The sequence below is a fragment of the Streptomyces sp. NPDC029122 genome (assembly GCF_055569445.1).
In genome coordinates, this window is the sequence record NZ_JBVHWK010000003.1 from 80,130 (window position 1) to 136,529 (window position 56,400).

52 protein-coding genes and 3 tRNA genes (1 of these 55 cut by a window edge) are annotated in these 56,400 nt (G+C 72.2%); 24 read left to right on the forward strand and 31 right to left on the reverse strand.

Annotated elements, in window-relative coordinates; genetic code table 11:
• From ACZ4WZ_RS04960 to ACZ4WZ_RS04975, 4 genes are all read left to right on the forward strand, one after another.
• On the forward strand, window positions 1-665 hold the 3' portion of the coding sequence (locus ACZ4WZ_RS04960; protein WP_467885138.1) for an RNA polymerase sigma factor SigF. The gene continues 175 nt to the left of window position 1, outside the view; 665 of the gene's 840 nt are visible here — the last part of the coding sequence; the start codon falls outside the window, past its left edge; the stop codon is at window positions 663-665.
• Window positions 666-715: 50 nt separating this feature from the next.
• The gene (locus tag ACZ4WZ_RS04965) at window positions 716-1,513 is read left to right on the forward strand and encodes a hypothetical protein (protein WP_467885140.1); all 798 of its coding nucleotides are present in this window, start codon (window positions 716-718) and stop codon (window positions 1,511-1,513) included.
• A 170-nt stretch (window positions 1,514-1,683) separates the two neighbouring features.
• Window positions 1,684-2,115, forward strand: coding sequence for a MarR family winged helix-turn-helix transcriptional regulator (locus ACZ4WZ_RS04970; RefSeq protein WP_467885144.1), 432 nt, complete (start codon window positions 1,684-1,686; stop codon window positions 2,113-2,115).
• Window positions 2,116-2,197: 82 nt separating this feature from the next.
• Window positions 2,198-3,790: an MDR family MFS transporter gene (locus ACZ4WZ_RS04975; protein WP_467885900.1), complete on the forward strand. Its 1,593-nt coding sequence runs from the start codon at window positions 2,198-2,200 to the stop codon at window positions 3,788-3,790.
• A gap of 44 nt (window positions 3,791-3,834) precedes the next feature.
• On the opposite strand, the gene ACZ4WZ_RS04980 is transcribed toward ACZ4WZ_RS04975, so the two are convergent.
• The 9 genes from ACZ4WZ_RS04980 to ACZ4WZ_RS05020 all read right to left on the reverse strand — a co-directional run bounded on the left by ACZ4WZ_RS04980 (window position 3,835) and on the right by ACZ4WZ_RS05020 (window position 9,739).
• The gene (locus ACZ4WZ_RS04980; protein WP_467885147.1) at window positions 3,835-4,482 is read right to left on the reverse strand and encodes a TetR/AcrR family transcriptional regulator; all 648 of its coding nucleotides are present in this window, start codon (window positions 4,480-4,482) and stop codon (window positions 3,835-3,837) included.
• A 198-nt stretch (window positions 4,483-4,680) separates the two neighbouring features.
• Entirely contained in the window at window positions 4,681-5,448 is a 768-nt protein-coding gene (locus ACZ4WZ_RS04985; RefSeq protein WP_467885149.1) for a response regulator transcription factor, read from the reverse strand.
• Between the two features lie 73 nt (window positions 5,449-5,521).
• Window positions 5,522-6,403: an amidohydrolase family protein gene (locus ACZ4WZ_RS04990; protein WP_467885152.1), complete on the reverse strand. Its 882-nt coding sequence runs from the start codon at window positions 6,401-6,403 to the stop codon at window positions 5,522-5,524.
• Window positions 6,387-6,725, reverse strand: coding sequence for an antibiotic biosynthesis monooxygenase family protein (locus ACZ4WZ_RS04995; RefSeq protein WP_467885155.1), 339 nt, complete (start codon window positions 6,723-6,725; stop codon window positions 6,387-6,389). The genes ACZ4WZ_RS04990 and ACZ4WZ_RS04995 overlap by 17 nt, the downstream gene beginning before the upstream one ends.
• Before the next feature lie 109 nt (window positions 6,726-6,834).
• On the reverse strand, window positions 6,835-7,725 hold the full coding sequence (locus ACZ4WZ_RS05000; protein WP_467885157.1) for a DUF2797 domain-containing protein: 891 nt from the start codon (window positions 7,723-7,725) through the stop codon (window positions 6,835-6,837).
• On the reverse strand, window positions 7,722-8,156 hold the full coding sequence (locus tag ACZ4WZ_RS05005) for an Lrp/AsnC family transcriptional regulator (protein ID WP_007265336.1): 435 nt from the start codon (window positions 8,154-8,156) through the stop codon (window positions 7,722-7,724). The genes ACZ4WZ_RS05000 and ACZ4WZ_RS05005 overlap by 4 nt, the downstream gene beginning before the upstream one ends.
• A gap of 530 nt (window positions 8,157-8,686) precedes the next feature.
• On the reverse strand, window positions 8,687-9,052 hold the full coding sequence (locus ACZ4WZ_RS05010; RefSeq protein ID WP_467885162.1) for a PH domain-containing protein: 366 nt from the start codon (window positions 9,050-9,052) through the stop codon (window positions 8,687-8,689).
• Window positions 9,053-9,230: 178 nt separating this feature from the next.
• Window positions 9,231-9,303 (reverse strand) — tRNA-Arg (locus ACZ4WZ_RS05015).
• Between the two features lie 345 nt (window positions 9,304-9,648).
• Window positions 9,649-9,739 (reverse strand) — tRNA-Ser (locus tag ACZ4WZ_RS05020).
• A 177-nt stretch (window positions 9,740-9,916) separates the two neighbouring features.
• Here ACZ4WZ_RS05020 and ACZ4WZ_RS05025 point away from each other — a divergent pair.
• From ACZ4WZ_RS05025 to ACZ4WZ_RS05035, 3 genes are all read left to right on the forward strand, one after another.
• Window positions 9,917-10,339: an SSI family serine proteinase inhibitor gene (locus ACZ4WZ_RS05025; RefSeq protein ID WP_467885165.1), complete on the forward strand. Its 423-nt coding sequence runs from the start codon at window positions 9,917-9,919 to the stop codon at window positions 10,337-10,339.
• A gap of 119 nt (window positions 10,340-10,458) precedes the next feature.
• The gene (locus tag ACZ4WZ_RS05030; RefSeq protein WP_467885169.1) at window positions 10,459-13,692 is read left to right on the forward strand and encodes a response regulator; all 3,234 of its coding nucleotides are present in this window, start codon (window positions 10,459-10,461) and stop codon (window positions 13,690-13,692) included.
• Between the two features lie 13 nt (window positions 13,693-13,705).
• Complete coding sequence (locus ACZ4WZ_RS05035; protein WP_388932556.1) at window positions 13,706-14,281, forward strand: antibiotic biosynthesis monooxygenase; 576 nt, start codon at window positions 13,706-13,708, stop codon at window positions 14,279-14,281.
• A gap of 18 nt (window positions 14,282-14,299) precedes the next feature.
• Here the strand turns inward: ACZ4WZ_RS05035 and ACZ4WZ_RS05040 are convergent, their stop codons facing one another.
• The 14 genes from ACZ4WZ_RS05040 to ACZ4WZ_RS05105 all read right to left on the reverse strand — a co-directional run bounded on the left by ACZ4WZ_RS05040 (window position 14,300) and on the right by ACZ4WZ_RS05105 (window position 28,385).
• Complete coding sequence (locus ACZ4WZ_RS05040) at window positions 14,300-15,949, reverse strand: long-chain fatty acid--CoA ligase (protein WP_467885172.1); 1,650 nt, start codon at window positions 15,947-15,949, stop codon at window positions 14,300-14,302.
• Window positions 15,950-16,224: 275 nt separating this feature from the next.
• On the reverse strand, window positions 16,225-16,758 hold the full coding sequence (locus tag ACZ4WZ_RS05045; protein WP_467885175.1) for a SigE family RNA polymerase sigma factor: 534 nt from the start codon (window positions 16,756-16,758) through the stop codon (window positions 16,225-16,227).
• A 135-nt stretch (window positions 16,759-16,893) separates the two neighbouring features.
• The gene (locus tag ACZ4WZ_RS05050; protein WP_467885178.1) at window positions 16,894-18,060 is read right to left on the reverse strand and encodes a lipid-transfer protein; all 1,167 of its coding nucleotides are present in this window, start codon (window positions 18,058-18,060) and stop codon (window positions 16,894-16,896) included.
• A complete protein-coding gene (locus ACZ4WZ_RS05055; protein WP_467885181.1) occupies window positions 18,057-18,446 on the reverse strand; it encodes a MaoC family dehydratase in 390 nt (129 codons plus the stop codon). Before ACZ4WZ_RS05055 ends, ACZ4WZ_RS05050 begins: the two co-directional genes overlap by 4 nt.
• Window positions 18,443-19,477, reverse strand: a complete 1,035-nt coding sequence (locus ACZ4WZ_RS05060; protein ID WP_467885184.1) for an acyl-CoA dehydrogenase family protein — start codon at window positions 19,475-19,477, stop codon at window positions 18,443-18,445. The genes ACZ4WZ_RS05055 and ACZ4WZ_RS05060 overlap by 4 nt, the downstream gene beginning before the upstream one ends.
• A 1-nt stretch (window position 19,478) precedes the next feature.
• On the reverse strand, window positions 19,479-20,423 hold the full coding sequence (locus ACZ4WZ_RS05065) for a bifunctional MaoC family dehydratase N-terminal/OB-fold nucleic acid binding domain-containing protein (protein ID WP_467885187.1): 945 nt from the start codon (window positions 20,421-20,423) through the stop codon (window positions 19,479-19,481).
• Entirely contained in the window at window positions 20,420-21,571 is a 1,152-nt protein-coding gene (locus ACZ4WZ_RS05070; protein ID WP_467885190.1) for an acyl-CoA dehydrogenase family protein, read from the reverse strand. Before ACZ4WZ_RS05070 ends, ACZ4WZ_RS05065 begins: the two co-directional genes overlap by 4 nt.
• A 575-nt stretch (window positions 21,572-22,146) precedes the next feature.
• Window positions 22,147-22,548, reverse strand: coding sequence for a DUF6344 domain-containing protein (locus ACZ4WZ_RS05075; RefSeq protein ID WP_467885193.1), 402 nt, complete (start codon window positions 22,546-22,548; stop codon window positions 22,147-22,149).
• Window positions 22,549-22,770: 222 nt separating this feature from the next.
• Window positions 22,771-22,858, reverse strand: a tRNA-Ser gene (locus ACZ4WZ_RS05080).
• Window positions 22,859-22,918: 60 nt separating this feature from the next.
• Window positions 22,919-23,896, reverse strand: a complete 978-nt coding sequence (locus ACZ4WZ_RS05085; protein WP_467885195.1) for a trypsin-like serine peptidase — start codon at window positions 23,894-23,896, stop codon at window positions 22,919-22,921.
• Window positions 23,897-24,084: 188 nt separating this feature from the next.
• Window positions 24,085-25,131, reverse strand: coding sequence for a YeiH family protein (locus ACZ4WZ_RS05090; protein ID WP_467885197.1), 1,047 nt, complete (start codon window positions 25,129-25,131; stop codon window positions 24,085-24,087).
• Complete coding sequence (locus ACZ4WZ_RS05095; RefSeq protein ID WP_467885200.1) at window positions 25,131-25,679, reverse strand: cysteine dioxygenase family protein; 549 nt, start codon at window positions 25,677-25,679, stop codon at window positions 25,131-25,133. The genes ACZ4WZ_RS05090 and ACZ4WZ_RS05095 overlap by 1 nt, the downstream gene beginning before the upstream one ends.
• A gap of 121 nt (window positions 25,680-25,800) precedes the next feature.
• Entirely contained in the window at window positions 25,801-26,706 is a 906-nt protein-coding gene (locus ACZ4WZ_RS05100; RefSeq protein WP_388932591.1) for a LysR family transcriptional regulator, read from the reverse strand.
• 122 nt (window positions 26,707-26,828) lie between these two features.
• Entirely contained in the window at window positions 26,829-28,385 is a 1,557-nt protein-coding gene (locus ACZ4WZ_RS05105) for a S1C family serine protease (RefSeq protein WP_467885204.1), read from the reverse strand.
• 288 nt (window positions 28,386-28,673) lie between these two features.
• On the opposite strand from ACZ4WZ_RS05105, the gene ACZ4WZ_RS05110 reads away from it, so the two are divergent.
• From ACZ4WZ_RS05110 to ACZ4WZ_RS05120, 3 genes are all read left to right on the forward strand, one after another.
• A complete protein-coding gene (locus ACZ4WZ_RS05110; protein WP_467885207.1) occupies window positions 28,674-29,474 on the forward strand; it encodes a glycerophosphodiester phosphodiesterase in 801 nt (266 codons plus the stop codon).
• Window positions 29,475-29,657: 183 nt separating this feature from the next.
• Window positions 29,658-30,173, forward strand: coding sequence for an ATP-binding protein (locus tag ACZ4WZ_RS05115; protein WP_467885209.1), 516 nt, complete (start codon window positions 29,658-29,660; stop codon window positions 30,171-30,173).
• 135 nt (window positions 30,174-30,308) lie between these two features.
• Window positions 30,309-31,283: a DUF5926 family protein gene (locus ACZ4WZ_RS05120; RefSeq protein ID WP_467885211.1), complete on the forward strand. Its 975-nt coding sequence runs from the start codon at window positions 30,309-30,311 to the stop codon at window positions 31,281-31,283.
• Window positions 31,284-31,463: 180 nt separating this feature from the next.
• Here ACZ4WZ_RS05120 and ACZ4WZ_RS05125 read toward each other — a convergent pair whose 3' ends face one another.
• Window positions 31,464-32,024, reverse strand: a complete 561-nt coding sequence (locus tag ACZ4WZ_RS05125) for a hypothetical protein (RefSeq protein ID WP_467885214.1) — start codon at window positions 32,022-32,024, stop codon at window positions 31,464-31,466.
• 162 nt (window positions 32,025-32,186) lie between these two features.
• Entirely contained in the window at window positions 32,187-32,915 is a 729-nt protein-coding gene (locus ACZ4WZ_RS05130) for a bifunctional DNA primase/polymerase (protein WP_467885217.1), read from the reverse strand.
• A 419-nt stretch (window positions 32,916-33,334) separates the two neighbouring features.
• Between ACZ4WZ_RS05130 and ACZ4WZ_RS05135 the strand changes: the two genes are divergently transcribed.
• A complete protein-coding gene (locus ACZ4WZ_RS05135) occupies window positions 33,335-34,936 on the forward strand; it encodes a PP2C family protein-serine/threonine phosphatase (protein WP_467885219.1) in 1,602 nt (533 codons plus the stop codon).
• A gap of 159 nt (window positions 34,937-35,095) precedes the next feature.
• Complete coding sequence (locus ACZ4WZ_RS05140; protein WP_467885222.1) at window positions 35,096-36,562, forward strand: aminopeptidase P family protein; 1,467 nt, start codon at window positions 35,096-35,098, stop codon at window positions 36,560-36,562.
• Between the two features lie 91 nt (window positions 36,563-36,653).
• Here the strand turns inward: ACZ4WZ_RS05140 and ACZ4WZ_RS05145 are convergent, their stop codons facing one another.
• On the reverse strand, window positions 36,654-37,157 hold the full coding sequence (locus ACZ4WZ_RS05145) for an ATP-binding protein (protein ID WP_467885225.1): 504 nt from the start codon (window positions 37,155-37,157) through the stop codon (window positions 36,654-36,656).
• 387 nt (window positions 37,158-37,544) lie between these two features.
• Between ACZ4WZ_RS05145 and ACZ4WZ_RS05150 the strand changes: the two genes are divergently transcribed.
• The 9 genes from ACZ4WZ_RS05150 (at window position 37,545) to ACZ4WZ_RS05190 (ending at window position 47,509) form a co-directional block, all read left to right on the forward strand.
• Complete coding sequence (locus tag ACZ4WZ_RS05150) at window positions 37,545-38,369, forward strand: hypothetical protein (RefSeq protein WP_467885228.1); 825 nt, start codon at window positions 37,545-37,547, stop codon at window positions 38,367-38,369.
• A gap of 114 nt (window positions 38,370-38,483) precedes the next feature.
• Window positions 38,484-39,221 carry a YcnI family copper-binding membrane protein gene (locus ACZ4WZ_RS05155; RefSeq protein WP_467885230.1) on the forward strand — a complete coding sequence of 246 codons (738 nt, stop codon included), beginning with the start codon at window positions 38,484-38,486 and terminating at the stop codon, window positions 39,219-39,221.
• 76 nt (window positions 39,222-39,297) lie between these two features.
• Window positions 39,298-39,951, forward strand: a complete 654-nt coding sequence (locus tag ACZ4WZ_RS05160) for an SCO family protein (protein ID WP_467885233.1) — start codon at window positions 39,298-39,300, stop codon at window positions 39,949-39,951.
• On the forward strand, window positions 39,948-40,496 hold the full coding sequence (locus ACZ4WZ_RS05165) for a copper chaperone PCu(A)C (protein ID WP_467885236.1): 549 nt from the start codon (window positions 39,948-39,950) through the stop codon (window positions 40,494-40,496). The genes ACZ4WZ_RS05160 and ACZ4WZ_RS05165 overlap by 4 nt, the downstream gene beginning before the upstream one ends.
• Window positions 40,497-40,518: 22 nt before the next feature.
• Window positions 40,519-42,597, forward strand: a complete 2,079-nt coding sequence (locus ACZ4WZ_RS05170; protein WP_467885239.1) for a copper resistance CopC/CopD family protein — start codon at window positions 40,519-40,521, stop codon at window positions 42,595-42,597.
• 5 nt (window positions 42,598-42,602) lie between these two features.
• A complete protein-coding gene (efeB, locus tag ACZ4WZ_RS05175; protein WP_467885242.1) occupies window positions 42,603-43,886 on the forward strand; it encodes an iron uptake transporter deferrochelatase/peroxidase subunit in 1,284 nt (427 codons plus the stop codon).
• A gap of 42 nt (window positions 43,887-43,928) precedes the next feature.
• A complete protein-coding gene (pheA, locus tag ACZ4WZ_RS05180) occupies window positions 43,929-44,864 on the forward strand; it encodes a prephenate dehydratase (RefSeq protein ID WP_467885245.1) in 936 nt (311 codons plus the stop codon).
• A gap of 558 nt (window positions 44,865-45,422) precedes the next feature.
• Window positions 45,423-46,700 (forward strand): serine--tRNA ligase, encoded by a 1,278-nt coding sequence (gene serS, locus ACZ4WZ_RS05185; protein ID WP_467885248.1) that lies wholly within the window; start codon window positions 45,423-45,425, stop codon window positions 46,698-46,700.
• Window positions 46,697-47,509, forward strand: coding sequence for an HAD family hydrolase (locus ACZ4WZ_RS05190; RefSeq protein WP_467885251.1), 813 nt, complete (start codon window positions 46,697-46,699; stop codon window positions 47,507-47,509). The genes serS and ACZ4WZ_RS05190 overlap by 4 nt, the downstream gene beginning before the upstream one ends.
• 320 nt (window positions 47,510-47,829) lie before the next feature.
• Here the strand turns inward: ACZ4WZ_RS05190 and ACZ4WZ_RS05195 are convergent, their stop codons facing one another.
• The 4 genes from ACZ4WZ_RS05195 to ACZ4WZ_RS05210 are packed head-to-tail and all read right to left on the reverse strand — an operon-like array spanning window position 47,830 to window position 51,391.
• On the reverse strand, window positions 47,830-48,549 hold the full coding sequence (locus ACZ4WZ_RS05195; protein WP_467885253.1) for an ABC transporter permease: 720 nt from the start codon (window positions 48,547-48,549) through the stop codon (window positions 47,830-47,832).
• 14 nt (window positions 48,550-48,563) lie between these two features.
• On the reverse strand, window positions 48,564-49,475 hold the full coding sequence (locus tag ACZ4WZ_RS05200; protein ID WP_388932640.1) for an ABC transporter ATP-binding protein: 912 nt from the start codon (window positions 49,473-49,475) through the stop codon (window positions 48,564-48,566).
• 49 nt (window positions 49,476-49,524) lie between these two features.
• Window positions 49,525-50,412: an ABC transporter permease subunit gene (locus ACZ4WZ_RS05205; protein ID WP_467885257.1), complete on the reverse strand. Its 888-nt coding sequence runs from the start codon at window positions 50,410-50,412 to the stop codon at window positions 49,525-49,527.
• On the reverse strand, window positions 50,402-51,391 hold the full coding sequence (locus ACZ4WZ_RS05210) for an ABC transporter ATP-binding protein (RefSeq protein WP_467885260.1): 990 nt from the start codon (window positions 51,389-51,391) through the stop codon (window positions 50,402-50,404). Before ACZ4WZ_RS05210 ends, ACZ4WZ_RS05205 begins: the two co-directional genes overlap by 11 nt.
• Window positions 51,392-51,602: 211 nt before the next feature.
• On the opposite strand from ACZ4WZ_RS05210, the gene ACZ4WZ_RS05215 reads away from it, so the two are divergent.
• The 3 genes from ACZ4WZ_RS05215 to ACZ4WZ_RS05225 all read left to right on the forward strand — a co-directional run bounded on the left by ACZ4WZ_RS05215 (window position 51,603) and on the right by ACZ4WZ_RS05225 (window position 55,384).
• The gene (locus ACZ4WZ_RS05215) at window positions 51,603-52,472 is read left to right on the forward strand and encodes a M24 family metallopeptidase (RefSeq protein WP_467885263.1); all 870 of its coding nucleotides are present in this window, start codon (window positions 51,603-51,605) and stop codon (window positions 52,470-52,472) included.
• A gap of 5 nt (window positions 52,473-52,477) precedes the next feature.
• The gene (locus tag ACZ4WZ_RS05220) at window positions 52,478-54,250 is read left to right on the forward strand and encodes an SDR family oxidoreductase (protein WP_467885903.1); all 1,773 of its coding nucleotides are present in this window, start codon (window positions 52,478-52,480) and stop codon (window positions 54,248-54,250) included.
• A gap of 219 nt (window positions 54,251-54,469) precedes the next feature.
• Window positions 54,470-55,384, forward strand: coding sequence for a MerR family transcriptional regulator (locus tag ACZ4WZ_RS05225; protein WP_467885266.1), 915 nt, complete (start codon window positions 54,470-54,472; stop codon window positions 55,382-55,384).
• A 115-nt stretch (window positions 55,385-55,499) separates the two neighbouring features.
• On the opposite strand, the gene ACZ4WZ_RS05230 is transcribed toward ACZ4WZ_RS05225, so the two are convergent.
• The gene (locus ACZ4WZ_RS05230) at window positions 55,500-56,285 is read right to left on the reverse strand and encodes an aquaporin (protein WP_467885269.1); all 786 of its coding nucleotides are present in this window, start codon (window positions 56,283-56,285) and stop codon (window positions 55,500-55,502) included.
• Window positions 56,286-56,400 lie beyond the last annotated feature (115 nt).

The window sequence follows — 56,400 nt, forward strand, 5'->3', positions numbered from 1 at the left end:
TCGAGCTGAACCTGCCGCTGGTGCGCTACGCGGCGGCCCGGTTCCGCAGCCGCAACGAGCCGATGGAGGACATCGTCCAGGTCGGCACCATCGGCCTGATCAAGGCGATCGACCGGTTCGACTGCGAGCGCGGCGTGGAGTTCCCGACGTTCGCGATGCCGACCGTCGTGGGCGAGATCAAACGATTCTTTCGGGACACCTCCTGGTCCGTCCGGGTCCCGCGCCGGCTCCAGGAACTGCGCCTCGCGCTGACCAAGGCGAGCGACGAACTGGCCCAGAAGCTGGACCGGTCCCCGACCGTTCCGGAGCTGGCGGCCGTGCTCGGCGTGTCCGAGGAGGAGGTCGTCGACGGCCTCGCCGTGGGCAACGCCTACACCGCCTCCTCGCTCGACTCGCCCTCCCCGGAAGACGAGGGCGGCGAGGGCTCCCTCGCGGACCGGCTCGGGTACGAGGACAGCGCGCTGGAGGGCGTCGAGTACCGCGAGTCGCTCAAGCCGCTGCTCGCCAAACTCCCGCCCCGGGAGCGGCAGATCATCATGCTGCGCTTCTTCGCGAACATGACGCAGTCGCAGATCGGCGAGGAGGTCGGCATCTCCCAGATGCACGTCTCCCGGCTGCTCACCCGGACGCTCGCCCAGCTGCGGACCGGCCTGATCGGGGACTGAGACAGGAGCGCGGGGTTCACATTTGACATTGCGTCAGGAACACTGGCGCGATGCGAACGGGATCCCGCGCTGCGCTCGCCCTCGCCCTCTGCTGCACGGCCTCCGTCGCCCTCACCGGCTGCGGCCGGGACCGGGACGGCCACGTCGTCGTGGGCGCGGTCGCGGCGGGCCCCGAGCGGGGCGCGGGAGAGAACGTGCCGCCCGGGGGCCGGGTGGAGTTCCAGCCGCTGGCATCAGCCGGATCGGCCGCCTCCGCCGACGCCCCCGTTTCTACGCCGCCCGGCGCGCCCGGGTCCCGGCCCCCCGGCGGCTCCGCCCGGGGCGGAGGGACGGCCGCCGCTCCGGGCGGCTCCGCGCCCGCCCCCGGCCCCCCGCCGGACCCGGGTTCCCCGGCCACCCCCGGCGGCACCGGGGGCGCGGGCACGGGCGACACCACCCCGGGCCCGCCCGGCACCCCGGCCCCACCGGCCCAGCCGACCCCGCCCGGCACCCCCGCCCCACCGGCCCCTCCGGCCCCGAAGCCGCCCGCCCCGCCGGCCACCCCGGCGCAGCTCACGCTCGGCGCCCCCGTCCGTACGGCGGCGTCCGACCGGTGGTGCGAACGCGTCACGGTGACCTTCACCAACACCGGCACCACGGCGGCCCGCTCCGGCACGGTCAGCTTCGCGACGCACGTCATCGGGGCCCTCGGCATCGACTGGGCCACGGTCACCACGACCCAGCCCCTGCCCGCCCCCCTCGCGGGCGGCGCCTCGAAGACGCAGGTCTACACGGTCTGCGTGGAGGCCTGGCGGGTCCCGCTGGGCATGCACGTCGAGACCCGGAAGGTCACCGCGGCCTGGAGCTGACCCCGGCGGCGGAGCCGAGCCGCAGCAGTCCCGCGGGTGACCGGCGGAGGGCGTGCCGGCCCGTCGGCGGTTTTCCGATTCCTTTACCGCCCCCACCCCCCGAATCATTTGCCTGTAGCAACCATGTGGTTCTACGGTTGCCTTAAGCAACAACATGGGGGCGGTTCCCGGTGTCCAGGCAGACGGCCCAGCACACCCGCTACGAGGAGCTGGCCCGCCAGCTCACCGGAATCGGCGCGGTCAAACGCGACCTGGCCCGGATGCTGCCCGCGCACTGCCCACCCGGCTCGGCCACCGTCCTCACCCTCCTCGACCGGCACGGCGAGATGCGGCTCAGCCGGCTCACCGAGTTCATGGGCGTCGACATCTCGGTCAGCAGCCGGCACGTCGCCCACGTGGCGCGGCACGGCTGGATCGAACGGCAGACCGACCCCGGTGACGGCCGCTGCCGGATCCTGCGCCTCACCGACGCGGGGCGCGCCGTGCTCACCGAGCTCGGCGCCCGCTACACGGACGCGCTGGAACGAGCCCTGGCCGACTGGGCGGCCGAGGACATCGACGTACTGAACACCCTGCTGGCCCGACTCCGATCGAGCTTCTAGGCAAAGGAAACACATGGCTACGACCACACCCGACGGTGTGCGGGGAGGCGGCCGGTCGGAGACCACGTCCGACGGCGCACCCATGACGCACCCGCAGATCATGAAGGCGCTGTCCGGGCTCATGCTCGGCATGTTCGTGGCGATCCTGTCCTCGACGATCGTCTCCAACGCCCTGCCCCAGATCATCAGCGACCTCGGCGGCACCCAGTCCTCCTACACCTGGGTCATCACCGCCGCCCTGCTGTCGATGACTGCCGCCACCCCGCTGTGGGGCAAGCTGTCCGACCTGTTCAGCAAGAAGCTCCTCGTCCAGATATCCCTGGTGATCTACGTCCTCGGCTCGGTGATCGCCGGCATGTCCCAGAACACCGGCATGCTGATCGCCTGCCGCGTGGTCCAGGGCATCGGCGTCGGCGGCCTCTCCGCCCTCGCCCAGATCGTGATGGCCGCGATGATCTCCCCGCGCGAGCGCGGCCGCTACAGCGGCTACCTCGGCGCGGTCTTCGCCGTCGCCACCGTCGGCGGCCCGCTGCTGGGCGGCGTCATCACCGACACCGACTGGCTGGGCTGGCGCTGGTGCTTCTACGTCGGCGTGCCGTTCGCCGTGATCGCGCTGATCGTGCTCCAGAAGACCCTGCGGCTCCCCGTGGTCCGCCGCGACGTCAAGGTCGACTGGCTCGGCGCCTTCCTGATCAGCGGGGCCGTCTCGCTGCTGCTGATCTGGGTCACCCAGGCCGGGGACTCCTACGACTGGATCTCCTGGACCACCCTGGCGATGACCGGCGGCGCCGTGGTGCTCGGCCTGCTCTTCCTCCTGGCCGAGTCCCGCGCGAGCGACCCGATCATCCCGCTGCGGCTGTTCCGCAACAAGACCATCAGCCTGGCCTCCGCCGCCTCGCTCTTCGTCGGCATCGCGATGTTCTCCGGCACGGTCTTCTTCAGCCAGTACTTCCAGCTGGCCCGGAACGAGTCCCCCACCATGTCCGGCGTCCTGACCATCCCGATGATCGGCGGCCTCTTCGTCTCCTCCACGGTCTCCGGCCAGATCATCACCAAGACCGGCAAGTGGAAGGCCTGGCTGGTCTCCGGTGGCGTGCTGCTGACCGCCGGACTCGGACTGCTCGGCACCCTGCGCTACGACACCCCGTACTGGCAGATCGCGCTCCACATGGCGCTGACGGGGCTCGGCCTCGGCATGATGATGCAGAACCTGGTCCTCGCGACGCAGAACCAGGTGGCCCCCGAAGACCTCGGCGCCGCCAGCTCCGTCGTCACCTTCTTCCGCTCCCTCGGCGGCGCCATGGGCGTCTCGGCGCTGGGCGCGGTCATGGCCAACCGGGTCACCCACTACGTCCAGGACGGGCTGGCCGCGCTCGGCCCGAAGGCGGCGGCCCTCGGACACGGCGGCACCGCCGGGGGCGGCATCCCCGACCTCGACAAGCTGCCCGCGCCGTTCCGCACCGTCATCGAGTCCGCGTACGGGCACGGCGTCGGCGACGTCTTCCTGTACGCCGCCCCGACCGCGCTGCTCGCACTGCTGCTGGTGCTGTTCATCAAGGAGGTCGCGCTGAAGTCGAAGCCGTCCCTGCACAGCCCGGCCGCCGAGGGCGGTACGGAAGCCGCCGCGGCGGCCGCCGGGAACTCCGCCCCGCACACCGCCCGGGCCCGGGCCTGATTCGGGACGGGCCCGAACGGCCCGGGCCGGGACCCCGACGGGGTTCAGGCCCGGGCCGCCGCCGTATGCGCGGCCTTGACCTCGATGCCGGCGATCAGGACGTCGAGGGCGAGGGCGAACTCCGCCTCGGCCGCCCGCCGGACCGTGCCGCCGCAGCCGTTCAGGGCACAGCCGCTCAGGAACTGGGAGACCGCCAGGTGCGCGCCGGTCCGGGCGGCGCCCACCAGGCCGGTGGCCTCCAGCAGCCGGTGCAGGGCGGCGTCGAAGGCCCGGGCGTGCGGGCCGATGTTCGGATACGCGACGCTGAGCGGCGCCACCCACGGGTGTTCCGCCAGCAGCCGCCGGTAGCCGCGGGCGAGGGACCGCAGCCGGGCCGGCCAGCCCCCACGAGGGGGCGGGCCGGCGGGCAGCCGCTGCTGGCCCAGGGCACTGTCCAGGGCCAGTTCGAGCAGGTCGTGCTTGGTGTCCACGTACCAGTACAGGGACATCGCGGTGACCCCGAGTTCGGCGGCCAGCCGGCGCATCGAGAACCGGCCGAGCCCCTCCGCGTCCAGCAGCCGCACGGTGGCGGCGGTGATCCGTTCCCGGTCCAGGCCCGAAGGCGCCTCGCTGCGCCGTCTGGTGGGGGCGGCGGGCCTGGCGGCCAGCCACACACTGGTCCTGGTATCGCCCGGATCGGCCTCGGTCACCATGGAGGCGCCCTCCTCACCACAAGGGGATCAGCCCGGAATGCCCGGTCCGCCCTCTTGATGCTAGGGGGTGACGCGTGGATCGGGGGAGGATCAGGACGGGCCGGCCAAGGGGGCCGTCAGGTCGGCCACGGGGGCCGTCAGGACGCGGAAGGGGGGCCGGGGGGACCCGTGACAGGGGCGGGCGGGCGCGCGTGGCCCCTACTCGGCCGGCTTGATCAGGTAGCCGGCGCCGCGCCGGGTATGGATCATCGGGGGCAGGCCGGTGCCGCCGTCCAGCTTCCGGCGCAGGTAGGAGATGTAGAGCTCCACCACGTTGGCCTGGCCGCCGAAGTCGTAGGACCACACCCGGTCCAGGATCTGCGCCTTGCTCAGCACCCGGCGCGGGTTGCGCATCAGGTAGCGCAGCAGCTCGAACTCGGTGGCGGTCAGACGGATCTCCCGGCCGCCCCGGACCACCTCGTGGCTGTCCTCGTCGAGGCGCAGGTCGCCGACGGCCAGGACCGAACCGCCGCGCGCGGCCCGCGCCGCCCCGGAACGGCGCACCAGCCCGCGCAGCCGGGCCACGACCTCCTCCAGGCTGAACGGCTTGGCGACGTAGTCGTCGCCGCCCGCCGTCAGGCCGGCGACGCGGTCCTCCACGGAGTCCTTGGCGGTCAGGAACAGCACCGGGACCTGCGGGAGTTCCCGGCGCAGCAGTCCCAGGACGGACAGCCCGTCCATGTCCGGGAGCACGACGTCGAGGACCACCACGTCCGGCCGGAACTCCCGCGCCGCCCGCACCGCGCCGGCCCCGTCACCGGCGCTGCGGACCTCGCACCCCTCGTAACGCAGGGCCATGGAGAGCAGCTCGGAGAGGGACGCCTCGTCGTCGACGACGAGGACCCGGCAGGGTCCGCCGTCGGGCCCCAGCAGGGCCGTCGGGGTACCGGTGGACGTGGACGCGTGGAAGGTGGTCGTCGCGGTCATGACCCCACGCTGGCGGCCGCCCCTGAGAGCGTCCTTGCGCCTGTCTGTGAATCTCCTGAGAAAGGCCGAGGGCTCAGGAAGTGAGGCCGAACAGGCGGGCGCCGTTGTCGTGGCAGACAGCGCGCAGCCAGTCGTCGCCCAGGCCGAGCCGTTCCAATGCCTCCAGCTGGTGCTCGTAGGGGTAGGGAATGTTCGGGAAGTCGGTACCCAGCAGGATCCGGTCCCCGAGGTCGGCGAGCCGCCCGAGCTCCCCGGGCGGGAAGGGGCTGAGCCGCTCGGAGAAGTCCGTGAAGACCATCGTGGTGTCGAGGCGCACCTCTGGGTACCGGTCGGCCAGGCCGAGGAAGTCCGTGTACTCGGGCATCCCCATGTGGGCGACGACCAGCGGCAGCCGCGGGTGGCGGGCCAGCAGGCGGGCGATCGGCTCGGGCCCGGTGTGCTTGCCCGGGGCCGGGCCCGAACCGCAGTGGACGACGGCCGGGATCCCCGCCTCGGCCAGCAGCCCCCAGACCGGTTCCAGCCGGCGGTCGTTGGGGTCGTAGCCGCCGACCTGGAGGTGCGCCTTGAACACCCGTGCCCCGCCCGCCACGGCCTGCGCGGTGTACGCCGCCACGTCCTCCTCCGGGAAGAACGTCGCGGTGTGCAGGCAGTCGGGGGTGCGGGCGGCGAAGTCCGCGGCCCACGCGTTGAGCCAGGCGGCCATCGCGGGCTTGTGCGGGTAGAGCATGGAGGTGAAGGCACGCACCCCGAACTCCCGCAGCAGCGCCACCCGCTGCTCCTCCTCGTGGCGGTAGGTGATCGGCCACTCGACGCCGGTCAGCGGGCCGACCGCGTCGAAGTAGTCCCAGACCTTGTCCAGCACGCGCTCCGGCATGAAGTGCGTGTGGACGTCCACCAGGCCGGGCAGTCCGAGCCGCTCGCGGAAGGCGCGGACCGCGTCAGCCGTTGCGGGCAAAGCCGTGGCTCCGCTCGACGGTCGCGACGTGCAGGGTGTAGCTCTCGTACCAGTGGGCGCGGCCCTGCTTCATGGCTGCCTGGTGCTCCAGGTCCTCCCGCCAGACGCCGAGGGACTCGTGGTCGCGGAAGTAGGCGACGGTGATGCCGAGACCGCCGGGAGTGCGGGCGAACTCGTAGCCGAGGAAGCCGGGGTTCTCCCGGACGATCTCGTTCATCCTGGCGTTGGTCTCCGGATACCCGCTCTCGTCAGAGGTGCGGACATTGCTGAATACGGCCATCACGTACGGCGGTTCGAACGCCGGAACGGGCTGAATGCTCATGCCCCCACCCTCGGCGGAAGACCCCTGGTGTGTCCACGGAAATCGGCCCTCGCGGGCCAAAGGGATCCAAGTTTTGACCTTGCTCCCCCGTGGCCGGAAGAACCCGGAGTCAGAACAGTCCGCCCTGTCCGGCCTCGGACGGCGCGGGCGCGACCACGGTGACGGGTACGTCGGTCCGCGCCCCGTCCGGAGCGGCGGAGAGCTCCCATCCGGCCAGCAGCCGCGTGTCCACGACGAGCCCGTCCGCGAAGTGCAGGTCCGGCCCCGCGGCTCCCGCCAGCCGTCCCACGACGGTCGCGCCGGGCACCAGCTCCGTGACCAGGCGGACGGGGGCCGGCAGCCCCGCCAGCGCGAAGGCCCCGGCATGGTCGGTGATCTCGCAGCCCACCCGTTCCAGGGACTCCGGCCACCCGGGCAGCGCGGCGGCCCGCGCGTGCAGCTCGGCGACCTCCCGGGCCCGCTCGGGCTCGGGCGGCAGCTGGGCCCGTACGGCCCGCTTGCGGGCGTACGCGATCCGGTCGGGCACCCCCAGGGCGGCCCGCAGCAGCTCCTCGGTCCGGCGCGCCGCCATCAGCGGCCCGCGCCCCAGCCAGGCCCAGGTCACCGCGCCCTGCTCCAGCAGCCGCACCGGCCCGCGCTCTTCGGCGGTGATGCCGACCTTGACCATCCCGGGCCCGAACCAGGCCAGGTACACCCGATAGGTGCGCGGATCGGCCGCGTTGGTGTCGGCGGCCACCGAGAAGGACCGGTCCAGCCGGGCGCACTCGGGGCACTGGGCACTCCCCGCGCGGCCCGGTACCGACCGCGCCGCGGGACACGGCGTCCGCTTCCCGGCCCGCCACACGCCCAGGCAGTGCCGCTCGCCGCGGGCGGCGAAGGCCAGCCGCTGCCCGGGGGCGAGCGGGCTGCCGCGCTCCCCGCGCCCGCACCACCCGATGGCGGGGCCCTGCGCGCTCCACCGGATCCCGGTACACCACCAGCTCCCGGCGGCGGCGGTCACAGGGGGAGCGGCCGCTCGAAGAAGGTCTCCAGAACCACCGTGGCCTGCGTCCCGCTGACACCGTCGATGGCGTAGAGCCGCCGCAGGACGTCCTGGAGCTGCTCGGTGGTGGCCGTGCGCACCTTGACCAGCACCGAGGCGCTGCCCGCGATGATGTGCGCCTCCTGGATCTCGGGGATGGCTGCGAAGTCCTCCGCCGACTCACCCATCCACGCGTTGGAGTCCACCATCACGTAGGCCAGCACCCCGCTGCCGACCGCGGCCGGGTCCACGTCGACGGTGGTCCGCCGGATGACCCCGCGCTCGCGCAGTTTGCGTACCCGCTCGTGGGTGGCCCCGGCCGAGAGGCCCACGGCCGCACCCAGGGCGGCGTATGACTGGCCCGCGTCCTGCTGGAGGCGCAGGACGAGCGCCCGGTCGATGTCGTCCACGCCGTCTTCCTCCCCTGGGCCGGCCGGCCCCTTGAGCCGCTTGAGCCCGTTGAGCCGCTTGAGCCCGTCGGCTCTCGCAAAGACGGTACCTGATCCTGCAATCTCACCATCAGGCCGAACAGAATTCGGCGCTTCATCAATCCGGGGGAATTGGGTGGGGCATTGCTGACCTCACTTCCTGCGAGTTCCTGGACGAGCGCTTCCGCACCGGCCGCCGCGCCGACGGCGACGCCCGCCGGGAGCGGTTCTACGACGACCGCCGCCGGGCCGAGGGCCCGCTACAGCCCCCGCCGACCGGGCGCCGGCTCATGGGAGCGGCATCCCCGCCGACCCGCACGCCGCGCCGCGAACCGGCCGCGACGTGCCTCCAGCGCGCCCGGCCCCCTGAGGCCCGCCCCACTGAGGCCCGCCCACCACTCGCTGTCCGCCCGGCAGCCACTCCGGGACCGCCCGCTGCTCCGGGTCCGCCGCCGCTCCGGATCCGCCCGCCGCTCGGCCCGGACGGGCGTCCAGCCGATGGGCGGCTCCGGCTAGCGCGCGACGAACTGCGTCAGGATCGCCTGCATCTCGTAGATGTCGACGCCCTTGGTGAAGGTCTTCTCGATCGGAGCCGGGCTGCCGGATATCCAGATCTTCAGCTCGGCGTCGAGATCGAAATGCCCGGCGGTCTCCACCGAGAAGTGCGTGATGCTCCGGTACGGGATGGAGTGGTACTCCACCTTCTTGCCCGTCAGCCCCTGCTTGTCGACGAACACCAGCCGCCGGTCGGTGAACAGGATCGTGTCGCGCACGAGCAGGTACGCGGCGTAGACCTGCTCCCCGTGACCCAGCAACCGCGCGTAGTCCCGCTGCGCCGACGACGGATCGACGGTGTGCGCGTTCCCGAACAGTCCCATGAGAGCCCCCCATCAAGGTTCGAACGATCTTCGAAAACCCTAGCGGGGCGGTCGCGTGGTCCACGTCCCCCTCAGGAGCCATCCCGCCCCTGAGTTCTTCCGGGGGACCCCTCCCCCTCCGGTACTGACACCACAACGAAAGAGGCCCTCAGGATTTCTCCTGAGGGCCTCTCGGCTGTGCACTCGGCAGGATTCGAACCTGCAACCTTCTGATCCGTAGTCAGATGCTCTATCCGTTAAGCTACGAGTGCTTGGGCTTCCCGGGGTTTTTCGCCCCGTTGGCCTTGCGAGAACAACAATACATGGACCTCGCCGGGACGCGAAATCCATTAGCCACAACGCCTCTGACCTGCGCAAACGCCCTGGAAGAAGATCGTCCGGACGGATCCGCGACACGGCTCCGGGCCCGGCTGGCTACCCATGGGGGGCCGCCTCAAACCCTTCCAAGGCCTGAACGCACCGGCACGGCTCGCGCCCGGCGCCCGGCGGGCCACCGTGACGGACACACCGCACCCGTCTGCCGGCGACTCCGACGCGCACCGGTGCCCGAACGCACCGAAGCCCCGGTCCATCAGGACCGGGGCTTCGGTGAGGTGCGGAGGCGGAGGGATTTGAACCCTCGATGGGGTGTAAGCCCCAAACCGCATTAGCAGTGCGGCGCCATAGACCGGACTAGGCGACGCCTCCAGCACACCTTCGCGTACGAAGGTGCGTGCAGATGATGACACAGGCGCGGGGCCGGTCACCAATCCGCTCCCAACGGTACAAGGAGCCGGGGCCACAGGGCAAAGGCTTAAGCACGCAACGTCCGAGCGGGAATGTCGTTGGTGAGGCGTACGACGTACGGACGACCTGGAGTGCCCCATGCTGCGTCTCGCCGCCTTCGCCGTCACCTCCGCCCTGGCCGCCGCGGCTGCCGGACCGCTGCCGCCCCTGCCCCTGGGACGGCTGCTGGCCGCGCCCGACCGGCTCACCATCGAGATCTCCCAGAGCGGCAACCGCCTCGTCGACGGCACGCACCGACTGGAGTGCCACCCCGTCGGCGGCGACCACCCCTTCGCCGAGCAGGCCTGCGACCGTCTCGACACCCTGTCCAAGCGGGGCAAGGACCCCTTCGCCGAGCCGGACTCCAGGAACTGCTCCTTCCAGTACGGCGGGTCGGCCGTCGCCCGCATCACCGGAACGTGGCGCGGCGAAAAGGTGGACAGCACCTTCCAGCGCAGGAACGGATGCGACATCGCCCGGTGGAAGAACCTGGAACCTGTGCTTCCGGGGGAGCATTCCTGACCTGGGACGATGCGGCGGATGCCCGCTTTCCCCCGCACATCCGCCACCTCGCGGCAGGGCGGTGCCCTTAGACTCCTCCCGTGACATGCCGGTAGTCGTGGTCAGGGAGGAAGCTCGTCGTGAGCAGCAGGCCATCCCGAGGCGCTGCTCGCCTCGCAGCAATACTCGACGCGCTCCCGGACGCGCTGTTGCTCGTCAACGCCAACGGCACGGTCGTCAACGCCAATTCGATCGCCCTCGAGGTCATGGAGAGCCCCGGCACCGGGCTCGTCGGCCGAGGGGTGCTCGACCTCCTGCCGGAGTTCGACTCCAAGCAGATCCCCGGTTCGATGCGCCGCCCCGGCGACCGCGAAGAGGGCCGCTCCCGGCCGAAACGGATGATCGCGCGCCGCACCGACGGCAGCGAGTTCCCCGTCGAGGTCACCAGCGCCCACCTCGACGGCCGTGACGCCTACCGCGAGCCGCAGCCCTACACCGGCGACGAACTGCTGATGCTCGTCGTCCGGGACCTCTCCGAGACCGTGGACACCGAGGCCGAGCTGGCCCGCTCCCAGCGGCAGACGGAGATGATCCTGCGCGCCGCCGCCGAGGGCGTCGTGGGTACGGACACCGAGGGCCGCGTCGTCCTCGTCAATCCGGCCGCCGCGCAGATCCTCGGCTACCGCGCCACCGACCTCGGCAACCGCGAACTGCACGGGCTGATCCAGCACTCGCGCGCCGACGGCTCGCCCTTCCCCTTCGACGAGTCCCCGCTCGCCGACACCCTGCGCAGCGGGCGCAAGCACCGGGTCCGCGGCCAGGTGCTGTGGAACAAGGCCGGGCAGCCCGTCGCCGTGGACCTCACCACCTCGCCCGTACGGGACGGGGAGCTGCTCGTTGGCGCGGTGATGACCTTCACCGACCGCCGCCCGTACGACGCCCTCGCGGCGCGCCACGCCCAGCTGCTGGCCGTCCTCAAGGACTCCCTGCGCGGTCCGCTGGAGGAACTGCGCGGGGAGCTGGCCACGCTGGCCGCCGACGACGGGGGACAGCTGTGGCCGGAGGCCAACCAGCTGCTGCACCATCTCGCCGCCGGCTACTCGCGCATGACCACGCTCGTGGACAACGTGCTGGAGTACCAGCGCCTGGACGCGGGCAGCGACAAGCTCAAGAAGAAGAACGTCCTCATCAACACGGTCGTCGCGGCGGGCGTCGACGGCGCGGTCGAGCTGATCGGCCCCGGGCGGGCGCAGTTCGCCGTCCATGCCCCGACGATCGAGGCCGAGGTGGACGCGGAGCGGATCGCGGCCGCCCTCGCGCACCTGATCACGGATGTCGCCGGGGTGGACGCCACCGGCAAGACCGCCCAGGGCAACGGGTACGGCGACTCCACGATCGTGGTGGCCGCGGCCCAGCGGGGCGATGTCGTACGGATCGAGGTGCGCGGCCCCTACGAGGGCGGCAACCCGGTGCACGAGCCGATCGTGCGGGGCATCGTCACCGCCCACGGCGGGGTGCTGCAGACGGTCGAGGTGCCCGGCGCGCCCGGCGGGGCGTACGTGCTGGAGCTGCCGCTGGGTTCGGGCGCCGGGACGGTGACCCTGCCGGAGCCGGAACAGCAGCCCGCCCCGGAGCCCGAGGCCGCCCCCGCGACGGTCTCCGGCGGCCGGCGGGGCCGGCGCGGGGTCGACGCCTTCCTGGAGGACGAGGCCGCCGCGGCGAAGGCCGCCGGGGCGCGCGAGGGCGCGGGCGCGCTCGCGCTGCCGTCGGGGCGTCGCCGCGTGGAGGGCGAAGCCCCCGCGCAGGGCGTCGTGTCCGGGCCGGCGGAACTGGCGCAGTCCCCGGTGAACCCGGCGGGGCTCGGTACCGGGCGCCGACGCGGCCGCGACGGCGATGACACCCCGCAGGACCGGCCGGTGCCCCCGCAGGGCACCGCCATGCCCGCGCTGCCGCCCGTACCGACGGTGCCCCCGGTCCCGGTGACCGAACACCCGGCGGGCCGCCGCCGGGCGCTGGGGCCGGCCGGGGCGGCCGCACAGCCCGCGGGCCCGGTGCCGGCGGCCGGGATCCCGGCTCCCGCCGCGCCCCGCCCTGTCGCCCCCGAGGGTGGTTTCGCCCTGCCGGCCGGGCCCGCCGCGGGTTCCGCTTCCGCCGAGGCCGACTCCGACGGCGCGGGCGGGCGCCGTGGCCGGCGGGTGCTCGGGGCACCCTCGGCCCCCGAGCCGCCGGAGCCGGCGACCGGTGCGGAGCCCGGGCCTCCGACCGGGCGGCGGCGTGCCCTGCCCTCGACTCCCGCCTGGCCGGTTCCCGCGGCCCGCACCGCCCCCGATGCCGGAGCAGCCCCCGGGCAGCCCTCGGTCCCGGGTGCCCGCCGGCCCGGCGAGGGCCCGGCGAACGGGGCGCAGCCGATCAGCGTGCGCGCTCTGGGCACCCTGGGCCAGGGCATCTCCGTGGACCCGGCCGCCGCGGGCACGGAAGGTTCCGGTTCCGGTCGGCGCCGTCGCCTCGCCGAACCCGCGCCCCAGGGGCGGGCCTTCGCCATAGGGGCGCCCGAGGCGGGCGCCGCCGAGGGTCCGGAGCCGCTGGACGGCCCCGGGGGTGCGGTCGAGGTGGTCAACCGGCCCGTACCGCAGCCCGTGGACGACGAGCTGCCGCCTGAGCCGCTGGACAACCCGCGCCGGCTGCTGGTGTGGCCGGCGCCGGACGCGCAGACGCAGCAGGCGTTGAGCGAGCGCGGCTACCGTCCGGTGATCGTGCACTCGCGCGAGGAGGTGGACGCGCAGATCGCGGCGTTCCCCGCCGCGCTGTTCGTCGACCCGCTCACCGGGCCGATCACCCGGACGGCCCTGCAGTCCCTGCGCCAGGCCGCGGTGGCCGCCGAGGTGCCCGTGCTGGTGACGGCCGGGCTGGGACATGCCACGCGCGAAGCGGCGTACGGCGCCGATCCCGCTGTCCTCCTCAAGGCGCTCGCGGCGCGCGACAGCGAGCAGCACCCGTCCCGGGTCCTGCTGATCGAGGAACACGACGAGATCGCCACCGCGCTGACCGCCGCGCTGGAGCGGCGCGGCCTCCAGGTCGCCAGGGCGGGCGCGGACACCGACGCCGTGGAGCTGGCGACCCGGATGCGGCCCAACCTGGTGGTCATGGACCTGATGCAGGTCCGTCGCCGGCGGGCCGGGATCGTGGACTGGCTGCGCGGGCACGGACTGCTGAACCGCACCCCGCTGGTCGTCTACACGACCGCCGGGATCGGTCCGGCCGACCTGCCGCGGCTGGCCTCGGGCGAGAGCGTGCTGTTCCTCGCCGAGCGGGCCACCACCGCCGACGTGCAGGGCCGCATCGTGGACTTGCTGGCCAAGATCGGGACCAACTAGCGATCCTGGCCCCATGGCCATCACCGACACGTCCGAGCGTCCCGTTCCCGCCGACAACGGGGAGGTCAACCTGCTCATCGCCCGGCAGGTGGAGCCCGGCCACGAGGAGACGTTCGAGGCCTGGGCCCACGGGATCCTGGAGACGGCCGCCGCGTTCCCCGGGCACCTCGGGTACGGGCTGTTCCGGCCCGCCACCGAGGGCGGGCCGTGGTTCCTGGTGCACCGCTTCCGCGACCAGGCGGCCTTCCAGCGCTGGCAGGACTCCTCCGAGCGGGCCCAGTGGTTCTCGAACTGCCTGGGGCACCACCACACCGAGATAGCCCGCCGTGAACTGCACGGCATGGAGACCTGGTTCGCCAAGCCGGGTACGACCCGGCCCGCGCCGCCCCGCTGGAAGATGGTGATCAGCTCGGGGCTGGCCATCTTCCCGATCTCGCTGGCGGGCAACGCGCTGCTCGGGCCGTACCTGGTGGACCTGCACTTCGTGGTGCGGACGGCCGCCTTCGCGGTCGTCTTCAGCACCCTGATGACCTACGTGGCCATGCCCGCCGTCAGCCGGCTGCTGCGGGCATGGCTCACGCGCGGCTGATCCGGCGGGACGGGTCGGCTAGCCGAGCGTGGTGACGTCCAGCTCGCCGTCGGCGTACTGCTTGCGGATCACCTTCTTGTCGAACTTGCCGACGCTCGTCTTCGGCACGGCACCGACGATCGCCCAGCGCTCCGGGAGCTGCCACTTGGCGATCGACTGGGCGAGGAACCCGCGCAGTCCGGCGTAGTCCACGGTCGCGCCGTCCTTGAGGACGACGGTGGCCAGCGGGCGTTCGCCCCACTTCTCGTCCGGGACGGCGACGACCGCCGCCTCGGCCACCTCGGGGTGGGCCATCAGGGCGTTCTCCAGGTCAACGCTCGAAATCCACTCGCCCCCGGACTTGATGACGTCCTTGGCCCGGTCGGTGAGGGTGAGGAAGCCGTCGGGGCTGATCACGCCGACGTCCCCGGTCTTGAGCCAGCCGTCCGCGCTGAACTTGTCCTCGGGGCGGTCCGGTTCCCCGGCCGCGCCGCCGTAGTACGAGGCGGCGATCCAGTTGCCGCGGACTTCCAGCTCGCCGGCGGACTCGCCGTCCCAGGGGAGACGGTCGCCGTTGGGCCCCACGAGACGGGCTTCGACGCCGGCCGGGAAGCGGCCCTGGGTGACCCGGTACGGCCACTCCTCCTCGGCACTCAGCCCGGCCGGCGGGTGCGCCATGGTGCCCAGCGGCGAGGTCTCCGTCATGCCCCACGCGTGGCAGAGGCGGACGCCGAGCTTGTCGTAGGCCTCCATCAGCGAGGGCGGACAGGCTGCTCCGCCGATGGTGACCTGCTTCATCGAGGTCAGGTCGCGGGGGCGGGCGGTGACCTCGGCGAGCAGCCCCTGCCAGATGGTGGGGACGGCCGCGGCGTGCGTGGGCTTCTCCCGCTCGATCATCTCGGCGAGCGGGCCCGGCTGGAGGAACCGGTCCGGCATCAGCATGTTGATACCGGTCATGAAGGTGGCGTGCGGCAGTCCCCAGGCGTTCACGTGGAACTGCGGGACGACGACCAGCGAGGTGTCCCGGTCGGTGAGGCCCATCGACTCGGCCATGTTGACCTGCATGGAGTGCAGGTAGATGGACCGGTGGGAGTAGACGACGCCCTTGGGGTCGCCGGTGGTGCCGGAGGTGTAGCACATGGCCGCGGCCTGGCGCTCGTCCAGCTCGGGCCAGTCGTAGTGCTCGGAGCGGCCTTCCAGGAGTTCCTCGTACTCGTGCACCTGGACGCCGAGGCCGTCGAGGGCGGAGCGGTCGCCGATACCCGAGACCACGACGTGCTCGACGGTGGGCAGGTGCGGCAGCAGCGGGGCCAGCAGCGGCAGCAGGGTGCCGTTGACCAGCACGACCTTGTCGGCGGCGTGGTTGGCGATGAAGACCAGCTGCTCGGGGGGCAGACGCAGATTGAGCGTGTGCAGGACGGCGCCCATGGACGGAATCGCGAAGTAGGCCTCGACGTGTTCCGAGTTGTTCCACATGAGCGTGGCGACGGGGTCGTCCTGCCGGACTCCGAGCTCGTCACGCAGGGCGTTGGCGAGGCGGGTGGCGCGGGCACCGATCTCGGCGAAGCTGCGGCGGTGCGGCTCGGCCTCCCCGGTCCAGGTCGTGACCTGGGACTTCCCGTGGATCGTCATCCCGTGCTGCAGTATGCGGGTGACGAGGAGTGGTACGTCCTGCATGGTGCTCAGCAAAGCGTCCTCCCGGTGAGCGCTGCGGCGCTGCGGCGGCTTTAGGGTGCAGCCGATTCTGCGCACGTACCGGTCGGCATGTCACTACCCGGGAGTACAAACAGGGCGGCCGATCATTGTGACCAACCCCTCCCCAGCCGCTGTTTCACGTGAAACAGGCACCGGTTCAAGCGAAACAGCCGCCCGTTCCGCGTCAAAAAGCCAGCCGTTTCACGTGAAACACCAACCCCTTTCCATGGGAAAAGCGGTCCGTTTCACGTGAAACAGCGGCCGGGGCTTCAGCGCACCGGAGTGAGCTCGGGGTCCTCACGCAGCTTGACCAGCGCCCGCGAGACCGCGCTCTTGACCGTCCCGACCGAGACACCGAGCAGCTCGGCGGTCTGCACCTCGCTCATGTCCTCGTAGTAGCGCAGGACGACCATGGCCCGCTGTCGGTCCGGCAGCCGGGTCACCGCGCGCCACATCGCGTCGCGCAGCGCCTGCGCCTCCGCGGGGTCGGTGCCCTCCAGCGCCTCGCTCTCCGGAATCTCGTCACAGACGAACTCGTCGACCTTGCGCTTGCGCCACTGGGAGGTGCGCGTGTTGACCAGGGCCCGCCGGACATAGCCGTCCAGGGCCCGGTGGTCCTCGATGCGGTCCCAGGCGACATAGGTCTTCGCCAGAGCCGTCTGGAGCAGGTCTTCGGCGTCACAGGGGTTGGCGGTGAGGGAGCGCGCGGTACGCAGGAGGACGGTGCCACGGGTCCGGACGTACGCCGAGAACGACGGGTACGGCGTCGGATTCGAGGCGAGCGTGCACACAGGCGTGGTCATGGCTCCACGCTAGAAGCGGCGCGTCCTCCTGGGATCGGCCCCAAGTGCCGAAGCTGGATCCCTCTCAGGTTGTACGGCCGGGCCGCGCCCCACCTCCTGAAGGTGGAGGGCCCTGCCCCACCACCGGGACCGGAGTCAGTTCCCGGTGCCGAGGATCAGGCCGGAGGTCGGCACCCCCGTACCGGCCGTGACCAGGACCTGCTCTGCTCCCCGGAGCTGGTTGACGGAGGTGCCGCGCAGCTGGCGGACGGCTTCGGCGATCCCGTTCATGCCGTGCAGGTACGCCTCCCCGAGCTGTCCGCCGTGGGTGTTGAGGGGGAGCGCTCCTGCCGCCGTGAAGTCGGCGGCCTCCCCCGGGCCGCAGAAGCCGAACGCCTCCAGCTGCATGAGGACGAAGGGGGTGAAGTGGTCGTAGAGGATGCCCACGTCGATGTCCGAGGGCCGCAGCCCGCTGGTCCGCCACAGCTGGCGGGCTACCACGTCCATCTCGGGCAGACCGGTGAGGTCGTCGCGGTAGAAGGAGGTCATTGCCTCCTGGCGGCGGCCGGCGCCCTGCGCGGCCGCGGTGATCACGGCGGGTTTCTGGCGCAGGTCACGGGCCCGCTCCGCCGTGGTGACGACGAGGGCCTGACCGCCGTCGGTCTCCTGGCAGCAGTCCAGCAGCCGCAGCGGTTCGACGATCCAGCGCGAGGCCGCGTGGTCGGCGAGGGTGATGGGTCTGCCGTGGAAGTAGGCGGCGGGGTTGTTCGCGGCGTACTTCCGGCCGGTGACCGCGACGTGGCCGAAGGCCTCGGGGGTGAGGCCGTAGGCGTGCAGGTAGCGCTGGGCGGCCATGGCCACCCAGGACGCCGGGGTGAGCAGGCCCCACGGCAGCGACCAGCCGAGGGCCGCGCCCTCCGCCGAGGGTTCGCGCTGCTGGACGCCGGAGCCGAAGCGGCGGCCGGAGCGCTCGTTGAAGGCGCGGTAGCAGACCACGACCTCGGCGACTCCGGTGGCGACGGCGAGAGCGGCCTGCTGGACGGTGGCGCACGCCGCGCCGCCGCCGTAGTGGATGCGGGAGAAGAAGGAGAGTTCCCCGATGCCGGCCGCCTGGGCCACGGTGATCTCGGGGCTGGTGTCCATGGTGAAGGTGACCATGCCGTCGACGTCGGCGGGGGTGAGTCCGGCGTCGTCGAGGGCGGCATGCACCGCCTCGACGGCGAGCTTCAGCTCGCTGCGGCCCGAGTCCTTGGAGAACTCGGTCGCGCCGATGCCGGCGATGGCGGCCCGGCCGCCGAGGTCGTCGCGGGTGCGGACGCTCATGCCCCCGCCCCCAGGCTGACGGTCACGGTGCCGGTGACGTGGCGGCCGATGCGGTTGGTTCCGACGACCCGGATCTCGGCGGTGTCCCCCTCTACGGCGGTGACCGTGCCCGTGAGGGTCATGGTGTCGCCCGGGTAGTTGGGGGCTCCGAGGCGGATGGCGACCTTGCGCAGGACCGCGCGCGGGCCGAGGTGGTCGGTGATGTAGCGGCCGACCAGGCCATTGGTGGTCAGGATGTTCATGAAGATGTCCGGGGACCCCTTCGCGCGGGCGAGCTCCGCGTCGTGGTGCACGTCCTGGTAGTCGCGGGAGGCGATCGCGCCCGCCACGATCAGGGTGCGGGTGACCGGGATCTCCAGCGGCGGCAGCGCGTCGCCGACGTTCATGCGTGTTCCCCCTCGGATATGAGCGCGCCCAGTTCGGCCAGCAGCTCGCTGCCGCAGCCCAGGTAGGCGTCCAGCTGGCGGCCCCACAGGAAGTGCCGGTGGACGGGATGGTCGAGGTCGGCGCCCATCCCGCCGTGCAGGTGCTGGCCGGCGTGGACGACCCGCTTGCCCGCCTCGGAGGCCCACCAGGCCGCCGTGAGGGCGTGGTCGTGGGCCGGGAGGCCCTCGTCGATCCGCCAGGCCGCCTCGTACGCGGTGACCCGGATCGCCTCCGTGTCCATGTGGGCGTCGGCCGCGCGGAGCATGACTCCCTGGTTCGTGGACAGCGGCCGGCCGAACTGCTCACGGGTGGAGGTGTGTTCCACGGCCCGCGCCAACGATCCCGCGCAGACCCCGGCCTGGAGTCCGGCGAAGGCGGTGCGGGCGGCGTCCAGTACCCCGTCGTAGGCCTCCGGGCCGCCGAGCCGCTCCGCCCGCGCCCCGTCCAGGGCGAGGGTCCCCGCCGACCAGGGCGCGGTTGTCTCCACCGGCCGGGCGGTGACGCCGGGCGCGTCCGTTCGTACGAGCCACAGGGACCGGCCGGTGGCGGGGACCAGCACATGCGTGGCATCGCGCAGCCAGGGCACGACGGGCGTGGTGCCGGTGAGGCGGCCGTCGGGGGTGGCGGTGAACCGGCCGCGTTCCGGGAAGGCGCCGGTGGCCACGGCCTCGCCGGAGCCGAGTGCGGGCAGCAGCCGGGCCCGCTGTTCGGGGCTGCCGTGCGCGGCCACGGGCAGGACGCCGTACGCGCAGGTGGCGGCGTACGGGACCTGTGCGGTGGAGCGGCCCTGCTCCTCCAGCAGGAGCACCAGGCCGAGGAGGCCGACGTCCTCGACGGCGGCGGTCAGTCCGGCGGAGGTCAGGGCCTTCCAGAGCTCGGCGTCGCTGCCGGTGCCGGCGGCGGCGAGGCGTTCGTGGGTGGCCAGGTCGTGGAAGATCCTGGCGGCCAGACCGGCCGCGGCGGTCTGTTCCTCGGTGGGGTGGAAGTCCATGTCAGCCGGCCTCTCCGCGGAAGACGGGCAGTTCGAGCGAGTCGTCGACGCGCAGGAACTCCAGCTGGACGGGCAGGCCGATGCGGACCTTGTCGTAGGGGACGCCGGTGATGTTGCTGATCATGCGTACGCCCTCGGCCAGTTCGACCAGGGCCACCGCGTAAGGGCGCCCCGCGTCGGCGGGATCCTCGTGCGCGGTGAAGGCGGGGAAGGGCGGGTGGTGCATGACCACGTACGAGAAGACCGTGCCGGCGCCGCTCGCCTCGACGGTGTCCCAGTCGGGGGAGGAGCAGGCGTTGCAACCGGGCAGCCAGGGAAAGCGCGGGGTCGCGCAGGCGGTGCAGCGCTGGATCAGCAGTTTGTGCTCGCGGACCCCGTCCCAGAAGCCCTGGTTGTCGCGGTTGATCACGGGGCGCGGGCGGGACGGGGCCCCGGAGCGGCCGCGTTCGGGCGGTGCCGCCGGGGCGTACTTCAGGATGCGGAAGCGGTGGGTGCCGGCGGGTTCGCCGTTCGCGCGGACGTCCATCCGGGTCGTCACGAAGTGGCCGGTGCCCAGCCTGGTCGTCTTGCGCGGCGAGACCGACTCGATCACGGCGTCGAAGGTCACCTCGTCGCCCGGGCGCAGCGGGCGCAGGTACTCCTGCTCGCAGTCGGTGGCGACCACGGAGGTGCAGCCCTGGCCGTCGAGGAGGGCGAGCAGCTCGTCGTAGGCGGAGGAGCGGTCGGTGTGACCGGAGAGGCCCCCCATCGTCCAGGCCTGCAGCATGGTGGGCGGGGCGATGGCGTCGGGTCCGGTGTAGGCGGGATGGGTGTCGCCCATCGCCTCGCACCAGTGGCGGATCATCGCCTCGTTGACGGCGTCCTTGGCCCGGCCGGCGGTGGCGGCGGGCCGCCCCTCGAAGGCCTTGAGCCGCTCGTGGAACCGGTCGCTCTCCCGGCCGGTCATCGCTTCCTCCCCTTCATTCCGAGCCGCATCGTGGCGACGATCTCCCGCTGGACCTCGCTGACCCCTCCGCCGAAGGTGTTGATCTGGGCGGCGCGGTTCATCCGCTCCAGCTCGCCGCCGGCGAAGGCCTGCGGGCCGCGTACGAGGGCCTCCTCGCCCACCGCCTCCTGACAGATCCGGTACACCTCCACGGTGGACTCGGTGCCGAGGAACTTCACTCCGCTGGCGTCGCCCGGGGCGAGGGTGCCCGCTGCGACGTCCTGGACGAGGCGCCAGTTGAGGAGGCGTACGGCGGCCAGCCGGGCGTGTGCCTCGGCGAGCCGGGACCGCACCCAGGGGCGGTCGGCCGGGCGCTCGCCGGTGGCGGGGTCCCGGGTGCGGGCGTGGCGCAGCGCCTGCTCGTAGAAGTCCTCGGCCTGCATCCCGATGGCGGCGAGGGCGACCCGTTCGTGGTTGAGCTGGTTGGTGATCAGGCCCCAGCCGCCGTGTTCGGGGCCGACGAGGTTGCCCTCGGGGACCCGGATGCCGTCGTAGTACGTCGCCGTGGTGGTGAGGCCGCCGACGGTTTCGATCGGGGTCCAGGCGAAGCCGGGGCTGTCGGTGGGCACCAGGATGATCGATATGCCCTTGTGCTTGGGGGCCTGCGGGTCGGTGCGGCAGGCCAGCCAGATCCAGTCGGCGTTCTGGGCGTTCGAGGTGAAGACCTTCTGTCCGTCGATCACCCATTCGCCGCCGTCGCGGACGGCCCTGGTGCGCAGTGCGGCCAGGTCGGTGCCGGCCTCGGGTTCCGAGTAGCCGATGGCGAAGACGGTCTCGCCCCGCAGGATCCGGGGCAGGAAGTAGTCCTTCTGGTGCTGGGTCCCGTACTTCATGAGGGTGGGGCCGACGGTGTTGAGGGTGACCATGGAGACGGGGGCGCCGGCCCGGTAGGCCTCGTCGAAGAAGACGAACTGCTCGTCGGACCCCCGGCCCCGGCCTCCGTACTCGACGGGCCAGCCGAGGCCGAGCAGCCCGTCGGCGCCGATGCGGCGCAGCAGTGCGCGCTGGGCGGCCGGGTCTTCGGGCACTCCGCCGGGAAGCAGGTTCCGGAAGTACGCGCGCAGTTCGGCGCGCAGTCGTGCCTGGCCTTCGGACGGGGCGAGGTGCACGGTGCTGGCCTCCCGGCATCACATCGGACGAATAAAACTGACTGTCCGTCAGGTTCACTGCTGGTGTCAAGGTCGCGGCAGCCGGGGGGCGGTACGCGCACGAGGGCGCCCACGGGGGTGCCGCCTACCGCCAGGGGAGGAAATACGAGCCGTTGTCGGCCGAGGCGACCCCGCCGAAGAGGGCGAGGGGGAGCGAGGAGGCGGCGAGCGATGAGGCGGGCGGTACGAATGCTTGCCACGTCTGCGTTGCCCCTGCTGCCCCACGCGGCGCACCCGCATCGTGCGAAACCCTTCGCGCGTATGAGGCGAATCGTTTCGCCAAACCGGCCCGCTCCGGACATGCCGAAAAGGGCCGCTCCGTCCGGGAACCCCAACGTCTCCCGGCCCTGCGGCCCTGCCGTACCCGACTTCACACCCCGGTACGCCCCAAACGAACGCCGGTGCGACCCCCTGCGCCCCACTCCCGGAGGCGCTGCGCGGCGCGCACGCGCCGCATCATGCCGTTCCCGCTGATCGCGCCGGTCCTGCTGCCCGTCCTGGCTCCCCCTACCGGCAGCCCCTGCTGCCGCTCCCCGCTAGGCGGCGAGGGAGAGCCGGCCCCGGTCAGCGACGGGAACGGGGGCCGCGACGGTAGCGGCGGCGGCATCGGGGGCGAGGGCCGGGGCGGCGGCGGGCGCGGCAGCGGCGGCGAGGGACGCGGCGGTGGTCGAGCGCCGGACGGACGGGGTCTTGCCGTGGGCCTCGGCCCGGATCCGCTGCTTGATCGTCGGCGGGAGCGAACCGCCCCGCATCATCGCCCGCCACGTCCGCCGCGCCACCACGCCCGGCCGCCGGCGCACCGCCGGAGCCACGGGGGCGACGACCGCTTCACCGGCGGCGACCCGGGCCGCCTTCCCACCGAGACCGAATGCGGCCAGGAGCGCCACGAGCGCGGCGAGGACGGTGGTCCAGATCGAGGCGATGCTGCGGTGCGTCATGACGGGCCCTCCATTGCGGGATGTTCCGACGGGCGGATCTGCATACATTCGTCATGATGTGGCCGCAACCGCACGACCCCCACCACGCGCGCCGATCTTCCGACAAACACCACCCGGAAGGCCCAGGGCCGGCCGCCCCGCCCTGACGGGGCCAGCACCTCACACCGAAGGGGCGCCCCGGAATCGGGACGCCCCTTCTTGGTCAGCGCGTGCGCTGAGGTGTGGCGGTGGGTGTGGGATTTGAACCCACGGTGACTCGCGCCACGACGGTTTTCAAGACCGTTCCCTTAGGCCGCTCGGGCAACCCACCTGGCCGGTACAGAGTACCGGGATGTGGGGGTGGGTGGGGTGGGTGTTGCGGGCGGCCGGGTCAGGAGGTCTGGGCCTTGTCGTAGGCCGCCTTCGCCTCGTTGCCGAAGTAGGGCCCGAACATCGTGTTGGGCAGGAAGGTGTAGCCGAAGCTGTTCACCGAGACCTGGGTGCCGAGGCCCGTGGACTCGTTGAAGTCCTGGAACCAGGGGCCGCCGCTGGAGCCGCCCGTCATGTTGCACGCCATGCTGTGGTCCTTGGTCAGCAGGAAGTCCTTGCCCGTGTTGGCGCTGCAGTAGACGAGCTTGGTGCCGTCGTAGGGCGCGGCCGCGGGGAAGCCGAAGGAGTACATCCGCTTGTTGTAGCCACCGTTGAACAGGAGGCCCTGGGCGCCGACGACCTGGCTGAGCTTCTGGCCGTTCAGGGGGGCGACGACGGCGAGGCCGACGTCCATGTTCATGTCCTCGTTCGCCGCCCACTGGTCGGTGGCGAAGGTCTTGGTCGCCGGCCACTGGCCGTACGGGGCGTTGCCGTTGTCGTACGCCGGCACGAAGATCCAGTTGGTGTGCCAGGCCCCCTGGTACTTCACGCAGTGGCCGGCGGTGATCACGGTGCTGCCGTTCTGGCTGGTGATCGAGTCGCCGGAGCAGGAGCCCGTGCGGCCCTGGAAGGTGAAGAACACCCGGCCCGAGGTCCTCACCACGGCCCCGCCGCCCGTCCAGGCTCCGCCGGCCTGCGGGAACGCCATGACGGACGTGGGTGAGGTCGGGGGTATCCGGGTGGGGAGGGCCGTCGTCATGGGCGCCGTCGTCATGGGCGCCTTCGCCGTGGGCGCCGTACGCGTGCCGCCCGGGGCTGCCGTCAGGTCGAGCGGGGTGGCCTGACGCATCCGCTCGGCGGTCCAGAAGCCGGGGGTCTGCACGGGCCGGTACGAGGAGGGCGATTCGGCGGCCGCCGAGGGGGAGGCCGCCGTCAGGGCGCCCGCGAGCAGGGCGCCCGCGGCGAGGAGGACGGATGCCGCCGTGCGATGACGATTCACGCAGACTCCTTCTGCCGTGCCCGTGCCGGAGCGGCCCGGGCAGGGGTGGGGGTGAAGAGCTGTCGGTGCGGATCGGCTGTTCGACTTGCGGGGGCAGAGTCCCACGGGTTCCCGGAGATGTCAGCGGGCAGTCCGGACGTTCGGTCGGTTCCGGCCACGAAATGGCCAACTCGCCCCGCATGCCACCGTCATGTGGTCGCGAGGACCCCCGCGTACGAGACCCCCGCCACCACCACCCAGGCCCCGAGCCCGAGCACTGCCGCGCGCCCGCCGGTACGGGCCAGGGTCGGCAGGTGGACCGCGCTGCCCAGCCCGAACAGCGCCGCCGCCAGCAGGGCCTCCTGCGCCGTGTGGGCCCAGTCCAGTGCCGCGCCCGGCAGCAGACCCGTCGCGCGCAGTGCGGCCGCCGCCAGGAACCCGGCGACGAACAGCGGCACCGGAGCCGGACGCCGTCCCGAGGACGTGCGTACGCCGCGCCGCCGGGCCCGCATCGAGAGGGCCACCGCCGCCACCAGCGGGGCGAGCAGGGCCACCCGCATCAGCTTGACCAGCACCGCGTCGCCGAGCGCCCCGGGACCCGCGGTCTGGGCCGTCGCCACCACCTGGCCGACATCGTGGACGCTCGCCCCCACCCACCGCCCGAAGGCCGGGTCGGAAAGTCCCAAGGGCCCTTGGAGGAGCGGGAGTACCGCGATGGCCAGGGTCCCGCACAGGGTGACCAGCGCCACCGAGGCGGCCACGTCCTCCTCGTCGCTGCCGGAGACCTCGCTCACCGCGCCGATGGCCGAGGCCCCGCAGATCGAGTACCCGGTGGCGATCAGCAGGGGCTGGTCCCCCGGGAGCCCCAGGCGGCGGCCGAGCCAGACCGTGCCGAAGAAGGTGGCGGCGACCACCGCGCCCACCATGGCCACCGTCGACCAGCCCAGCCGCAGCACCTGGTCCAGGCCCAGACCGAGGCCCAGCAGGACGATGCCGATCCGCATCAGCCGCCGGCCGGCCAGGGACAGGCCCGGGCGGGCCGGTCCGCGCACGACGGTCCGTACGCTGGGAAGGTGGGCCACCGCGATCCCGAGCACCACCGAGGCGGTCAGCATCGGCACACCGGGGAGCAACCGGTGCACACCCCATGCCACCAGCGCACCGGCGGCGGCCATCCCCAACCCCGGCCAGGCGGTGGGTGTTTCACGTGAAACATGGCGGACCGCCTCGCTCCGGGGGCGGTGGAGGAGGGCCATCAGTCGACGGGGAGCGTGTAGACGCGGCGGATGCTGCTGCCCAGGCGGGAGACGTCGGCACCGTAGACGTGGATCGATATCGCCTTGTCGGTGCAGGAGTTGCGCACCTTGTGGATGTCCCCGGGCGGCGCGAAGCCGCAGACCTCGCCCTGGGCGTTGACCACGTCCTCGGTGGCCACCAGGCGGGCGGCGTCCGCGCCGGGTGCGAGCCGGTAGCGGCGCTCGCTCTCCTCGCCCTGGTGCACACCGGCCACGCACCACGAGACGTGGTCGTGGATACAGGTCTCCTGGCCTGGCATCCAGACCAGGGCCACGACCGAGAAGCTGCCGTCGTGCTCGGCGTGCAGGATGTGCTGACGGTAGCGCTCCGGGTCACCCTCCTGCTGCTCGGCGGTCAGCAGGTCGGCCGTGCCCAGGTGCGGGGCGAGCCGCTCACCGACCAGGTAGGCGGTCAGGTCGGGGGCCAGACCCCGGTCGACGACGCTGCGGATCTCACTGACGAGGGCGGCCATCCTCGTGGTCGTGCGGGCCGGCGTGGTGGTGGTCATACAGGCAGCGTCCGTCGGCGCATCCATCACGTCCAACGACAGTTGTGACCTGAAATCCCAAGCACAGCTTATGGATCCGACGGGCGGGGAATCCTCGGGTCAGGGCGGGGGAACCATCGAGTCAGCAGCCGACGCGGTTGGACGCGGCCCTCTTCAGCTCGTCGAGCACCACCGCCGTAGCCGGTATCCGCAGGTGGTCGCGGTAGACGTACGCGGCGATGTGGCGGCGGGCGGCCGGCTCCAGCACCCGCCCGCAGACCCGGCTGAGGGAGAGAGAGGGGAGCACCAGGGCGGGCATCATCGCCACGCCCAGACCCTGTGCGACCAGGCTCTGGACCACCAGGTTGTCGTCGGTCGCGAAGCGGATGTCGGGTACGAATCCCAGCTCGGCGCACTCGTGCAGCAGGTTCGCGCGGCAGCGCGGGCAGCCCGCTATCCAGCGCTCCTCGGCGAGGTCGGCGAGGTGAACGGCCCGGCGGCGGGCGAGCGGGTGGCCGGTCGGCAGCAGCACCGTGAGCTGGTCCTCCAGCAGCCTGACCTCGGCCACCTCCTCCGGGATCTCCTCGTGCAGGCCGGGGTAGGTGAAGGCGAGGGTGATGTCGCACTCCCCCCTCTGGAGCCGGCGCAGGGACTCCGGGGGCTCGCCTTCCAGCAGCTCGACCTGGACGCCGGGGTGGTCCTTCGCGAGGCCGCTGAGGGCTTCCGGGACGAGCGTGACATTGGCGCTGGGGAATCCGCAGACCCGCACCCGGCCGGTACGCAGCCGCGTGTACGCCTTCAGCTGGGCCTCGGCGGCGGAGAGGCTGCCGAGGATGGACTCGGCGTGCCGGGCCAGGGACTCACCGGCCTCGGTGAGCTTCATCCGGCGGCCGACGCGGGTGAACAGCGGGGTGCCGACGGCGCGTTCGAGCGCCTTCATCTGCTGGGTGATCGCGGGCTGGGTGTAGCCCAGGACGCGAGCGGCCGCCGAGTACGAGCCCGCGGCGACCACTTCGTGGAATGTCCGTATGTGCCGTGAATCGAACACGAGCGAAGCATAAGCAGATATTGGGAGGGACCGTAGGCGGAATCCCGGCCACGGCCCCTCCCATCAAGCCACTGTCGAGCGGCTCCTCGCCGCTTCGTCCGCTCGTCCGCGGCTGCTCGCGGCTACTTGTCGCCGACGCGCGAGCCGAGCGTGATGTCGACCGTGGTCGGCTTGCCGGCGCGCAGGTAGGTCAGCTTCACCGTGTCGCCCGGCTTGTACGTCCAGATCAGGCTGATCAGGGTCCGGCCGCTGTCGACCGGCTTGCCGCCGAACTCGGTGATGATGTCGCCGGGCTTGAGGCCCGCCTTGCCGGCCGGGCCGTTGGGGTCGACCAGCTCGTTCGGGGGCGCGCCCTGCTCGGAGATCTTGGCGCCGTCCACCTTGGACTGGAGGTCCACGGAGACGGAGATCACCGGGTAGACCGGCTTGCCCGTCTTGATCAGGGACTCCGCGACGTTCTTGGCCTGGTTGATGGGGATGGCGAAGCCGAGCCCGATGGAACCGGCCTGGCCGCCGCCGAATCCGCCGTTCCCGGCGGACTGGATAGCCGAGTTGATGCCGATGACCGCGCCGCGGCCGTCGAGCAGCGGTCCGCCGGAGTTGCCCGGGTTGATGGAGGCGTCCGTCTGCAGGGCGCTCATGTACGAGCTCTTGCCGCCGGAGCCGTCCCCGGAGGCCACCGGGCGGTTCTTGGCGCTGACGATGCCGGTGGTGACCGTGTTCGACAGGCCGAAGGGGGCGCCGATCGCGATCGTGGGATCGCCGACCGCGACCTTGTCGGAGTCCCCCAGCGGCAGCGGCTTGAGGCCCGCGGGCGGGTTCTTCAGCTTGAGCACGGCCACGTCGTAGCCCTCGGCCCGGCCCATCACCTCGGCCTCGTACTTCTTGCCGTCGGAGAAGGTCGCGGACAGCTTGCCGCCGTTCGCGGCGGAGGCGACCACGTGGTTGTTGGTGAGGATGTGGCCCTGCTGGTCGTAGACGAAGCCGGTGCCCGTCCCGCCCTCGCCGTCGCCGGCCGAGGCCTCGATGGTGACGACGCTGGGCAGGGCGTTCGCGGCGAGACCCGCGACGGAGCCGGCGTCCCGCTTGACGTCCTTCGGGGTGTTGCCCGCGGTGATGGTGGTGGAGCCGAAGCCGCCGCTGTCGTTCCGCTCGGCCGCCCAGTAGCCGACGCCGCCGCCGACGCCGCCCGCGAGGAGGGCCGCCGCCAGGACGGCCGCCACGAGGCCGCCCTTGCCCTTCGGCTTGGGCGGCGGGGTGCCGTCGGTGGTGAGCGGGGCGCCCCAGGCGCCACCGCCGTGGCCGCCGGTCACACCGTACGCGGGGACCGCGGGCGGCGGCGGGGGCCAGGCTTCGGCGCCGTACGCCGTCTGAGCGGCGGGGGCCTGGGCCTGCGGGTGCCCATAGCCGTAGGCGGGGGGCGCGGAAGGCGGCGCCGCCGGGGTGGGCGGCAGCTGCTGGGTGTGCTCGGCACCCTGCGCGGGGGCGGGGGCCGGGGCCTCCGGAGGCCGGCCGGGCGCACCCTCCGCGGCCACGGCCACGGGCGCGGCCGGGGCGGCCGGAGCCTCGGGCGCGGCCGGAGCCTTCGCCAGGTCGGGGGTGGAGGCGGCCGGCGCGGGGGGTACGGACGGGGCCGCGGGGGGCGTCGGGGCCGCGGTGCCCTCGTTCTCGGTGCTCACAGCGCTCTCTCCTCGTCACACACGGCTTACAGGCTTGCACGGCTGCACAGGCTCTGGGCGTCTAGGCTCTGGTCATATCAGGCGAAACCGGCCCGATGCCCACCTGGCATCGGTCCGACTGAACGTTCGACGTGCCGTACAAGTTCCAGAGTGAAGCCTTTCCCATGACCCGTCAGGGCACTGTAAGCCGGACCTGTGCATCTGCCTCCATCCTTTATATCCGACATATAGGACGCATCCCCAGGACTCACCCCGCCGCCGGAGGCCCCTCGGTGGCACCATGACCGGGTGACCCACGCATTGACGAGCCCCATCCAGGTCGTCGCCCACCGCGGCGCCTCGGAGGACGCCCCCGAGCACACCCTGGCCGCGTACCGGAAGGCCATCGAGGACGGTGCCGACGCCCTCGAATGCGACATCCGGCTGACCGCCGACGGACACCTGGTCCTGGTGCACGACCGCCGCGTGAACCGCACCTCCAACGGCCGCGGCGCCGTGTCCGCCCTGGAGCTCGCCGACCTCGCCGCCCTCGACTTCGGCTCCTGGAAGGACCGCGAGGAGTCCCCCGACTGGGACGCCGACCCCGAGCGCACCTCCGTGCTCACCCTGGAACGGCTGCTGGAGCTGGTCGCCGACGCCGGCCGGCCCGTCCAGCTCGCGATCGAGACCAAGCACCCCACCCGCTGGGCCGGACAGGTGGAGGAGCGCCTCCTCTTCCTCCTCAAGCGCTTCGGGCTGGACGCCCCGCCCGCCGAGGGCCCCCACCCGGTCCGGGTCATGAGCTTCTCCGCCCGCTCCCTGCACCGGGTCCGCGCGGCCGCGCCGACGGTACCGACCGTGTACCTGATGCAGTTCGTCTCGCCGCGGATGCGCGACGGGCGGCTGCCCGCCGGGGTGCGGATCGCCGGCCCGGCCATGCGGATCGTGCGCAACCACCCCGGCTTCATCCGCAAGCTCCAGGCCGCCGGGCACTCCGTACACGTATGGACGGTGAACGCTCCTGAGGATGTTCAGCTATGCGCTGATCTGGGTGTAGAAGCGATCATCACGAACAGGCCACGCCAGGTTCTGTCACAACTCGGGCGCTGACGTCCCGATTTGCCCACCTGTCACACCCGTCCCGCGCGTGACAGGGAGTGCACCGGCGCATCCGCTCCGCGTCCGACGGTCACGAATGCGTCAGGACGGTGTCAGAGGGCCTCGTCACGGCGGTTTCCGGTCCAGGCCATTGGGGCATCCAGACCTTGGCGTGGGGCTAAGGAGGTTCCGGGGGTGGCGTTGGTGATGGCACAAGAAGTGCCCACGTCGTCGTGCATGGACATACGCCATGGTCCTGCGGGCGTGGGTGAGGCGAGACACCGGATGCGCGAACAGCTGCGCATGAGCGGCCTTTCCGAATCGGTCGTGGACGATGCCGAACTGATCCTTTCCGAACTGCTCAGCAACGCCTGCCGGCACGGCAGGCCGCTGGGCCGGCGCGAGATCGGAGACGGGGAGATACGCGCCGCGTGGCGCGTCGACACGGCGGGGCGGCTGACGGTCGAGGTCACGGACGGCGGCGGCCCCACCCGCCCGATTCCGGCCACGCCTTCGGTCACCGCGCACGGCGGCCGGGGGCTGAACATCATCAGCGCCCTGGCCCAGGACTGGGGTGTACGGGACGGAGCGGCGGGTGAGGTCACCGTGTGGGTGATCGTCGCCCGGGGGCCCCGGCACGAGGATTTCGCTACGCGCGTCACTGCCCCGGCGATGGACTTCGTATCGGTCTTCGACGATCTGGATCCGTGAGGCGGGTCCCCGGCGGCCGTCCGGGAGCGCACGCCGACCGTGCTCCCGGCCGCACCCCACCGGTTCCGGCGGTACGAACGGCTAGGCTCGCGCCCAGAGACACCGCCGTACCGCCGCAACCGGGAGACACCCACGATGGCCAAGAAGCGCCCCGCCGCGAAGACCGCGAAGCCCCAGCTCGAGAACGGGGAGATCCCGGTCGTCGGCGCGCGCGAGCCCTGCCCCTGCGGGTCCGGGCGCCGCTACAAGGCCTGCCACGGCGCGGCCGCCTCGCACGCCGCGACCGAGCACGTGCAGCGCCCGTTCGAGGGACTGCCGGGCGAGTGCGACTGGGTGGCGCTGCGCGAGCTCGTCCCCGCGGCCACCGTCCCGCTGACCCTCAAGGGCGGTCTGCCCGAGGGCGTCCCCTCCGTCACCCTGGTGACCGTACTGCCCATGGCCTGGCCGGCGCTGCGGCGCGAGGACGGCTCGGTCCTGCTCGGCCTCCAGAACGAGTCGAACAGCGGCGACCTGTCCCGCGACATGGCCGACACCCTGGAGCGCGCGCTCGTCGCCGAGCCCGGCACCCCGGTTCCCGCCCGCCGGGTTCAGGCCGAGGGTCCCCGACTTCAGGATCTCCTCGATCTGGACGGCGTTTTCGAGCCGGTTGTGCACACGGGCTTCGAATTCTGGATTCCGGAGGCGGAGAGCGCCCAGAACGCCTCCCCGGAGATCGCCGCGTCGCTGGAACGCGCCAACGCCGCCGCCATCCCGACCGTCAAGCTGACGGGCGTGGACGCGGCCTACTGGTGCGAGACCCCCGACAAGAACCACCTGCGCTGGGTCATGCCGCACCCCGAGGAGAAGCTCCTCGACGCCCTCGCGCGGCTGCACGCGGCGGGCACGTCCTCCCTCGGCGAGGGCACGAAGCTCGTCGGTTCCTTCCGCGCCCACGGTCTCGTCGTCCCGGTCTGGGACCTGCCCACCGGGGTCTCCGCGGAGGACGTGGAGAAGCCCGCCGCCGAGTTCGCGGAGCGGCTGGCCACGGCCCTGTCCACCGACGCGCCGCTGACCGCCGACGAGCGCCGGGCGCGCGGCGGACTGACGAACCGCCAGGTCACGCTCAGCTGACGGGCGGACAGTCGCGGGCCCGGTGACTGGGGTCACAACTCCCGCTAATCGTCTGCAAATCGATGTCTGAATATCAGAGATCGAATTTGCGAACAGGCGATCTCTTGTTACCGTTCTTGTAGCCCGGTCGCTGGTGCATCCCCCGTCGCCAGCGACCGGGCCTTGTCTTTCCGGTGGCGCTCATCCTTCGCCCGGGACCGGTGAGTTGCTCCCGGACCGCAGCAGCAGTCGCCCTTCATCATCCGGAACTGCAAACTCCGCTACAGCCGAGTACTCCTCCGGAGCCCCGGCGGAATCCGCCCGGGGCGTCTCGCACAGCCCGGGCTCGTCCCCCGCGCCCACCGCACAGCGGATCTGCACGGTCCGGCCGGCGGGCCCCATCACGGTCAGTACGGCGTCCAGCGCCCGCCCGCCGGTGTTGCGGTAGTAGCTGCGGCCCCAGGTCTTGCCCGCGCTCTCCAGGATGCACGTCTGCGCCTCCAGCCCCTGCGGAGCGGAGAGTTCAGGCCCGCACCGGGAGTCGGTACGCGGCTGCTCGGCAGGCCCGGGCCGCGTCGGCGCCGTGGCCGGCCGCGCCCCGTCCGGCGTACCGGAAGCATGGGAAAGGCCGAGCGACGAGAGCAAGCCCCCGCCTTTTCCGTCACTCTGACCGGCGAAATCCGGCCCGGCGATCGCTCCGGCCAGGGGAAGCGACAAGATGATCAGCACACCGGCGCCGATACCGATCAGGCGGAGATTCATTCGCCGAAGATAGCGACGCGGGAAAGGGGCGCGGAGATGCCCGCGCCCAATTCCCTTGGAAACTCGTCGCGCTGGCACCCGTACGAGTGATGCGGCGGCCCCCCGACACCCGGGGCGGGCCGGACGGACCGGGCACCCGGAACGGGCAGCCGGGCCGCCCGATCAGTACGCCAGCCGACTGCCGCCGCCCGGCGCACCGCTGCTCGCCTCGACGAGCGCGTCCACGACCGCTTCCACGTCCGGCAGCCACATCCCGCGCGGCCCCGGCTCCGGCACGGGTTCCCGCTCCCAGCGGACCTGCCCGCCGCCGCCGGCCGTGGACGGCGGCAGCAGCAGGTAGCCGCCCTCGCCGTGGAAGCGCAGCGAGGAGGGCACGTGGTCCTTCGCGTAGAGGAGTTCGCCGAGCCGCTCCAGCGAGTACGGCGCCACCAGCAGGGACCACCGGGTGGGCGTGGCGACGACCGGACCGAGCCGCATGCCCTGCGCGTCCAGCCGTACGACGGCCCGCGCGGCCGCACCGGCCGGCAGGCTCACCGCGCACGGCGCGTTCCCGCCGGTGGCCAGCAGCACCGGGGCGGCCGGGCGCCTGGTCCACCACCAGGCCACCATCCGGGCGTCGGTCGTGGCGGCGAGCAGCCCCGGGTCGAAGGGGTGCGCGCCGGGCACCACGCAGTCCGGGTCCGGGCAGGCGCACCGCGCGCTGTCGGCGCCGGCCCGGCCGACGCCCGGCAGTACGGGCCAGTGCCAGGCGGTGGCGCAGGTCAGCGCCCCGTCCAGCAGGGAGGCGGCGGGGGCGCCGTCCACGGCTGCCACGGCCGGGCGGGAGGCGGCCCGCGGGAATTTCAAGCGATCGCGGAGCCGCTTGAGACGCCTTCCGAGGATCTCGCGCATGAGCGCTCGTTCCTTTCCGTTGAACGCCGAAGGGCCACATCACACCATGTAACCGGTGTTTCACCACACGTACACGTTTCGCGTCACTGTCCGCCAGAAGCAGGTTCACACGGTTCGTGCCGTTTTCTTACGGGTCCGTCAAACGTCCGGCGGGGACCCGGAGCGAGCGGTCCGGTCGACCCGCACCGGTCTCGAAACCGGCTGCCGCCGCTAAGGACGGCCGGCCGCGCCGGGCGGTTCCCGGCGGCGCCGGGAGGCGTCAACTGACCCCGGGCACCATCGATTACGTACCCGGAGCCCCTGGAGCGCCCGTACAGTCGATCGCAAAAACCGTCTGCTCGGCGCTTTTTCCGGCCAAGTTTAGCCCTGGCTGGACAGTGAGTTGCCGTCCCACGGACACCAGTATTCCCGCCTGGGCAATGCTGGACATCGATCCTCGTGTGCGTGTAGATGTGGATCCATTGATGGCGGCGCAGCACGATCTGGGGGTTTGCGATGCTATATGGCGAATCGCACCAGGTGGAAAGGCGGACGCCATGAGCGCCCCGCATCTGCCGAAAGTGGCTGGAATCGATCCAGCAGTTACAGCGTCAGCGCACACTGCGGCGCCCACACCCGGCTCCACTCCCACGACATCCACACCCCCGGCCGCGCCGGGAACTTCCGGCTCGCCCTCCGCCAGGACCGCACCCGCCCCCGGCGCCCCGCCCCCGGCGAGCAGCGTCATCCAGGACCGGCTCGCGGGCATGGTCTCCGATCTCACCACCCTCCACGAGCTCACCGAGCGCCTCGCCCGGGCCGCTGACCTCGACTCCTCCCTGCGGGAATTCCTGCGCGCCGGAGCCGCCCTCGTCGGCGCGCGCCGCGGGATGGTGGTCCTGGAGCCCTCCGACGGCCTCGGCCCCGCCACCACCATCGGCCTCGGCCTGGGCCGCGCGGACCTCGGGCACATCGAGACGGTGCCGCGCAGCGCCACGTCGTACGGCCGGATCCTGGACGGCCTCCCCGACGCCCACGGCGGCTCCGAAGTGCTGCCGGAGCCGGGCACGGCGGCGGTTGCGGGAGCCGGTGGCCACGAGCCCCCCGTCGACCCCCGCCACCGGGAGGTCGCGGCCCGGCTCGGTTACGCCGCGAGCTACGCGCTGCCGGTGACCGCCGATGCCGCCGGCCGGCTCGGTGCCGCCGTGTGGCTGTACGACGAGCAGGCCGAGCCGAGCGACCGCCAGCGCGACCTGGCCGGGCTGTACGTCCGGCACGCCGCCGAGCACCTGGCCCGGATGGTCGAGGTCACGCGCTCGCGCGACCGGCTCGCCACCATCGCCGAGGAACTGCTGCCCAGCCGGCTGCCGCGGATCCCCGGGGTGCAGCTCGCCGCCCGGCACCGCAGCGGGCCGCGCGGCGGCGGCGACTGGTACGACGCGCTGCCGCTGCCCGAGGGCGCCATGGGGCTGGCCGTCGGGTCCGTCACCGGCTCCGGCCCGAGCGCGGTAGCGGCGATGGGACGGCTGCGGGCCTCGCTGCGCGCGTACGCCGTGATGGAGGGGGAGGACCCCGTCGCGGTCCTGTCCGACCTGGAGCTGCTGCTGCGCCTGACCGAGCCCGCGCGCTCGGCGACCGCGCTCTTCGCGTACTGCGAGCCCGCCGCCCGCAAGATCGTCCTGGCCGGAGCCGGGCACACGCCGCCGCTGCTCATCGGCGAGCGCCGGACCGAGTACGTGGAGACCTCCCTCTCCGCACCGCTGGGGATGCTGGCGTGCTGGGAGGCGCCGAGCGTGGAGATCGAACCCGCGCCCGGAGAAACGGTGCTTCTCTACACCGACGGGCTGCTGCGGCGCACCGGTGACGCCATGGACCGGGCCTACGCGCGGCTGCACGCGGCGGCGGCGGGGGTTCCGCGCGGTGCGCGGGAGGACCCGGCCGCCATCTGCGAGCACATCCTGAGGACGGTGCTGCCCGAGGAGGGGGCCGGCACGGCCGAGGAGCCCGAGGACGTCGTACTGCTCGCGGCCCGGTTCGACTGAGTCCTGGTCCGCGGCTCGGGGCCGCCAGCGGCAGCTCGCGGAGGTCTGCGCCCGGTTTGACTGATATGTCACAAGTCGAGCCGGGAGCCTTCCCTTCGCACATACGATGGACGGGGTCCGTACCCGGTCCTTGCATGTCGTAGCAGCTGAGGAGAAGACGTGGCTGACGAGCTCACCCCGGAGACCCCGGAAGAAGAGCAGCCCCAGAAGAAGCACAAGCAGCGCAAGAACGGGCTGTACCCGGGCGTCAGCGACGAGCTTGCGGAGAACATGCGGACCGGCTGGGCCGACACCGAGCTGCACGGTCTGGAGCCCATCGCCCAGGCCGGCCACACCGCCGACCGCCGCGCCGCGCTGTCCGCGCGCTTCCCCGGCGAGCGCCTGGTCGTTCCGGCGGGCCGCCTGAAGACCCGCTCGAACGACACCGAGTACCCCTTCCGCGCCTCGACCGAGTACGCGTACCTCACCGGTGACCAGACCGAGAACGGCGTCCTGGTCCTGGAGCCCACCGGGGAGACCGGCCACCAGGCCACCATCTACCTGCTGCCCCGCTCCGACCGCGAGAACGGCGAGTTCTGGCTGTCCGGCCAGGGCGAGCTCTGGGTCGGCCGCCGCCACTCCCTCACCGAGGCCGAGCAGCTCCTGGGCATCCCGGCCAAGGACGTGCGCGAGCTCCCCCAGGCCCTCACCGAGGCCACCGGCCCGGTGCGCGTGGTCCGCGCCCACGACTCCGTCATCGAGTCCGCCCTCACCGACAAGGTGACCAAGGAGCGCGACGAGGAGCTGCGCGTCTACCTCTCCGAGGCCCGTGCCGTGAAGGACGCCTTCGAGATCGGTGAGCTGCAGAAGGCCGTCGACTCCACCGTCCGCGGCTTCGAGGACGTCGTGAAGGTGCTCGACAAGGCCGAGGCGACCTCCGAGCGCTACATCGAGGGCACCTTCTTCCTGCGCGCCCGCGTCGAGGGCAACGACGTCGGCTACGGCACCATCGCGGCCGCCGGTGCCCACGCCTGCACCCTGCACTGGGTCCGCAACGACGGCGCGGTCCGCTCCGGCGACCTGCTGCTGCTCGACGCCGGAGTGGAGACCGACTCCCTCTACACCGCCGACGTCACGCGCACGCTGCCGATCAACGGCACGTACAGCGACATCCAGCGCAAGATCTACGACGCGGTGTACGAGTCCCAGGAAGCCGGCATCGCCGCCGTCAAGCCCGGCGCCAAGTTCCGCGACTTCCACGACGCCTCGCAGCACGTCCTGGCCGAGAAGCTGGTCGAGTGGGGCCTGCTGGAGGGCCCGGTCGAGCGGGTCCTGGAGCTCGGACTGCAGCGCCGCTGGACCCTGCACGGCACCGGCCACATGCTCGGCATGGACGTCCACGACTGCGCCGCCGCGCGCACCGAGGCGTACGTCGAGGGCACTCTGGAGCCGGGCATGTGCCTCACCGTCGAGCCCGGTCTGTACTTCCAGGCCGACGACCTGACCGTGCCGGAGGAGTACCGCGGCATCGGCGTCCGTATCGAGGACGACATCCTCGTGACCGAGGACGGCAACCGGAACCTGTCGGCGGCTCTGCCCCGCACCTCGGTCGAGGTCGAGGCGTGGATGGCGCGGCTCAAGGGCTGACGCCGGCGCCCGGACGTACGGGGTACGGGCGGGCTCACGGGTGGGCTCACGAGTGGGCGGGAACCGGATCCGGTTCCCGCCCGCCGTCGTCCTACGAGACCCTCAGCAGCGCGTCGTCGCGCCACTTCAGCGTCTTGTCGAAGCTCACCACGGCGCCCCGGCCGGGCCGGTTGCGGAAGCGGACGTGGTCGGAGAGCTGCTCGATCAGGTGCAGTCCCCGGCCGTTCTCGGCAAGGCGGGGGCCGCAGGACCCGGCGCGGGCCACGGCCGAGGGCGGGAATCCCGGGCCCGAATCGGTCACCTCGATGCGGCAGCGGTCCCCGTCCAGGTAGGCCGTGACGTGGTACGCCTCGGTCCCGTCCGCGCCGCCGCCGTCCGGGATCCCGCCGAGGCCTCCGCCGGGGTGCCCGCCGGGGAAGCCGCCGCGACCGCCGTGCTCGACCGCGTTCGCGCAGGCCTCGCTCAGCGCGACCGACAGGTCGTGGCAGATGTCCGGATCCACCCCCGCGGTCTCCATCGTCCCCAGCAGCAGCCGCCGGGCGAACGGCACGCTCGCGGCTTCGCGCCTCAAGTGGAGAGACCACCAGATGCTCATACGGATACCTATTGCCGCCCGTACCGGCCCGTAAGCGCACGGGAGCCCGCACAGCCCTCATTCGGCCGATGCGCGGTTCCCCGAGGGCGGTGTACACGGCGCCGCTGCGGGGGCGGCACGGGACCGGTCCGGCAGCCGCGGCGGGGGAGCGGGCGGGCCCGGATCCGGGGCACCCTCCCGGGCCGAGCCCCTCGGAGTGCCGTCCGCACACCGCCGGCGGCGCCGCCATGCCGTCAGCGGGCCGTCGGAGCACGGTCGGCGCGGAGCGCCCGGCCGGCACCGCCCTGACCCGGGACGGACCGGGCGCCGACCCGAGACCGGAACCCAAGGGTCCCTCCAGCACCTGCCGTAGGCAGGGCACCACCTCAGTGCGATGATGGCCCGGCCATGACTGCCACCCACACGACACGCCCCGGAGCAGGTCTCCGGATGACCCGGGCCGCGGTGTTCACCGCGGTCTGCGTCGTGCTGTCCGCAGCCGGCCACGCCGTGGCCTCCTGCGCGACCGTGCCGTGGTGGGCCCTGGCCCTGGCCTTCGTCGCCGTCTTCTCGGTCGCGGCCCCCCTCGCGGGACGCCCGCGGCCGCTGCCCCGCATCGCCGCCGGGCTCGCCGTCGGCCAGCTCGGGCTGCACACGCTGTTCGGGCTCGGCCAGCACGGCGCCACCGCCACCGGAGCCGCACAGGCACCGGCCGGCGACGGTGACGCCTCGCTCGCGGCGCTCGCCGCCCAGCTGGTCTGCGGGGGCAACTCCGTACCGCTGAGCGCGGCCGACGCCCGGCGGATCCTGGAGGCCGCCGGGCTGGACCCGGCCGCCGTGGCCGCCCAGGCCGCCGCGCAGGGCCACCCGGCCCACGCGCACCTGGCGGGGGGCACCGCGGCACCGGCGACCGGCCTGTTCAGCCCGGCCATGCTGATCGGCCACCTGCTGGCCGCGCTCGCGGCCGGCTGGCTGCTGGCCCGGGGCGACGCCGCGCTGTGCCGGCTCGTCGAACTGTCCCGGCTCTCCGCCGAAGCCGACCCCGTACGTCCGCTGCGCGCCGCGCTGGCCTTCGTACGCGCCCTCGCGGCCGGACTCCCCGGCGCGCCCGCGCGCGGCCCCCGGGCCCGCCGGAGCGCCGCCGAGCCCGCCGCCCCGACCGGCCGGGTCGCACTGCTGCACACCGTGATCCGGCGCGGCCCGCCGGCGACGGCGCTCGTCCTCGCAGCCTGACGCGGCACCCCGTCCGCTCCCCGGGACACCCGGCCGGAGCACCGGTGCCGCGACCTCCGCGCGCGCCCGTACGCGGAGCCACTGTCACCACTGCTTCCGTGGAGTGTTCACGCCATGAAGACCTCTCGCGTCTCCTTCGCCGCCGCCCTCACCGCCGGCGCCGTCCTCGCCCTGTCCGGTACCGCCTTCGCGCACGTCAGCGTGCAGCCCGGCGAGGCCGCCAAGGGCGGCTACGCGACGCTCAGCTTCAAGGTCCCCAACGAGCGGGACAACGCCTCGACCACCCAGCTCGAGGTCAACTTCCCGGCCGACCAGCCGCTCACGTCCGTCATGCCGCAGGAACTCCCGGGCTGGACGTCCACCGTCGAGAAGACGAAGCTCGACAAGCCGCTGACCGTGCACGGCAAGCAGATCAACGAGGTCGTCACCAAGGTGACCTGGACCGGCGGCAAGATCGAGCCCGGCAAGTTCCAGCAGTTCCCTGTCTCCGTCGGCAAGCTTCCCGAGAACGTCGACAAGATGGTCTTCAAGGCGATCCAGACGTACGACAACAACGAGGTCGTCCGCTGGATCGAGGAGCCCAAGGAAGGCGCCGCTGAGCCGCAGACTCCCGCGCCGGTGCTGAAGCTGACCGCCGCCAAGGGCGGGGACGGCCACAACGACAGCGCCAAGCCGGCTGCCGACGGGGCGAAGAACGGCGACGCGAAGGCCGCGAAGGACGAGAAGGACGGGCACGACGAGGCCGCCAAGAGCGCCTCCGACACGACCGCCCGCACCCTCGGCATCGTGGGCATCGTCGTCGGACTCGCCGGCGTCGCCTTCGGCATCGCCTCGCGCCGCCGCGCCTCCTGAGGCGACGGCCCACCGGGCCCGCCGCTCCACGCCTCAGCACGACACCCGTCATCCCCGATCCCAGGGACATTTCCTCATGCGCACCACACGTGTGACGGTCGCCGCCCTCGCGGTGGCGACCGCGCTCGCCCTCACCGCCTGTGGCAGTGAGACCGCTCAGAAGACCGGTTCGGTCACCCAGATCTCCGGCCAGACCAAGGCCGGGGCCGCGACCGTCCTCGACCGCCCCTTCGACAAGCCGGACCTCGTCCTCACGGACACCACCGGCAAGCCGTGGAACCTGCGCGAGCAGACCAAGGGCCGGCCGACGCTCATCTACTTCGGCTACACCAACTGCCCCGACGTGTGCCCCCTGACGATGAGCAACGTCGCCGTCGCCAAGAAGGCACTCCCCAAGGGCGACCAGGACAAGCTCCAGGTCGTCTTCGTCACCACCGACCCGGAGCGGGACACCCCCGACTCCCTCGGCGCGTGGCTCCGGGCCCAGGACCCGTCCTTCACCGGACTGACCGGGGACTTCGCCACCATCCAGGCCGCCGCCCGATCTCTCGGCATCGGTATCGAGGCTCCCAAGAAGGAGGCCGACGGCACCGTCGTCTCCATGCACGGGGCCCAGGTCATCGCGTTCTCGCCCAAGACCGACGAGGGCTACGTCCTCTACGGCGAGGGCACGACCGTCGACGACTACACCAAGGACCTGCCGAAGATCATCAAGGGAGAGAACCCGTGAACGCCCGCACCATCCGCACCATCGCCGCCGCCCTCTCCCTGACGGCAGCACTCGCCATATCGGGCTGCTCCTCCTCCGACCCGGACTCCGGCTCCGGCGCCGCCGCCCCGGCCGGCACCAAGGCCTCCGCCGACACGAAGGCCCCTGCCGGGACGGAAGCCGGCAAACCCGCCATGACGGTCAGCGGGGCCTTCATGCCCGAACCGGTCAACGACAAGATGGCCGGCGCTTTCATGGTCATCAAGAACGACTCGAAGACCGCCGACAAGCTGGTCTCCGTCACCAGCCCGCTCTCGGACGATCTTCAGATCCACGAGACCAAGGACCAGAAGATGCAGCAGGTCCAGTCGATGGACGTGCCCGCCGGCGGCGAGCTGCGGCTGCAGCGCGGCGGCAACCACATCATGTTCATGGGGCTCAAGAGCCAGCCGAAGGTCGGCGAAAAGATCACCATCGAGCTGCGCTTCGAGAAGGCCGACCCGGTCAAGGTCGAGCTGGACGTCAAGGAACGGACGTACAACGCGCCGAACTCCAATGCCCACTGACGGACCGAGGAACTGACACGCCATGACGTCCACCGCCCCCGCTCCTTACCCGGCCCGTGCCCGGGCCACGGCACTCCTGCCGCGTCTCGCGCTGGTTCTCGCAGCCCTGCTGGCCACCCTGTTCGCCACGGCAGGCCCGGCCGCGGCGCATGCGGCACTCACGGCGAGCGACCCCCAGGACGGGGCGGTGGTCGCCACGGCGCCCGCCCAGGTCACCCTCTCCTTCTCGGAGCAGGTCGCCATGGGTGACGACTCGATCCGCGTCATGGACCCCCAGGGCAAGCGCGTCGACACCGGCGAGCTACGGGACATGTGCAGCGGATCCGTCATCCGTTACGGCACCGCCCTGCACTCGGGCCTGCCCAACGGCACGTACACCGTCGCCTGGCAGGCCGTCTCCGCGGACAGCCACCCGATCTCCGGCGCCTTCACCTTCTCCATCGGTGCCCCGTCGGCGACCAGCGTCGCCCTTCCCACCCAGAAGGTGGGCGGCGGCCCCGTCGGCATCGCCTACGGCATCGCCCGCTACGCCGCCTACGCCGGGTTCACCGTCCTCGTCGGCGGTGCCGCGTTCATTCTGCTGTGCTGGCGCCGCGGCTCCGCGGAGCGCCCGCTGCAGAAGCTGGTGGTGCGCGGCTGGGTCACCCTCACCGCGGCCACCCTGGCGATGCTGGTGCTGCGCACCCCTTACACCGGGTCGGGGAAGTTCGCCGACGCCTTCGACCTCGACGGACTCAAGGCCGTCCTGGACACGAAGACCGGCGCCTCCTTCCTCTCCCGGCTGCTGCTGCTCGGCGCGGCCGCGCTCTTCATCGCCGTGCTCTTCGGTGCCTACGCCCGCCGCCAGAAGCTCTCGGCCGACCCGACGGGGGCCGGCGGCTCCGAGGGGCCGGCCGAGGACGAGAAGGAGACGAGCGACCTCGCCTTCGGGCTCGGCATCGGCGGGACGGTCGTGGCCGGTGGCATCGCCGCCACCTGGGCCCTTTCCGAGCACGCCTCCACCGGCATCCAGCCCGCGATCGCGATGCCGGCCGACATCCTGCACCTGCTGGCGATGGCCACGTGGCTCGGCGGGCTCACCGCGCTGCTGATCGCCCTGCGCAAGGTGCCGGACATCGAGCGGGAAGCCGTCCGGCGGTTCTCCCGGGTCGCCTTCGTCAGCGTCCTGGTCCTCGCCGTCACCGGCGTCTACCAGTCCTGGCGCCAGGTCGGCAGCTGGTCCGCCCTCACCGGCACCAGCTACGGCAGGCTGCTGCTGATCAAGGTCGCGCTCGTCGCCGTCCTCATCGGCATCGCCTACCTCTCGCGGAAGTGGACGGCTCGACTCGGGGAGGTCCGGGCCGAAGAGCCGGCGAAGGTGCTCGCGGGAGCCGATGTTTCACGTGAAACATCGACCGGCACCAATCAGGGCAATTCCGCCGAAACCGGAGCAGGGGGTGGGGCCGGATCTTCTGAAGGGGCCGGAGCTCCTGAAGAGGCTGAAGGGGCCGACGCCGCCAACGGCGCAGACCCCGACGCCACCGACCCGAAGCGGGCCGCTCAGCTCGCCCGACAGCGCGCCGCCCGGGAGAAGGCCCGCGAGACCCGCGTCCGCGATGCCGACCCGGGCCGTGCCGGCCTGCGCCGCTCCGTACTCGCCGAGGCCGGTGTCGCCGTCGTGCTGCTGGCCGTCACCACCGTCCTGACCAGCACCGAACCCGGACGCGCGGTGGAGCAGGAGGCCGGCCGGGGCGGAGCGTCCAGCACCGCCGTGCCCAACCGCCCGGTCAAGATCACCCTGCCCTTCGAGACCGGCGGCCAGAACGGAAAGGGCACCGTCCGGCTGGAGCTCGACCCCGGCCGGGTCGGCGCCAACACGCTCCACCTGTTTGCCGACGGCCCCGACGGCAAGCCCATGGACCTCCCGGAGGTCAAGATCGCCTTCACCCTCCCGGCCAAGGAGATCGGTCCGCTTCCGCTCACCCCGGACCGGGCCGCTGCCGGACACTGGACCGCGTCCGGGGTCCAGCTGCCGCTCGCGGGCGAATGGCGCATCGACGTGACCGTGCGCACCTCCGACATCGACCAGACGACCGTCCAGAAGAACGTGAAGATCGGCTGACCAGCGTGACCGACAGCACCACCAGCACCCCCGACATCGAGATCTCCCGGCGCCGACTGCTGGGCACGGTCGGCGCCACGGGCGCCGCCGGGCTCGCGCTCGGCGCCACGGGCGGCGCGCTCGTACGGTCAGCGGTCTCCGACTCACCGGCCGGCTCCCCCGGAGCCGCCGGTTCCCTCGCGTCCCTCGGCGCCACCCAGGTCGCCTTCCACGGGGACCACCAGGCCGGAATCACGGACCCGCTCCAGGCCAAGGGCCACGTCCTCGCCTTCGACCTGGCACCGGGCGCCGGCCGCAAGGAAGCCGCCGCACTGCTGCGCCGCTGGTCCGACACCGCCCGGCGGCTCATGGCGGGCGAGCCCGCGCCGACCGCCGACAGCGGGATCGCCCTGGATGCGGGGCCCTCCTCCCTCACCCTCACCTTCGGCTTCGGCCACTCCTTCTTCGACCGCACCGGTCTCACCGCCCGGCGCCCGATAGCCCTCGATCCGCTGCCCGACTTCTCCTCGGACCGGCTCGACCCGCAGCGCAGCAACGGCGACCTGTGGGTCCAGATCGGCGCCGACGACGCGCTGGTCGCCTTCCACGCCCTGCGCGCCGTACAGAAGGACGCCGGGGAAGCCGCCCGGGTGCGCTGGCAGATGAACGGCTTCAACCGGTCCCCCGGTGCCACCGCCTCGCCCATGACCGCCCGGAACCTGATGGGCCAGGTCGACGGCACCGGGAACCCCCGGCCCAAGGACCCGGACTTCGACAAGCGGATCTTCGTACCGGACGCTGGTCCCGGACCCGCCGAGCACTCCTGGATGGCGGGGGGCTCGTACGCCGTCGTCCGCCGGATCCGGATGCTGCTCGACGACTGGGACAAGCAGTCCCTCGCCCGGCAGGAGCAGGTCATCGGCCGGACCAAGGCCACCGGAGCGCCGCTGACCGGCGGCGACGAGAAGACGGCGATGGCCCTGGACAAGCTGGGCCCGGACGGCAAGCCGGTCATCCCGTCCAACGCCCACGCCCGGATCTCCGCCCCCGCGCAGAACGGCGGGGCGGCGATGCTCCGGCGGCCCTTCTCCTACCACGACGGAATCGGCCCCGACGGCATGCCCGACGCCGGGCTGCTCTTCATCTGCTGGCAGGCCGACCCCCTGCGCGGGTTCGTCCCGGTCCAGCGCAAGCTCGACCGCGGCGACGCCCTGTCGGAGTTCATCCGGCACGAGTCCAGCGGGCTGTACGCCGTACCGCCCGGGCCGCGCGACGGGGAGTACGTCGGGCAGCGCCTGCTCGAAGGGTGAACAGCGCCCCACCGGCGGGTGGCACGGCATTAGGCTGACCGCATGTCGGCCACCCGCTTCACGTATCTCGGTCCCGAGGGCACTTTCACCGAAGCCGCCCTGCGCACGCTGCCGGAAGCCGCCACCCGGGAGCTCGTCCCGATGGTGTCGGTGCCGGCCGCCCTGGACGCCGTACGCAACGGCGAGGCCGCGGCGGCGCTGGTGCCGATCGAGAACTCGGTGGAGGGCGGGGTCACCGCCACGCTCGACGAGCTGGCCTCCGGCGAGCCGCTGATGATCTACCGCGAGGTGCTGCTGCCGATCGCCTTCGCCCTGCTGGCGCGGCCCGGGACGAAGCTGTCGGACATCAAGACGGTCACGGGGCATCCCGTCGCCCAGCCGCAGGTGCGCAACTGGCTGCGGACGCATCTGCCCGACGCCGTGTGGGAGTCGGCGGCCTCCAATGCCGACGGCGCCCGGCTGGTGCAGGAGGGCCGGTTCGACGCGGCCTTCGCGGGCGAGTTCGCCGCCGCCACCTACGGGCTGGAGGCGCTGGTCACCGAGATCCACGACGCGCAGAACGCCGAGACCCGCTTCGTGCTCGTCGGGCGGCCCGCCCGGCCGGCCGCTCCCACCGGCGCCGACAAGACCTCCGTCGTGCTGTGGCTCGGCGACGACCACCCGGGTGCCCTGCTGGAACTCCTCCAGGAGTTCGCCGTCCGCGGGGTGAACCTCATGCTGATCCAGTCCCGTCCGACCGGCGAGGGCATCGGCAACTACTGCTTCGCCGTCGACGCCGAGGGACACATCTCCGACCGCCGGGTCAGCGAGGCGCTGATGGGGCTGAAGCGCACCTGTCCCCAGGTGCGCTTCCTGGGGTCGTATCCGCGTGCAGGTGTCGCGCTGAGCGAGGTGCGGGCCGCCCGGCCGGGAACGTCCGACGGCGACTTCACCGAGGCCTCCGACTGGCTGACTCGCTGCCTCGACGGCCGGCCGTAGTCCTCCGTCCACTGTCCACAGAGTTATCCACAGGCCCGGGCGGCGGCCTGGGGACAAGTCGACAGAGCAGCGCGACAAGGTCGACATATCGGCCGGGTGGCCCAGGTTTCGCGCTGGGGAGCGGCAGGTGAACGGCGTCACCCGCGTATCACCAATCAACTCTTTGGGGCGAGCCATTCCCACCCGAATGAGTGTGTGAGGGCGGTTTGAACCCTGATCGGCCGAGACCGGTCCCGGCCGCCTATTGATCTAATTCGATGTCCACAGATCCGGCACACAGCCTGTGGATAAGAGGGGCTCCGGGGGAATTCCTGTGGACAAGGGCCCTCCTCCAGCCGCCTCCTGCCCTGCTCAGGCACCTCACGGCGGTTGCCGTTGTGCCCCTTATTCGGAGAAAGGGCGCTTTCTATCGAGCAGCCCACAGGGGTCGGATCCAGCCGCCTCGCCAGCGCGGGACGAGCACCGCCCCCTCCTTTCCATTCGCCTCAATCGGGACATAGCGACACGCAGCGTGATATCGGTGTGAGCCCGGGAAGCCCAGCCCGGTAGCCTGGAGGGGTGATTGACCTCCGGCTGCTCCGTGAAGACCCCGACCGTGTCCGCGCCTCGCAGCGCGCCCGTGGAGAGGACGTCGAGCTCGTCGACGCACTGCTCTCCGCCGACGAGCGCCGCAGGTCCTCCGGCATGCGCTTCGACGAACTGCGCAACGAGCAGAAGTCGCTCGGCAAGCTCATCCCCAAGGCCTCTCCGGAGGAGCGGGCCGAGCTGCTGACCAAGGCCGAGCAGCTGAAGCAGGACGTCAAGGCCGCCGAGGCCGAGCAGAACGAAGCGGACGAGGCTGCCAAGCGGCTCCTGCTCAAGCTCGGCAACATCGTCCACGAGGACGTCCCCGTCGGCGGCGAGGAGGACTTCACCCTCCTCGAGACGCACGGCACCATCCGCGACTTCGGCGCCGAGGGCTTCGAGCCCAAGGACCACCTGGAGCTCGGCGAGGCCCTGGGCGCCATCGACGTGGAGCGCGGCGCCAAGGTGTCGGGCTCGCGCTTCTACTACCTCACCGGCGTCGGCGCCCTGCTGGAGCTCGCCCTGGTCAACGCGGCGATCGCGCAGGCCACCGAGGCCGGCTTCATCCCGATGCTGACCCCGGCGCTCGTCCGCCCGCGCGCCATGGAGGGCACCGGCTTCCTCGGCCAGGCCGCGGAGAACGTCTACCACCTGGAGAAGGACGACTACTACCTGGTCGGCACCTCCGAGGTACCGCTCGCCGCGTACCACATGGACGAGATCATCGACGCCGACAAGCTGCCCCTGCGGTACGCCGGCTTCTCCCCGTGCTTCCGCCGCGAGGCGGGTACGTACGGCAAGGACACCCGCGGCATCTTCCGCGTCCACCAGTTCGACAAGGTCGAGATGTTCTCGTACGTCGCACCGGAGGAGGCCGAGGCCGAGCACAAGCGGCTCCTGGAGTGGGAGAAGCAGTGGCTGACCAGCCTGGAGCTGCCGTTCCAGGTCATCGACGTCGCGACCGGCGACCTGGGCGCCTCCGCCTCCCGCAAGTTCGACTGCGAGGCCTGGATCCCGACCCAGGGCAAGTACCGCGAGCTGACCTCCGCCTCGAACTGTGACGGCTTCCAGGCCCGCCGCCTGGCGATCCGCTACCGCGACGGCAAGAAGACCGCTCCGCTGTCCACGCTGAACGGCACCCTGTGCGCCGTCCCGCGCACCATCGTCGCCATCCTCGAGAACCACCAGCAGGCCGACGGCTCCGTGCGGGTCCCCCCGGTGCTCCGCCCCTACCTGGGTGGCCGCGAGGTCCTGGAGCCGATCACCAAGTGAGCCCCGCTCCGTTCCCGTACAAGCTCGTCGCGACCGACCTCGACGGGACGCTGCTGCGCAACGACGACACCGTCTCGGAGCGCACCCGTGAAGCGCTCGCCGCGGTCACCGCGGCGGGCGCGGCGCACATCGTCGTCACCGGCCGTGCCGTGCCCTGGACCCGGCACGTGCTGGACGACCTCGGGTACCGGGGGATCGCCGTGTGCGGGCAGGGCGCCCAGGTCTACGACGCGGGGGCGCACCGGCTGCTCACCTCGGTGACCCTGGACCGGCAGCTGGCCGGTCTGGCCCTGTCGAAGCTCGAGGCCGAGGTGGGGCCGCTGGCCCTGGCCGCCAGCCGAGACGGGGTGGAGGGCGAGGTCCTCTTCGGCCCCGGCTACCAGGTGCAGGGAGGCCTGCCGGCGCTCTACCTGGAGGACACGGCCGAGGTCTGGACCGCCCCGCTGAACAAGCTGTACATCCAGCACCCCGGGATGGGCGAGGACGAACTCGTCAAGGTGGCCCGGGAGATCGTCGGCAACCTCGTCGACATCGTCATGGCGGGCCCGGGGATAGTGGAGATCCTTCCGCTGGGCCTGAGCAAGGCCACCGGCCTGTCGCTCGCCGCACGGCGCCTCAAGGTCAAGGCCGCCGAGACCATCGCCTTCGGCGACATGCCCAACGACATCCCCATGTTCGGCTGGGCCGCGCACGGTGTCGCCATGGCCAACGCCCACGCGGAGCTGAAGGCGGTGGCGGACGAGGTGACGACCTCCAACCAGGAGGACGGCATCGCCGTGGTCCTGGAGCGCCTGCTGGGCGCCGGGTAGGAACGGGGACACAGCTCCCGGGGACACAGCACCCGGGAACCGGACGTACGAGAGGTCCGGGACGGCCCGCGCCGCGAGGCGCGCTCGAAGTGGCCGTCCCGGACCTTTTGTTACTCCCCGCACCACTCACTGTGCCCCTGCGGAACGGCCCGTACCAGCGAATTTCCCCGTCAGCCGCAGATCCGGAGGCGTCGCCGGCATGTCGGTGAGGCGCGTGTTTCACGTGAAACGTCGTGCACCCGATGACGCCTGGCGCAGCTGTGCCCCGCCTGGCCGGTGGGCCGGGCGGGGCACGGTCGTCGACGCGGTCGGCGGCGCTGCTACTCCTCGCCGGCGATGGTGAGGCGGCGCAGCTTCTGGCCCGCGTACAGGGTGGCCCCGACGGTGACCGCCAGGAGCAGGATCACCGCGGTGGGGAGGCCGACGCCGGCGTCGACGTACCCCTGTCCGGCGACCTTCTCGGCCAGGGCCAGGGCCCACTGCTGGACGCTGAGCGTCTTGGCTCCGGAGACCAGGCTTCCGAAGAGGGACTCCCAGATCAGGGCGTAGACGAGGCCGAAGACGACCGCGTGCCGGCTGACGGTGCCCAGCAGCAGGAACAGGGCGCTGTAGGCGATCGAGGCGACGAGGGCCGCGACGGTGTAGGCGATGGCGATCTGCTGGCCGTTGCCGTTGAGGATCAGGCCCGCGATCAGGGTGGGGATCGCGGAGAAGGCCATCGTGACCGCGATCGCGACGATCAGCTTGGTCATGATGATCGTCGGACGCTTCACGGGCTTGGAGAGCAGGTACACGATCGAGCCGTCGTCGATCTCGGGGCCGATGGCGCCGGTGCCGGCGATGACGCCGATCAGCGGGACCATCGTGGCGAGGGCGAAGCCGCCGAGGAGGTCGGCCGCCACCTTGTCGTCCACCCCGGTGAAGAAGCGGACGGCGAGGGAGATGACGATCAGCAGCGCGGGGAGTGCGAAGAGGATCAGCGCACGGCGACGGCCGAGCAGGGCGCGGTAGGTGAGCCGGGCGACGGTGGGGTTGTACATGGGTGCCAGCTCCTTCAGGCCGCGACGAGGTAGGAGAAGACCGACTCGAGGGACTCGTCGGAGGGCGAGACCGTCATCAGCCGGATGCCGTGCGCGCGGGCGACGCGCGGCAGCAGCTCGGTGAAGCGCCCGAAGTCGACGGCCTGGATGCGCAGGGCGCCTTCCTGGAGGTCGACCTCGATGCCGGCGGTGGACGGGTCGGCGATCAGGGCCGCGGCGAGGGCCCGGTCGTCGGAGGAGCGGACGAGGTAGCGGTGCGGGCGGTCCGTCATCAGGCGGCGGATCTTGCGGAAGTCGCCGGATGCGGCGTGCCGGCCGGCGACGACCACCTCGATGTGGGAGGCGAGCTGCTCGACCTCCTCCAGGATGTGGGAGGAGAACAGGACGGTGCGGCCCTCGTCCCCCATCCGCCGCAGCAGGTCCATGAGCTGCATGCGCTGGCGCGGGTCCATGCCGTTGAAGGGCTCGTCGAGGAGGAGCACGGACGGGTCGTGGACGAGGGCGGAGGCCATCTTCACGCGCTGGCGCATGCCCTTGGAGTACGTGGAGATCTTGCGGTCCTGGGCGTACTCCATCTCGACGGTGGCGAGGGCCCGGGCGGCCGCCGCGTCGTCGAGCCCGTGCAGTTCGGCGTTGGCGACGACGAACTCCCGGCCGGTGAGGAAGTCGTACATCGCCTCACGCTCGGGTACGACGCCGATCTGCTTGTAGACCTGCTCATTGCGCCAGATCGGTGCTCCGTCGAGGGTGACGGTGCCCGTGGAGGGGGCGAGGAAGCCGCCCATCATGTTGATGAGGGTGGACTTGCCCGCTCCGTTGGGGCCGAGGAGTCCGGTGACGCCGGGACCGATGCGCATGGTCACGTCGTTGACCGCGACGACGTTCCCGAACCAGCGGGACGTGTGGTCGATGTCGATGATGGTCATGGGCGCGGCCCATTCCTTAGGGGGGTGGTGGTGGGCGACGGGAGGGAGGTCACAGCCCGGCCTTCCGGTAGCGGGCCATCAGGGCTGCGTAGGAGCCGACGATGAGGCCGAGTACGACGAGCAGGTACACGACGCCGGTGGCGGCGGAGGGCCCTTCGCCGCCCGGGAAGGCGGAGGTGGCACCGAGGAACGCGGTCTGCACTCCGTCGATCAGGGAGACCGGGGAGAAGAGGCCCATCCACTCGATGGCGCCGTTGTTCCCCGTGGAGTAGGCGACGGCCTGGACGGTGGAGACGGCCCCGTAAGGAATGAGCAGCAGGGCGATGACGGCGGCCACGCCGAAGCCGCGGCGCGGGGTGAGTGCGGCCATGACCAGGCCGAGGCCGGCGAAGAGCAGCGACAGCAGCAGTACCGACACCAGTCCCTGCCCGAATCCCTTTGTCTGGTGACCGAAGTCGAACTTCGCCAGCAGCGAGCCGATCCACATGATCAGCAGGGGGGTGGCGGTGAGGATGAAGAGGGCCGATGCCATGGCGGCGTACTTGGCCACCACGTAGTCGACCCGCTCGATGGGGCGCGAGAAGTACAGCGGCACCGTCTTGAAGCGCAGGTCCCGCGAGACCGACTGGGGTGCCTGCGAGGCGAGGTAGAGGCCGATGACCACCTGTGTGGTCAGGGCGTACGTCGTGTACTTGATCGGCAGGTCGCTGGAGCCGGGGACCGCGATGGCCACCGCGACGATGATCAGCGCGGGTACGCACATCACCGCGAAGAGGATCATCGGCAGCACCTTGGACTTCGCGGAGCGGCCGAGGCCGTAGGCACCGCGCAGGGACTGCGAGAACAGCGAGGTACGGGCGTAGCCGCGGCCGAGCCGGGGCCCGTCGTAGGACCGGTAGCCGATGTTGTGGATCTGGGTCGAGGTCTCAGGCGCCATCGGAGCCGGCTCCCTTCGGGTGGGCGGGGGCCGGGGTCCGGTCGCTGTCGCGGAAGACCTCGGCGATGTGGTGGCGGCGCTGTTCCATGCGGACCAGGCCGAGGCCGAGGTCGGCGACGGTGTCGCGGACGGTGTCGTACGTGTCCTCGCCCATGGCCTCGACGAGGAGGATGTGGCCGGCGCCGGGCAGACCCTGCTCCTCGCCCGCGTGGAGGCTGACGCCCGCGGCGGTGAGCGCCTTGCGCAGGGCGCCCGTGCCGTCCGGGTGGGCGTCCGAGTCGGTGACCTCGACCGCGAGGGTGGTCGTGGTCTGGGTGAAGTCGCTGGTGGAGCTGGAGCGCAGCAGCTTCCCGCCGTCGACGACGACCACGTGGTCGCAGGTCCGCTCCAGCTCGCCGAGGAGGTGGGAGGTGACCAGGACCGAGATGCCGAAGTCGGTGTGGACGCGGCGGATCAGGCCGAGCATCTCGTCGCGGCCGACCGGGTCGAGGCCGTTGGTCGGCTCGTCGAGGAGGACCAGCTGCGGGTCGTGGACCAGCGCCTGCGCGAGCTTGACCCGCTGCTTCATGCCGGTGGAGTAGCCGCCGATGGGGCGGTAGCGCTCCTCGTACAGCCCGACGTGGCGCAGCGTGTCGGCGGTCCGCTCACGGGCGGCGGTCGGCGGGAGCCCGGACATGCGCGCCATGTGGACGACGAACTCGGTGGCCGAGACGTCGGGTGGCAGGCAGTCGTGCTCGGGCATGTAGCCGACCCGCTCCCGGATGGCGCTGCCGTGCGTGGCGACGTCCAGTCCGAGCACGGCGGCGCGGCCCTCGGTGGCGGGGGACAGTCCCAGCAGGATCTTGATCAGCGTGGACTTGCCGGCTCCGTTGGCGCCCACGAGCCCGGTTACGCCGGGCCCGATGTCCAGGGAGAGCCGGTCGAGGGCGGTCACTCGGGGGTACCGCTTGCTCAGGCTTTCGGTCGCGATGACAGTCACGGCTCCGACGTTAGTGCTGCGGTGCCTGCGGATCGTCAGACCTGGAGCGGGAACGCGTATCAGCCTTGAGGACTACGAACCCCGACGGAAGGCTGACGCGACGGGAGTTTTCCACAGGTCCGTGCACGGGCCTTGACGTGGTCTCCAGGCATTGTCACATTCATCAGTGTCAAGTTTCGGGAGCGTCGGGCTACAGGGACGGACGGGCGGCATGACTGGGGACACCAAGCAGCGCACCGCGCACGACTCCGGGCAGCTCTCCGCCGGGCTGCGCGGCTTCAGGGAGGTCCAGCGGCTCGCGTACGAGTGCGCGGAGACGGTGGCGGCGCAGCTGCGCCCGGGGGTGACCGAGCGCGAGGCGGCGCGGATGCAGCGCGACTGGCTGCGCGAGCGCGGGGTGCGGGACTGGTTCCACCTGCCCTTCGCCTGGTTCGGGGACCGGACCGCCTTCGCGAACTTCAAGATCCCCCTCCAGTTCTTCCCGACCTCGCGGCGGCTGGAGCCCGGGATGCCGTTCATCCTCGACATGGCACCGGTGTACCGGGGCTACGCGGCCGACATCGGCTACTCCGGCAGTCTCGGCCTCAATCCGGTGCAGGACCGGCTGATGTCCGACCTGCGCCCGCACCGGGAGCTGATCCTGGAGCAGGTGCGCGAGCGCCGGCCGCTGCGGGAGATCTACGAGAACGTGGAGCGGCTGATGACGCGGCAGGGGTACGCCAACCGGCACCGGGCCTACCCCTTCGGCGTCATCGCGCACAAGATCGACCGGGTCGAGGAGCGGCGCTGGTCCCCGACCGTGTTCGGGTTCGGCACCCAGTCCCTCAAGGGGCTGGCCTCCGACGCCCTGCACGGACACCGGGAGGGCTGGTCACCGCTGTGGAGTCCGTACCACTTCTCCGACCATCCGCCGCAGCCCGGGCTGTGGGCGGTGGAGCCGCACCTGGGTTTCCGGGGCACCGGCGCGAAGTTCGAGGAGATCCTGGTCGTCACCGACTCCAGGGATCCCGCGGAGAGCGCCTTCTGGCTGGACGACGACCTGCCGCACGTGCGGCGCTGGGCTGAGGAGAAGGCGGCATGAGCGGGATGAGCGGGACGGCACTGGAGGGCGCGCGCGAGCGCCGCGTGAGCACCGGCGGGATCGAGCTGTGCGTCGTCGAGCTCGGTGAGCCGGACCGGCCGACCGTGCTGCTGGTGCACGGCTACCCGGACAGCAAGGAGGTCTGGTCGGAGGTCGCCGAGCGGCTCGCGGCCCGCTTCCACGTGGTGCTGTACGACGTACGCGGCCACGGGCGCTCCTCGGCTCCGGTGCCGCTGCGCGGGGGCTTCACCCTGGAGAAGCTGACGGACGACTTCCTCGCCGTGGCGGACGCGGTCAGTCCGGACCGTCCGGTGCACCTGGTCGGGCACGACTGGGGCTCCGTCCAGGGCTGGGAGTTCGTCACGGTCGCCCGTACCGAGGGCCGGATCGCTTCCTTCACCTCCATGTCGGGGCCCTCCCTCGACCACTTCGGGCACTGGATCAAGCAGCGGATGACGCGCCCCACCCCGCGGCGGGCCGCCCAACTGCTGGGTCAGGGCGCCAAGTCCTGGTACGTCGGCATGCTGCACACGCCGGTGCTGCCGGAGCTCGCCTGGCGCGGGCCGCTCGCCAAGCACTGGCCGAAGGTCCTGGAGCGGTTCGAGGGCATCCCGGCCGGCCCCTACCCGACGGCCTCGCTGCCCTCCGACGCCGCGCACGGCGCCTGGCTCTACCGCGACAACGTGCGGGCCAGGATGAGCCGTCCCCGCGCCGACGCGTACGCGCACGTACCGGTGCAGCTGATCGTCGCGACCGGGGACGCCTTCCTCTCCGAGCGGCTCTACGACGGCCTGGAGCACTGGGCGCCGGACCTGGTACGGCGGACCGTGCCCGCGAAGCACTGGCTCCCCAGGACCCGGCCGGACCAGGTGGCGGCGTGGATCACCGACTTCGTCACCGCCCGCGAGGAGCCCGCCGCACGGGCGCCGGAGCTGCGTGCGCCGGGCAGGTACGCGGACCGGTTCGGGGGGCAGCTGGTGCTGGTCACCGGAGCCGCCAGCGGGATCGGGCGGGCCACCGCGTTCGCGTTCGCCGAGGCCGGTGCCCGGGTGGTGGCCGTGGACCGGGACGGCGAGGGCGCGGCCCGCACGGCCGAGATGGCACGGCTCGTCGGCGCGCCCGAGGCATGGGGCGAGTGCGTCGACGTCAGTGACGAGCAGGCGATGGAGAAGCTCGCGGCGAAGGTCGCCGCCGAGTACGGGGTCGTCGACGTGCTGGTCAACAACGCGGGGATCGGTCTGTCGGGCTCCTTCCTGGAGACCGGCTCCGAGGACTGGAAGAAGGTCCTCGACGTCAACCTGTGGGGGGTCGTCCACGGCTGCCGGATCTTCGGGAGGCAGATGGCCGAGCGCGGGCAGGGCGGCCACATCGTCAACACCGCCTCCGCCGCCGCCTATCTGCCGTCCAAGTCGCTGCCCGCGTACAGCACCTCCAAGGCCGCGGTCCTCATGCTGAGCGAGTGCCTGCGCGCGGAGCTGGCGTCCAAGTCGATCGGGGTCTCGGCGATCTGTCCGGGCATCGTCAACACGAACATCACCGCCACCGCCCGGTTCACCGGGGTGGACGCGGCGGAGGAGAAGCGCCGCCAGGAGCGCTCCTCACGGCTGTACGGACTGCGCAACTTCCCCCCGGAGAAGGTCGCGGACGCGATCCTGCTGGCGGTGGTGAAGAACCGGGCCGTGGTACCGGTGACCCCCGAGTCCAAGGCCGCCCTGTGGATGTCCCGCTTCGCGCCCAACACCCTGCGCCGGCTCGCGAGGCTGGAGCCCCGGCTGTGAGGCCGTCATCCCGCGCGCGGGCCCGCGGGGCCGGAGCGGCGGCCGTGAGGCCGGTCGTCGGCAGGCCGGGCACGGGCATACCCCGCTCCCGCGGGCGGTCGTACCATCCCTCGCAGGAGGGCTCGCTGCTCGAGGCGGTCGAGTACCTGGCGGCGTCTCCTGCCGCCCGGGCCGCGGCGGGCGCGGTCGGCCGAGCCGCCATGTCGTAGGGAGCCGGGATTGTCCGATCAGGCGGTAGCCGAGTACCGGATCGAGGATCTGGCCCATCACAGCGGGGCGACGGTGCGCACGATCCGCGCGTACCAGGACCGCGGCCTGCTGCCGAAGCCGGAGCGCCGGGGACGGTCCAACGTCTACCGGGACACGCATCTGGCGCGGCTGCGCCAGATCGCGGACCTGCTGGACCGCGGCTACACCCTGGCCTCCATCAAGGAGCTGCTGGAGGCCTGGGACGCGGGGCGCGGGCTGGGCGGCGTACTGGGCCTGGTCGCGGAGGTCCACGGGCCCTGGACCGACGAGGAGGCCGACCGGATCAGCCGGGAGGACCTCAACGCGCGGTTCGGCGGCCTGCCCGACGACGAAGCGGTGGACGAGGCCTGCGAGCTGGGGGTCCTGGAGCGGATCCCGGGGCGTCCGGACGAGTTCCTCGTGCCCTCGCCGCAGGAGCTGGCGGTGGCAGCCGAGCTGTACGCGGCGGGGGTGCCCCTCGGGGCCATCACCGGGCACCTGCGGGAGCTGCGCGGACAGGTCGAGCACATCGCCTCGCGCTTCCTGGAGTTCACCACCGAGCACGTGTTCGCCCGCTACCTGGGGCAGGTGCCGCCGACGGACGCGGACGCGGCGGAGGCCGCGACGATGGTGCGCCGGCTGCGGCCCCTGGCGCAGCAGACGGTCGACGCCGAGCTGGCGCGGGCGATGCGGCTGTTCGCGACCCGGCACCTCCAGCGCCATCTGGGGGCGACCGGTGCGACGCAGCCGACCGGCCCCGCCGCGGTGCCCCTGCCCGCCGGGACGGTACGGGCGGTGCAGGAACTGGTGGGTCCGGACAACGTGTCGGAGTTCGTCCGGGCCGCGACGGAGCGGGAGCTGCAGGCCCGGACGATGAACGAGCTGGCAAGCCGGGGCGGCCGGTAATGCTCGATCGGTAGTCCACAGGGGGCCCCGGGGGCGAATCGCTCAGATATCACCGAAACCCGCTGAAACGGCTGTGGACAACCCCCTTCCACCTGTGGGCAACGGCAACGATCGCCTAGACGATGGCCTCGAAGGCCCCGCCCGTACGGGGCATATCGGCCACCACGACCTCCGTCTCGGGTTGCCCGGAGCGCGGCGCTCCGGTCCCGCCGTCATGGCGCTCGCGCCCGTAGAGGAGTACGGCCAGGGCGAGTCCCAGAACACCGCCGAGCAGCTGCGCCACGACGAACCCGGGGAGTGACTGCGGGGCGATGCCGGTGAAGGAGTCGCTGAAGGCGCGCCCGATGGTGCCGGCGGGATTGGCGAAGGACCCCGACGAGGTGAACCAGATCGCGGCGGCGACGTACGCGGCGACCGCGGCCGGGATCAGCCTCGCCCGGCCGATGCGCCCGAAGCCCTGGATGACCAGGACCAGTCCGGCGGTGGCGATGATCTCGCCGATCAGCAGGTGGCCCCCGTCGCGGACCTGGGTGGAGAAGGTGCCGGGGGTGCGGCCGAACATCGTCTCCGCCAGCACGGCACCTGCGATGGCACCGGCGGTCTGGGCGGCGGCGTACGCGAGGGCCTCCCGCGCGTCGAGCCCCTCGCCCCCGGTGCGCCGCGCCCACCAGGCGGTGAGGGTGACGACCGGGTTGAGATGGGCACCGGAGAGGGGGCCGAACAGGGTGATGATCAGGCCGAGGCCGATCGCGGAGGCGAGCGAGTTGGCGACGAGGGCGACACCGGTGTCGCGGCTGAGGTTCGCGGCCTGGATGCCCGAGCCGATCACCACCACGAGCAGGCCTGCGGTGCCGATGAGCTCGGCAGCCACACGCCGAAGCAGTGAGGCCTTATTGGTCATAGTTTCTCCCTCGGGATACGTCGTGATGCGGAAAATGTATTCCGTATCTTGGAAACGCGATAGAGGGATGCCGGGCCCGTCCCGCTGTGGAAAATCGCTGCTCGGAACCCCCTTC

Excerpts from the sequence above, each read along its gene's own strand:
- pheA (WP_467885245.1), top strand. The coding sequence starts at position 43,929 with ATGTCGGCCACCCGCTTCACGTATCTCGGTCCCGAGGGCACTTTCACC.
- ACZ4WZ_RS05130 (WP_467885217.1), bottom strand. The coding sequence starts at position 32,915 with ATGCGCGAGATCCTCGGAAGGCGTCTCAAGCGGCTCCGCGATCGCTTG.
- ACZ4WZ_RS05205 (WP_467885257.1), bottom strand. The coding sequence starts at position 50,412 with ATGGCGCCTGAGACCTCGACCCAGATCCACAACATCGGCTACCGGTCC.
- ACZ4WZ_RS05150 (WP_467885228.1), top strand. The coding sequence starts at position 37,545 with ATGACTGCCACCCACACGACACGCCCCGGAGCAGGTCTCCGGATGACC.
- ACZ4WZ_RS04975 (WP_467885900.1), top strand. The coding sequence starts at position 2,198 with ATGACGCACCCGCAGATCATGAAGGCGCTGTCCGGGCTCATGCTCGGC.
- ACZ4WZ_RS05145 (WP_467885225.1), bottom strand. The coding sequence starts at position 37,157 with ATGAGCATCTGGTGGTCTCTCCACTTGAGGCGCGAAGCCGCGAGCGTG.
- ACZ4WZ_RS05055 (WP_467885181.1), bottom strand. The coding sequence starts at position 18,446 with ATGAACGTCGGCGACGCGCTGCCGCCGCTGGAGATCCCGGTCACCCGC.
- ACZ4WZ_RS05220 (WP_467885903.1), top strand. The coding sequence starts at position 52,478 with ATGAGCGGGACGGCACTGGAGGGCGCGCGCGAGCGCCGCGTGAGCACC.
- ACZ4WZ_RS05065 (WP_467885187.1), bottom strand. The coding sequence starts at position 20,423 with ATGACCGGCCGGGAGAGCGACCGGTTCCACGAGCGGCTCAAGGCCTTC.
- ACZ4WZ_RS05090 (WP_467885197.1), bottom strand. The coding sequence starts at position 25,131 with ATGGCCCTCCTCCACCGCCCCCGGAGCGAGGCGGTCCGCCATGTTTCA.
- ACZ4WZ_RS05035 (WP_388932556.1), top strand. The coding sequence starts at position 13,706 with ATGGCCATCACCGACACGTCCGAGCGTCCCGTTCCCGCCGACAACGGG.
- ACZ4WZ_RS05045 (WP_467885175.1), bottom strand. The coding sequence starts at position 16,758 with ATGACCACGCCTGTGTGCACGCTCGCCTCGAATCCGACGCCGTACCCG.
- ACZ4WZ_RS04995 (WP_467885155.1), bottom strand. The coding sequence starts at position 6,725 with ATGAGCATTCAGCCCGTTCCGGCGTTCGAACCGCCGTACGTGATGGCC.
- ACZ4WZ_RS04985 (WP_467885149.1), bottom strand. The coding sequence starts at position 5,448 with ATGACCGCGACGACCACCTTCCACGCGTCCACGTCCACCGGTACCCCG.
- ACZ4WZ_RS05215 (WP_467885263.1), top strand. The coding sequence starts at position 51,603 with ATGACTGGGGACACCAAGCAGCGCACCGCGCACGACTCCGGGCAGCTC.
- ACZ4WZ_RS05160 (WP_467885233.1), top strand. The coding sequence starts at position 39,298 with ATGCGCACCACACGTGTGACGGTCGCCGCCCTCGCGGTGGCGACCGCG.
- ACZ4WZ_RS04965 (WP_467885140.1), top strand. The coding sequence starts at position 716 with ATGCGAACGGGATCCCGCGCTGCGCTCGCCCTCGCCCTCTGCTGCACG.
- ACZ4WZ_RS05010 (WP_467885162.1), bottom strand. The coding sequence starts at position 9,052 with ATGGGACTGTTCGGGAACGCGCACACCGTCGATCCGTCGTCGGCGCAG.
- ACZ4WZ_RS05230 (WP_467885269.1), bottom strand. The coding sequence starts at position 56,285 with ATGACCAATAAGGCCTCACTGCTTCGGCGTGTGGCTGCCGAGCTCATC.
- ACZ4WZ_RS05200 (WP_388932640.1), bottom strand. The coding sequence starts at position 49,475 with ATGACCATCATCGACATCGACCACACGTCCCGCTGGTTCGGGAACGTC.
- ACZ4WZ_RS05155 (WP_467885230.1), top strand. The coding sequence starts at position 38,484 with ATGAAGACCTCTCGCGTCTCCTTCGCCGCCGCCCTCACCGCCGGCGCC.
- ACZ4WZ_RS05050 (WP_467885178.1), bottom strand. The coding sequence starts at position 18,060 with ATGAGCGTCCGCACCCGCGACGACCTCGGCGGCCGGGCCGCCATCGCC.
- ACZ4WZ_RS05075 (WP_467885193.1), bottom strand. The coding sequence starts at position 22,548 with ATGACGCACCGCAGCATCGCCTCGATCTGGACCACCGTCCTCGCCGCG.
- ACZ4WZ_RS05135 (WP_467885219.1), top strand. The coding sequence starts at position 33,335 with ATGCTGGACATCGATCCTCGTGTGCGTGTAGATGTGGATCCATTGATG.
- ACZ4WZ_RS05120 (WP_467885211.1), top strand. The coding sequence starts at position 30,309 with ATGGCCAAGAAGCGCCCCGCCGCGAAGACCGCGAAGCCCCAGCTCGAG.
- ACZ4WZ_RS04980 (WP_467885147.1), bottom strand. The coding sequence starts at position 4,482 with ATGGTGACCGAGGCCGATCCGGGCGATACCAGGACCAGTGTGTGGCTG.
- ACZ4WZ_RS05125 (WP_467885214.1), bottom strand. The coding sequence starts at position 32,024 with ATGAATCTCCGCCTGATCGGTATCGGCGCCGGTGTGCTGATCATCTTG.
- ACZ4WZ_RS05025 (WP_467885165.1), top strand. The coding sequence starts at position 9,917 with ATGCTGCGTCTCGCCGCCTTCGCCGTCACCTCCGCCCTGGCCGCCGCG.
- ACZ4WZ_RS05195 (WP_467885253.1), bottom strand. The coding sequence starts at position 48,549 with ATGTACAACCCCACCGTCGCCCGGCTCACCTACCGCGCCCTGCTCGGC.
- ACZ4WZ_RS05170 (WP_467885239.1), top strand. The coding sequence starts at position 40,519 with ATGACGTCCACCGCCCCCGCTCCTTACCCGGCCCGTGCCCGGGCCACG.
- ACZ4WZ_RS05095 (WP_467885200.1), bottom strand. The coding sequence starts at position 25,679 with ATGACCACCACCACGCCGGCCCGCACGACCACGAGGATGGCCGCCCTC.
- ACZ4WZ_RS05060 (WP_467885184.1), bottom strand. The coding sequence starts at position 19,477 with ATGGACTTCCACCCCACCGAGGAACAGACCGCCGCGGCCGGTCTGGCC.